This window comes from Aliirhizobium sp. YIM B11859 (genome assembly GCF_057163345.1).
On record NZ_JBXHAY010000004.1, the window covers coordinates 171,632 to 227,508 of the forward strand.

Annotated in this window: 56 protein-coding genes (2 of these 56 running past the window's edge); 19 read left to right on the forward strand and 37 right to left on the reverse strand. The window is 59.6% G+C overall.

The window, feature by feature from the left end; genetic code table 11:
• From hypF to argH, 8 genes are all read right to left on the reverse strand, one after another.
• Positions 1–456, reverse strand: partial view of a carbamoyltransferase HypF gene (gene hypF / locus AC2GXZ_RS17265; protein WP_483760420.1) — the start only. Its footprint begins 1,911 nt before the window's first position; the window shows 456 of its 2,367 coding nt (coding positions 1–456); it begins with the start codon at positions 454–456; the stop codon falls past the left edge of the window.
• 228 nt (positions 457–684) lie between these two features.
• On the reverse strand, positions 685–1,743 hold the full coding sequence (gene speB, locus AC2GXZ_RS17270; protein ID WP_483760421.1) for an agmatinase: 1,059 nt from the start codon (positions 1,741–1,743) through the stop codon (positions 685–687).
• A 29-nt stretch (positions 1,744–1,772) separates the two neighbouring features.
• Positions 1,773–2,648, reverse strand: coding sequence for a polysaccharide deacetylase family protein (locus AC2GXZ_RS17275; RefSeq protein ID WP_483760422.1), 876 nt, complete (start codon positions 2,646–2,648; stop codon positions 1,773–1,775).
• 11 nt (positions 2,649–2,659) lie between these two features.
• On the reverse strand, positions 2,660–4,051 hold the full coding sequence (locus AC2GXZ_RS17280) for an MmgE/PrpD family protein (RefSeq protein ID WP_483760423.1): 1,392 nt from the start codon (positions 4,049–4,051) through the stop codon (positions 2,660–2,662).
• A gap of 102 nt (positions 4,052–4,153) precedes the next feature.
• Positions 4,154–4,981: an ABC transporter substrate-binding protein gene (locus AC2GXZ_RS17285; protein ID WP_483760424.1), complete on the reverse strand. Its 828-nt coding sequence runs from the start codon at positions 4,979–4,981 to the stop codon at positions 4,154–4,156.
• A gap of 81 nt (positions 4,982–5,062) precedes the next feature.
• Positions 5,063–5,833, reverse strand: a complete 771-nt coding sequence (locus AC2GXZ_RS17290) for an amino acid ABC transporter ATP-binding protein (protein ID WP_483760425.1) — start codon at positions 5,831–5,833, stop codon at positions 5,063–5,065.
• 9 nt (positions 5,834–5,842) lie between these two features.
• Positions 5,843–6,718 (reverse strand): amino acid ABC transporter permease, encoded by an 876-nt coding sequence (locus tag AC2GXZ_RS17295; RefSeq protein ID WP_483760426.1) that lies wholly within the window; start codon positions 6,716–6,718, stop codon positions 5,843–5,845.
• Positions 6,715–8,175, reverse strand: a complete 1,461-nt coding sequence (argH, locus tag AC2GXZ_RS17300) for an argininosuccinate lyase (protein ID WP_483760427.1) — start codon at positions 8,173–8,175, stop codon at positions 6,715–6,717. Before argH ends, AC2GXZ_RS17295 begins: the two co-directional genes overlap by 4 nt.
• Before the next feature lie 180 nt (positions 8,176–8,355).
• Here argH and AC2GXZ_RS17305 point away from each other — a divergent pair, with 180 nt between their 5' ends.
• On the forward strand, positions 8,356–9,228 hold the full coding sequence (locus AC2GXZ_RS17305) for a LysR family transcriptional regulator (RefSeq protein ID WP_483760853.1): 873 nt from the start codon (positions 8,356–8,358) through the stop codon (positions 9,226–9,228).
• On the opposite strand, the gene AC2GXZ_RS17310 is transcribed toward AC2GXZ_RS17305, so the two are convergent.
• The 3 genes from AC2GXZ_RS17310 to AC2GXZ_RS17320 form a co-directional block, all read right to left on the reverse strand.
• Positions 9,225–9,695, reverse strand: coding sequence for an N-acetyltransferase family protein (locus tag AC2GXZ_RS17310; RefSeq protein ID WP_483760428.1), 471 nt, complete (start codon positions 9,693–9,695; stop codon positions 9,225–9,227). The genes AC2GXZ_RS17305 and AC2GXZ_RS17310 overlap by 4 nt on opposite strands.
• A 99-nt stretch (positions 9,696–9,794) precedes the next feature.
• A complete protein-coding gene (locus tag AC2GXZ_RS17315; RefSeq protein WP_483760429.1) occupies positions 9,795–10,439 on the reverse strand; it encodes an NrsF family protein in 645 nt (214 codons plus the stop codon).
• A complete protein-coding gene (locus AC2GXZ_RS17320; RefSeq protein WP_483760430.1) occupies positions 10,423–10,980 on the reverse strand; it encodes a sigma-70 family RNA polymerase sigma factor in 558 nt (185 codons plus the stop codon). Before AC2GXZ_RS17320 ends, AC2GXZ_RS17315 begins: the two co-directional genes overlap by 17 nt.
• Positions 10,981–11,171: 191 nt before the next feature.
• On the opposite strand from AC2GXZ_RS17320, the gene AC2GXZ_RS17325 reads away from it, so the two are divergent.
• The 4 genes from AC2GXZ_RS17325 (at position 11,172) to AC2GXZ_RS17340 (ending at position 13,865) form a co-directional block, all read left to right on the forward strand.
• On the forward strand, positions 11,172–11,435 hold the full coding sequence (locus tag AC2GXZ_RS17325; RefSeq protein WP_483760431.1) for a pentapeptide MXKDX repeat protein: 264 nt from the start codon (positions 11,172–11,174) through the stop codon (positions 11,433–11,435).
• An 80-nt stretch (positions 11,436–11,515) separates the two neighbouring features.
• Positions 11,516–12,358, forward strand: a complete 843-nt coding sequence (locus AC2GXZ_RS17330; protein ID WP_483760432.1) for a cytochrome b/b6 domain-containing protein — start codon at positions 11,516–11,518, stop codon at positions 12,356–12,358.
• Positions 12,355–13,131, forward strand: a complete 777-nt coding sequence (locus AC2GXZ_RS17335; protein ID WP_483760433.1) for a molybdopterin-binding protein — start codon at positions 12,355–12,357, stop codon at positions 13,129–13,131. The genes AC2GXZ_RS17330 and AC2GXZ_RS17335 overlap by 4 nt, the downstream gene beginning before the upstream one ends.
• A 116-nt stretch (positions 13,132–13,247) precedes the next feature.
• Positions 13,248–13,865 (forward strand): DNA binding protein, encoded by a 618-nt coding sequence (locus tag AC2GXZ_RS17340; RefSeq protein WP_483760434.1) that lies wholly within the window; start codon positions 13,248–13,250, stop codon positions 13,863–13,865.
• A 56-nt stretch (positions 13,866–13,921) separates the two neighbouring features.
• Here the strand turns inward: AC2GXZ_RS17340 and AC2GXZ_RS17345 are convergent, their stop codons facing one another.
• From AC2GXZ_RS17345 to AC2GXZ_RS17360, 4 genes are read right to left on the reverse strand one after another with little or no spacing between them, the layout of a single operon-like run.
• Positions 13,922–14,449 (reverse strand): lipocalin family protein, encoded by a 528-nt coding sequence (locus AC2GXZ_RS17345; protein WP_483760435.1) that lies wholly within the window; start codon positions 14,447–14,449, stop codon positions 13,922–13,924.
• Positions 14,450–14,485: 36 nt separating this feature from the next.
• A complete protein-coding gene (locus AC2GXZ_RS17350) occupies positions 14,486–15,037 on the reverse strand; it encodes a hypothetical protein (RefSeq protein WP_483760436.1) in 552 nt (183 codons plus the stop codon).
• On the reverse strand, positions 15,034–16,062 hold the full coding sequence (locus tag AC2GXZ_RS17355) for an SAM-dependent methyltransferase (protein WP_483760437.1): 1,029 nt from the start codon (positions 16,060–16,062) through the stop codon (positions 15,034–15,036). Before AC2GXZ_RS17355 ends, AC2GXZ_RS17350 begins: the two co-directional genes overlap by 4 nt.
• Positions 16,059–16,865, reverse strand: coding sequence for a DUF1295 domain-containing protein (locus AC2GXZ_RS17360; RefSeq protein WP_483760438.1), 807 nt, complete (start codon positions 16,863–16,865; stop codon positions 16,059–16,061). The genes AC2GXZ_RS17355 and AC2GXZ_RS17360 overlap by 4 nt, the downstream gene beginning before the upstream one ends.
• Before the next feature lie 197 nt (positions 16,866–17,062).
• On the opposite strand from AC2GXZ_RS17360, the gene AC2GXZ_RS17365 reads away from it, so the two are divergent.
• From AC2GXZ_RS17365 to AC2GXZ_RS17380, 4 genes are all read left to right on the forward strand, one after another.
• A complete protein-coding gene (locus AC2GXZ_RS17365; RefSeq protein ID WP_483760439.1) occupies positions 17,063–18,319 on the forward strand; it encodes a class I SAM-dependent methyltransferase in 1,257 nt (418 codons plus the stop codon).
• Between the two features lies 1 nt (position 18,320).
• Complete coding sequence (locus tag AC2GXZ_RS17370) at positions 18,321–18,695, forward strand: DUF2147 domain-containing protein (protein ID WP_483760440.1); 375 nt, start codon at positions 18,321–18,323, stop codon at positions 18,693–18,695.
• 26 nt (positions 18,696–18,721) lie between these two features.
• Complete coding sequence (locus AC2GXZ_RS17375; RefSeq protein ID WP_483760854.1) at positions 18,722–19,153, forward strand: DUF2177 family protein; 432 nt, start codon at positions 18,722–18,724, stop codon at positions 19,151–19,153.
• Positions 19,154–19,534: 381 nt separating this feature from the next.
• Entirely contained in the window at positions 19,535–21,610 is a 2,076-nt protein-coding gene (locus AC2GXZ_RS17380; RefSeq protein ID WP_483760441.1) for a carboxy terminal-processing peptidase, read from the forward strand.
• Positions 21,611–21,685: 75 nt separating this feature from the next.
• On the opposite strand, the gene AC2GXZ_RS17385 is transcribed toward AC2GXZ_RS17380, so the two are convergent.
• From AC2GXZ_RS17385 to AC2GXZ_RS17445, 13 genes are all read right to left on the reverse strand, one after another.
• A complete protein-coding gene (locus tag AC2GXZ_RS17385) occupies positions 21,686–22,654 on the reverse strand; it encodes a metal ABC transporter solute-binding protein, Zn/Mn family (RefSeq protein WP_483760442.1) in 969 nt (322 codons plus the stop codon).
• The gene (locus AC2GXZ_RS17390; protein ID WP_483760443.1) at positions 22,651–23,556 is read right to left on the reverse strand and encodes a metal ABC transporter permease; all 906 of its coding nucleotides are present in this window, start codon (positions 23,554–23,556) and stop codon (positions 22,651–22,653) included. Before AC2GXZ_RS17390 ends, AC2GXZ_RS17385 begins: the two co-directional genes overlap by 4 nt.
• Positions 23,553–24,317 (reverse strand): metal ABC transporter ATP-binding protein, encoded by a 765-nt coding sequence (locus AC2GXZ_RS17395; RefSeq protein WP_483760444.1) that lies wholly within the window; start codon positions 24,315–24,317, stop codon positions 23,553–23,555. Before AC2GXZ_RS17395 ends, AC2GXZ_RS17390 begins: the two co-directional genes overlap by 4 nt.
• Complete coding sequence (locus tag AC2GXZ_RS17400) at positions 24,314–25,276, reverse strand: metal ABC transporter solute-binding protein, Zn/Mn family (RefSeq protein ID WP_483760445.1); 963 nt, start codon at positions 25,274–25,276, stop codon at positions 24,314–24,316. Before AC2GXZ_RS17400 ends, AC2GXZ_RS17395 begins: the two co-directional genes overlap by 4 nt.
• Positions 25,273–25,881, reverse strand: a complete 609-nt coding sequence (locus AC2GXZ_RS17405) for a DUF6162 family protein (RefSeq protein WP_483760446.1) — start codon at positions 25,879–25,881, stop codon at positions 25,273–25,275. The genes AC2GXZ_RS17400 and AC2GXZ_RS17405 overlap by 4 nt, the downstream gene beginning before the upstream one ends.
• Positions 25,878–26,207 carry a hypothetical protein gene (locus tag AC2GXZ_RS17410; protein WP_483760447.1) on the reverse strand — a complete coding sequence of 110 codons (330 nt, stop codon included), beginning with the start codon at positions 26,205–26,207 and terminating at the stop codon, positions 25,878–25,880. Before AC2GXZ_RS17410 ends, AC2GXZ_RS17405 begins: the two co-directional genes overlap by 4 nt.
• On the reverse strand, positions 26,204–26,764 hold the full coding sequence (locus AC2GXZ_RS17415) for a thiamine pyrophosphate-binding protein (RefSeq protein ID WP_483760448.1): 561 nt from the start codon (positions 26,762–26,764) through the stop codon (positions 26,204–26,206). The genes AC2GXZ_RS17410 and AC2GXZ_RS17415 overlap by 4 nt, the downstream gene beginning before the upstream one ends.
• Entirely contained in the window at positions 26,761–27,966 is a 1,206-nt protein-coding gene (locus AC2GXZ_RS17420) for a PepSY-associated TM helix domain-containing protein (RefSeq protein ID WP_483760449.1), read from the reverse strand. Before AC2GXZ_RS17420 ends, AC2GXZ_RS17415 begins: the two co-directional genes overlap by 4 nt.
• A 118-nt stretch (positions 27,967–28,084) precedes the next feature.
• Entirely contained in the window at positions 28,085–30,502 is a 2,418-nt protein-coding gene (locus tag AC2GXZ_RS17425; RefSeq protein WP_483760450.1) for a TonB-dependent siderophore receptor, read from the reverse strand.
• A gap of 209 nt (positions 30,503–30,711) precedes the next feature.
• A complete protein-coding gene (locus AC2GXZ_RS17430) occupies positions 30,712–31,710 on the reverse strand; it encodes a FecR family protein (protein WP_483760451.1) in 999 nt (332 codons plus the stop codon).
• Positions 31,711–31,813: 103 nt separating this feature from the next.
• Complete coding sequence (locus tag AC2GXZ_RS17435; RefSeq protein WP_483760452.1) at positions 31,814–32,338, reverse strand: RNA polymerase sigma factor; 525 nt, start codon at positions 32,336–32,338, stop codon at positions 31,814–31,816.
• 328 nt (positions 32,339–32,666) lie between these two features.
• A complete protein-coding gene (locus tag AC2GXZ_RS17440) occupies positions 32,667–35,807 on the reverse strand; it encodes an efflux RND transporter permease subunit (RefSeq protein WP_483760453.1) in 3,141 nt (1,046 codons plus the stop codon).
• A complete protein-coding gene (locus AC2GXZ_RS17445) occupies positions 35,807–36,958 on the reverse strand; it encodes an efflux RND transporter periplasmic adaptor subunit (RefSeq protein ID WP_483760454.1) in 1,152 nt (383 codons plus the stop codon). The genes AC2GXZ_RS17440 and AC2GXZ_RS17445 overlap by 1 nt, the downstream gene beginning before the upstream one ends.
• A gap of 931 nt (positions 36,959–37,889) precedes the next feature.
• Between AC2GXZ_RS17445 and AC2GXZ_RS17450 the strand changes: the two genes are divergently transcribed.
• From AC2GXZ_RS17450 to AC2GXZ_RS17470, 5 genes are read left to right on the forward strand one after another with little or no spacing between them, the layout of a single operon-like run.
• Positions 37,890–38,756, forward strand: a complete 867-nt coding sequence (locus AC2GXZ_RS17450; protein WP_483760455.1) for a multidrug effflux MFS transporter — start codon at positions 37,890–37,892, stop codon at positions 38,754–38,756.
• A 9-nt stretch (positions 38,757–38,765) separates the two neighbouring features.
• Entirely contained in the window at positions 38,766–39,152 is a 387-nt protein-coding gene (locus AC2GXZ_RS17455) for a hypothetical protein (RefSeq protein ID WP_483760456.1), read from the forward strand.
• Positions 39,149–39,946 carry an SDR family oxidoreductase gene (locus tag AC2GXZ_RS17460; protein WP_483760457.1) on the forward strand — a complete coding sequence of 266 codons (798 nt, stop codon included), beginning with the start codon at positions 39,149–39,151 and terminating at the stop codon, positions 39,944–39,946. The genes AC2GXZ_RS17455 and AC2GXZ_RS17460 overlap by 4 nt, the downstream gene beginning before the upstream one ends.
• 32 nt (positions 39,947–39,978) lie before the next feature.
• A complete protein-coding gene (locus AC2GXZ_RS17465) occupies positions 39,979–40,821 on the forward strand; it encodes an SDR family oxidoreductase (RefSeq protein ID WP_483760458.1) in 843 nt (280 codons plus the stop codon).
• Between the two features lie 60 nt (positions 40,822–40,881).
• Positions 40,882–41,898 (forward strand): zinc-dependent alcohol dehydrogenase family protein, encoded by a 1,017-nt coding sequence (locus AC2GXZ_RS17470; RefSeq protein ID WP_483760459.1) that lies wholly within the window; start codon positions 40,882–40,884, stop codon positions 41,896–41,898.
• Positions 41,899–41,949: 51 nt separating this feature from the next.
• Here AC2GXZ_RS17470 and AC2GXZ_RS17475 read toward each other — a convergent pair whose 3' ends face one another.
• The 3 genes from AC2GXZ_RS17475 to AC2GXZ_RS17485 are packed head-to-tail and all read right to left on the reverse strand — an operon-like array spanning position 41,950 to position 43,718.
• On the reverse strand, positions 41,950–42,792 hold the full coding sequence (locus AC2GXZ_RS17475) for an FTR1 family iron permease (RefSeq protein WP_483760460.1): 843 nt from the start codon (positions 42,790–42,792) through the stop codon (positions 41,950–41,952).
• 1 nt (position 42,793) lies between these two features.
• A complete protein-coding gene (locus AC2GXZ_RS17480) occupies positions 42,794–43,177 on the reverse strand; it encodes a cupredoxin domain-containing protein (protein WP_483760461.1) in 384 nt (127 codons plus the stop codon).
• The gene (locus AC2GXZ_RS17485; protein WP_483760462.1) at positions 43,167–43,718 is read right to left on the reverse strand and encodes an iron transporter; all 552 of its coding nucleotides are present in this window, start codon (positions 43,716–43,718) and stop codon (positions 43,167–43,169) included. Before AC2GXZ_RS17485 ends, AC2GXZ_RS17480 begins: the two co-directional genes overlap by 11 nt.
• Positions 43,719–43,954: 236 nt before the next feature.
• On the opposite strand from AC2GXZ_RS17485, the gene AC2GXZ_RS17490 reads away from it, so the two are divergent.
• Positions 43,955–45,415 (forward strand): 4Fe-4S binding protein, encoded by a 1,461-nt coding sequence (locus tag AC2GXZ_RS17490; RefSeq protein ID WP_483760463.1) that lies wholly within the window; start codon positions 43,955–43,957, stop codon positions 45,413–45,415.
• Positions 45,416–45,497: 82 nt separating this feature from the next.
• On the opposite strand, the gene AC2GXZ_RS17495 is transcribed toward AC2GXZ_RS17490, so the two are convergent.
• From AC2GXZ_RS17495 to AC2GXZ_RS17515, 5 genes are all read right to left on the reverse strand, one after another.
• Complete coding sequence (locus AC2GXZ_RS17495; RefSeq protein WP_483760464.1) at positions 45,498–46,682, reverse strand: M20 aminoacylase family protein; 1,185 nt, start codon at positions 46,680–46,682, stop codon at positions 45,498–45,500.
• A gap of 71 nt (positions 46,683–46,753) precedes the next feature.
• Positions 46,754–47,533, reverse strand: coding sequence for an amino acid ABC transporter ATP-binding protein (locus AC2GXZ_RS17500; protein ID WP_483760465.1), 780 nt, complete (start codon positions 47,531–47,533; stop codon positions 46,754–46,756).
• The gene (locus AC2GXZ_RS17505) at positions 47,530–48,456 is read right to left on the reverse strand and encodes an amino acid ABC transporter permease (RefSeq protein WP_483760466.1); all 927 of its coding nucleotides are present in this window, start codon (positions 48,454–48,456) and stop codon (positions 47,530–47,532) included. Before AC2GXZ_RS17505 ends, AC2GXZ_RS17500 begins: the two co-directional genes overlap by 4 nt.
• Positions 48,453–49,340 (reverse strand): ABC transporter substrate-binding protein, encoded by an 888-nt coding sequence (locus AC2GXZ_RS17510; RefSeq protein WP_483760467.1) that lies wholly within the window; start codon positions 49,338–49,340, stop codon positions 48,453–48,455. The genes AC2GXZ_RS17505 and AC2GXZ_RS17510 overlap by 4 nt, the downstream gene beginning before the upstream one ends.
• Before the next feature lie 70 nt (positions 49,341–49,410).
• A complete protein-coding gene (locus AC2GXZ_RS17515; protein ID WP_483760468.1) occupies positions 49,411–50,394 on the reverse strand; it encodes a substrate-binding domain-containing protein in 984 nt (327 codons plus the stop codon).
• 103 nt (positions 50,395–50,497) lie between these two features.
• On the opposite strand from AC2GXZ_RS17515, the gene AC2GXZ_RS17520 reads away from it, so the two are divergent.
• Positions 50,498–51,823: an aminotransferase-like domain-containing protein gene (locus tag AC2GXZ_RS17520; RefSeq protein ID WP_483760469.1), complete on the forward strand. Its 1,326-nt coding sequence runs from the start codon at positions 50,498–50,500 to the stop codon at positions 51,821–51,823.
• Positions 51,824–51,897: 74 nt separating this feature from the next.
• On the opposite strand, the gene AC2GXZ_RS17525 is transcribed toward AC2GXZ_RS17520, so the two are convergent.
• Positions 51,898–53,055, reverse strand: coding sequence for an ROK family transcriptional regulator (locus AC2GXZ_RS17525; protein ID WP_483760470.1), 1,158 nt, complete (start codon positions 53,053–53,055; stop codon positions 51,898–51,900).
• 186 nt (positions 53,056–53,241) lie between these two features.
• Between AC2GXZ_RS17525 and AC2GXZ_RS17530 the strand changes: the two genes are divergently transcribed.
• From AC2GXZ_RS17530 to AC2GXZ_RS17540, 3 genes are all read left to right on the forward strand, one after another.
• Positions 53,242–54,549 carry an extracellular solute-binding protein gene (locus AC2GXZ_RS17530; RefSeq protein WP_483760471.1) on the forward strand — a complete coding sequence of 436 codons (1,308 nt, stop codon included), beginning with the start codon at positions 53,242–53,244 and terminating at the stop codon, positions 54,547–54,549.
• A gap of 88 nt (positions 54,550–54,637) precedes the next feature.
• Positions 54,638–55,528 carry a carbohydrate ABC transporter permease gene (locus AC2GXZ_RS17535; RefSeq protein ID WP_483760472.1) on the forward strand — a complete coding sequence of 297 codons (891 nt, stop codon included), beginning with the start codon at positions 54,638–54,640 and terminating at the stop codon, positions 55,526–55,528.
• Between the two features lie 3 nt (positions 55,529–55,531).
• Positions 55,532–55,877, forward strand: partial view of an ABC transporter permease subunit gene (locus AC2GXZ_RS17540; protein ID WP_483760473.1) — the beginning only. 572 nt of this gene lie beyond the right edge of the window; the window shows 346 of its 918 coding nt (coding positions 1–346); its start codon is at positions 55,532–55,534; its stop codon lies off the right edge, out of view.

The window sequence follows — 55,877 nt, forward strand, 5'->3', positions numbered from 1 at the left end:
GATGATCGAGTAACGCGGACCGCAATTGGTGCAGTTGATGAAGGGGTAGGAAAAACGCCGGTCGGACGGATCGTTCATCTCGCGCAGGCAGTCGTCACAGACAAAACTGTCGGCAGCGACCCATGTCGTGGCAGCAGCGTTTGCGTTGCTGGCGATTATCTCGAAGGTTTCAAACGTCTCGGGCTGCGGATGAGGCCGAATGTCCAGAGAAGCGATCCTGGCCAGTGGCGGATGCTCCTGCCGAAGGGCCTGGGAAAAATCCTGCAGTTGCAGCGGAGATGCCTGTGCGACGATCACCACACCCCGGCTATCGTTGAGGACGCTGCCTCGCACGCCGAGGCGATGGGCGATCCGATAGACGAATGGCCTGAAACCGACGCCCTGCACGACGCCAGAAACGGCAATCTCGACCGTGATCGTCTCCCCGGCAATTTTCGCAGGCGCTTGGTTTTCCATGTGCCTCCTCGAAACGTCCGGTGATGAAATGCATCGGCTTGCAGGCGGGCACAGGATAGGCCTGCTCATTCCTCAGGCTCTTGAGCTATCGCAATCTTGAGACATGGATGAGCATGTTTGCACGCAGGTCCCAGACCACAATGACTGTGTGATCCGGGATCTGGTATTGCTGGTGGAGGGCGAATGTCGGCAGCGCAAATCCGCCGACGATGCTATGGCCCGGTCTGATTACCCTTTTGCGGTCAGGGCCGGGCTGAAGCGGATCAGGCTCAGGATCTCGAACAGCATCTGTGCGCCGGCATGTGCGGTATTGGTGGTCGAGTCATATTGAGGCGCCACTTCCACGACGTCGCCGCCCACAAAATTCAGCCCCTTGAGACCATGCAGGATGTCGAGCGCCTGGCGGCTCGTCAGGCCGCCGATCTCCGGCGTGCCGGTTCCGGGCGCAAAGGCGGGATCGAGGCTGTCTATGTCGAAAGAAAGGTAGGTCGGACCGTCGCCGACCACTTCGCGGGCCTTGGCGATGACGGCATCTATGCCCATCTTTCCGATCTCCTCGGCATGGATGACAGTCATGCCGCTCTCATACGAGAACTCCCAGAGATATTCCGCAGCGCCGCGAATGCCGATCTGGATCACGCGGGTAGGATCGAGAACGCCATCAAGAACTGCGTTGCGGAACGGGCCGCCATGATGGAACTTCGTCAGGTCATAGGCGCCGCCGGTATCGCAATGTGCGTCGATATGGATCATGCCGACCGGTCGGTCGCGGCCGACGGCCTTGAGAATCGGATGGGTGATCGAATGGTCTCCGCCGACCGAAAGCGGGATGACATCCGCATCCACGACTTTGCGCAGATAGGCTTCGATATCCTCATGGCTCATTTCCAGGCGATAGCGGCTGCGGAACGGCACATCACCGATATCGGCAACGTTGATCTCGAACAGGGGAGCCGTCTTCAGTACGTGATTATACGGGCCGACGCGTTCGATCGAGCGCACGGCACGTGGTCCGAAGCGCGAACCGGGACGATTGGTGACACCAAGGTCCATCGGTACGCCAATCAGCGCGACATCGAGGTCGCTGAAATCGGGTTCGGCAGCATCGATCGGCCGAAATGTTGCATCGAGAAGTGTGGGGACGCCGCTATAAGGGGCTGCACGCGTGCCGCCGACGGAAAAGATGCGGTCGGCGACGGCGCGGAATTCCGGGTCGTGAATAGTCCCGCCATGGCCTTCGCCATACCGTTCGCGCAGGCGCTTGAGCGTTTCTTCATCGAGAGCCATGGTGAGATCCTTCGCTGTCGTTATCCGGTTTACTGTTTCGAGGCCGCTTCGAGCGTCTCGTAATGATCGGTGATCTGAGATCCCGTCGCAATCCACACATCGCCCTTGTCGAGCACGTGCTTGAGGAAATCGCGCAGAATGTGCCAGCGCATCGGCCGGCCGGAGACTTGCGGATGCAGGACCATGGTCGTCACGCCGCCCCAGGCATGGGTTGCTTCGAATTCGTCGATCCAGAGCGGAAGCACTGCTTCCCTGCCAAAGAGCGGGCGGCCGCTGGTGCGGCTGGACATGCCGAAATTCCAGTCGTCGAAGGCAAAGTTGACGGGAATTTCGACCAGTCCGGTCGATCCTTCGGAGCCTGCATGGCGATAGGGCAGAATGTCGTCGCGGAAGGAGCTCGAATAACGGATTCCGGACTTTTTCAGATAAGCCAGCAATTCGGGGAAGTTTTCGCCGGATGGCGCGCGATAACCGACAGGGCGGACACCAAGAGCCGACTGCAACGCTTCGAAACCGCGGTCGATCTCCTCGAAGGTTTCATCGAGCCTGGTGCGGTCCGGCAGCGAGTGAATATAACCGTGGTGGCCGATTTCGTGGCCGGCGGCAACCATCGCCTCGCACTGGGCAGGATGGGCGAGGGCCGTCCAGCCCGGCGTAAAGAATGTGCCCTTGAGGCCCAGTTCATCCATCAGTTCGAGGATCTTGGCGATGCCGACACGCGCATCATAACCGCCGTGCGAGGTGGTCACCATCCGGTCGACATTCGACGGATTGTTACCGATCCAGGCGGTTTCGGCATCGACATCGAAACCGATGAACAGCGCGCTTTTCGCGCCGTTCGGCCACACCATCTTCGGTGTCTTCGGAGCGGGGTTCAACGGGCGGGGAGAAAGGTCGAAGGTCATGTCTGCGGCTTTCATCTGAACGTGGGAATGCTGTCGGCGTTGCCCGCCATCAGCGCTTCGATCTCGGTGCAGTCGGCGATCTGTTCGAGATTGCCGAGCGTCTGCCAAAGGGCGTCGGTGCGCTCCGGCGTCAGGCTCATGCCGGCCAGTTCACGGAACTTGGCTTCCACGGCTGTCGGCTGCATCGGTCGCTCGGCGGAGCCGGTGGCACGTGGCACCATGCGATCGACTTCTGTTCCGTCCCTGAACCTCAGCGTCACGACCGGTTCGGCCATGGGGTCCATCGTGTTATCGACCGCGACCCTCATTTTGTCCATCAACGCGTGGACGTCGGCATGGTGGCGATGCTCTTCGGTATAGGCTTGAAGTCCGGCAGTTCCGAAAACGCAGCGTGCTGCCAGCGCATAGGGCAGGCTCATCTGCGTCGGCGCCATGGCGCCGCCCACCTTGGCGCCGCACATGTCCTTCAGCATGGCACTCATTCGAAGGTCGATCGTTTCGATGTCGGTCGCCGCCCGACCAGTTTCGGCCAATACGTCCTCGAGCGCATCGACCGCCGAATGCGCGCCACGGCAGGATGCGTAAGGCTTGAGAACGGCGCGGTTGACTTTCCAGACCTCGCCCAGGCCTTCGGCGAGCAGCTCAGGCTGGCAGGCCGATTTATTATAGGACTTGAAAAAGCCGCCCCAGACATCGTCGAAAACGCGCGACGGGCCGGCAAAGCCGTTGGCGGCGAGAAGGGCCGCCAGAAGCCCTCCTTCAGCCGCACGGCCTGCGTGAAGTTTCTTCGCCTGGGAACCGTCATGGATAAACGCCCAGAGGCCGGAGGAAAAGCTGGTGGCAAGCGTGATTGCGTCGCGTGTCGCCGAGGCGTCAAGGCGAAGCAGGCTGGCGCAGGCTGCAGCAGCAGCCATGCTGCCGCATGTGCCTGTCGAATGCCAGCCGAGGCTGTTATGCGCATCATAACCGCCGGTCGCTTCGAGAATACGGCGTCCGACATCGTAACCGGCAACGACAGCGGTGATCATGCGCTTGCCATCCACCGGTTGACCGGTTTCATGCAGGGCGGAAAAGAGGGCGGGCAAAACGACCGCGCCGGAATGGTCGCAGCCGCCGGAATCGTCCAGCTCGAAAGCATGTGCCGCACAGCCGTTGAGAAGGGCGGCATCGCGCGTGGAACCGGCAAGCCCGGTCCCCCAGAGACGCACCGGACCATCCGGGCGAAGCGATTTTACCGAAATCGCGAATTCGTTCGACCGGGCGCCGGCAACCGCGGCACCGAGCGTGTCGGAAATGTGGGTCTTGGCCTTGGCAACGACATTCGCGGGCAAGGCGTCATAGTCGAGAGAGGAAACGAAGCGGGCCAGCTTGTCGACCGGCGTGTCGGCGAGAGAACGGTTCATGTGATGCTCTGGATGTGCTCGACGAAATCTCCGCAGCCAGGACGGGATGCGGGAAGAGTGCCCGGCCGCGAAGTCTCGCGGCCGGGTGTCTTGATCGGGATATTACTTTACGGCTTCGCCGTTGATGTAGATGCCGTCGAGCATCGTGCCTTCTAGGCCATGCTTGGCGTAGATCGCCTTGTATTCGCCGGATGCCATCAGGGCCTTGAGGGCCGCAGCATAGGCGTCACGCAATGCCGGCTCCTTCTTGGAGAAGGCGATGCCCTGGAAAACGGCCGTGAAGGGCTCGCCGACGATGGCATAGGTGTCCTTTTCCAGGTTGGTCAGGTAAGGCAGCGTTTCCGAACCCTGTACGGCGCCGTCGAGACGGCCCTGCTTCAGCTGTGCGCGTGCGTCAGCCGAACCTTCGGTCCCGACGACCTTGATGGCAGCAAGCCCCTTGGCCTCGCAATTGGCAGCGCTCCACTTCGCCGTTTCATCCGGGAAGGACGTGCGGCGGCTCATGCCGATGGTCTTGCCGCAGAAATCGGCCGGGGTCTTGAACTCTTCCTTGCGGGCAGCCGTCGTGTAGAACTGGGCACCGGACTTCATATAGTCGACGAAGTCGAGTGTGTCGCGGCGCTTCGGCAGGTCGCTCATGCCGCTATGGACCAGATCGACGCGGCCGGTTTCCAGCGAGGAAACCATCTGCTCGAAGCCGATATCGGCCCATTCGACAGTCGTGCCGAGCTGCTTGGCAAGCGCGAGGCCAAGGTCGATATCGACGCCCATCAGCGTATTGGTGGCCGGATCCTTGTATTCCATCGGCGGGTAGTTCGGCTGGTTGGCGACAACGACCTTGCCGGCAGTCTTGATCCGGTCCGGCAGGCCTTCGGCATGGACAGCCGTTGATGCCAGAACTGCCGCGAGGGCAATAAATGCAGTCTTCATGTAAGTTCCCCTTGTTGAACTGGGTTTGGTTGATGTTTGTTTTTTGATTTGCAGGCCGGCATTCTTGCCGGCCCGATGGTCTCAGCTGTGTACAGCCTTGATGAATTCCGCTGTGCGCGGGCTTTTCGGCGAGGTCAGGACTTCGGATGCCGGGCCGACCTCGACCATTTTTCCCGCCTCCATGAAGGCGACTGTATTGGCGACGTTGCGGGCAAAGCCCAGTTCATGCGTCACCACGATCATCGTCATGCCGCTTGCGGCAAGATCCTTCATGACGTCGAGAACTTCCGAAACGAGCTCGGGGTCGAGCGCCGAAGTCGGCTCATCGAACAGGATCAGTTCCGGTCGCATGCACATCGCACGGGCGATCGCCACGCGTTGCTGCTGGCCGCCGGAAAGCTGCGAGGGGTAGTGGCTGATCTTGTCGGCCAGGCCGACACGGGTCAGCAGGTCTTCGGCGCGCTTGCGCACCAGAGCCACCGGCTCCTTGAGAACCTGTACCGGGCCTTCCATGACGTTTTCCAGCGCCGTCTTGTGCGGGAAGAGGTTGAAGCGCTGGAATACCATGCCGACGCTGCGACGCTGCCGCGACATTTCGGCGTCGCTGATCTCGTAAAGATTATTGCCCTCACGGCGATATCCGACCAGCTCGTCATTCACCCAGATCGCACCGGAGTTCATCTTTTCGAGCTGGTTGATGCAGCGCAGGAAGGTGCTCTTTCCCGAACCCGACGGGCCGATGATGCAGCATACTTCGCCCTTGGCGATCTCCAGGCTGACCTGGTCGAGGGCCTTGAAGGGACCGTAGAGCTTGGTGACGTCGACAGCCTTTACAACGATATCCTTGGTCATCTCATGCCCTCACATCGACGCCGTTACGGACTTGCTGCCACGGCCATAATATCGCTCGATATAGTACTGGCCGATCGACAGGACAGTGACGACGACGAGGTACCAGAAGCAGGCAACCAGAAGCAGTTCGAGCACGCGGGTATTGGCGAAATAGATGATCTGGGCGTTATGCAGGATTTCCGAATACTGGATGACGCTAGCAAGCGAGGTCAGCTTGACCATGCCGATCACCTCGTTGCCGATCGGCGGAACCATGACGCGCATCGCCTGCGGCAGCACGATACGCCGCAACATCTGCAATTGCGGCATGCCGATCGCCCGCGCCGCCTCGTATTGGCCGCTATCGACGGACAGAAGACCGCTTCGAACGACTTCCGACGTGTATGCGCCCTGGGAGATGCCGAGCCCCAGCATGGCTGCGACGAAGGGCGTCATGATATCGACGGTGCGGAACTCGAACAGGCCCGGAATGCCCATGGTCGGGAAGATCAGCGCCAGATTGAACCAGATCATCAACTGCAGCAAAGCCGGCGCGCCGCGGAAGATCCAGACATAACCGACTGCGATCGAAGACAGGACCGGATTGCCCGAAACGCGCATGATGGCGATGACGACGCCGAGAACGATGCCGAGCGCCATGGCGGCGACGGTCATGATCAACGTGCTCTTCAGCCCGTCGAGAATGGCCGGCGCAAACAGGAATGTGCTGACATAGCTCCACTCGATCTGGCCGACGCTGAAGGCGCGTACGATGGCGGCGAGAACGAGCAGCACGATCGCGGCGGCGATCAGGCGACCGATATGCCGCTTCGGCACCAGTGTCAGATGCGCGATCTCGTATTTCTGATCGCTCGTGGTGGTGTGCGTCGCGTCCGCTGTGCTCATCGCGCGCCTCGCGTCTGTTGCGGCTCGGACGAGACGCCGGCCGGCAGCAGTTCGGCGGCGGCAAAAGTTGCTCGGGCTTCCAGTGCCGCATTGAAACGTTCGATCTGGTCACGCACGCTTGCCGGCGACGTGGACCCATAACCGGTACGGCTTGCGAGCGCACCTTCGAGCGTGATGGCGGCAAGCACGCCGGGCTTCAGCCGGGCATCGATACTGGGAAGGTCGGCTTCGGTCAGACCCGCCAGGTCATGTCCGCGCTCTTCGCAATAACGCACCACTGCGCCGGTGATTTCGTGTGCCTGGGCGAAGGGAACGCCTTCCGACACCAGCCAGTCGGCAACTTCGGTTGCAAGGGTGAAGCCCTTGGGTGCCTCGTCGCGCAGCCGGGCCATGTCGAATTCCAGCGTTTCCACCATTCCGGCAAAGGCCGGCAGGATCAGTTCCATGACGTCGATGCTCTCGAACAGGACGCGCTTGTCTTCCGCCAGATCGCGGTTATAGGCAAGCGGCATGGCCTTCATCGTCGCCAGGAAGCCGGCGACATTGCCGATAAAGGTGCCGCTCATGCCGCGCGTCAGCTCGGCAATATCCGGGTTCTTCTTCTGCGGCATGATGGAAGAGCCGGTCGAGTAGCTGTCGTGCAACTTGACCCAGCTGAACTGCTTGGAGGCCCAGATGCAGATTTCCTCTGCAAGGCGTGAAAGGCTGACGCCGACCAGCGAGCAGATGAACAGGAATTCGGCGACGTGATCGCGGGCCGCGACCGCATCGATCGAGTTCTCGCAGGCAGCGGAGTAACCGAGTTCTATTGCCGCAAGATCGGGGCGATTGACGATGCCCGAGCCCGCCAGAGCCGCTGCACCCAACGGCGAACGGTCGAAGCGGCGGTCGAAATCCTCGAAACGCTCAAGATCGCGGAGAAGACTCTGGGCGTGCGCCATCAGATGATGGCCGAGCACGATCGGCTGCGCCGGCTGAAGGTGGGTGAAGCCCGGCATCACCGTTTCGGTGTGCTTTGCGGCCTGTGACACGAGCGCCTTCTCGACGTCGATGATGCCACGCGACAGTTCGCGGGCCATGCGACGGAGATAGAGACGGGTATTGTTGGCGGTCTGGTCGTTACGCGAACGACCGGCGCGCAGCTTTCCGCCGAGCGCGCCAAGGCGCTGCATCAGCAACCGTTCGATGAAGGTGTGAATATCCTCGTCCGAGGAGATCGGCTGCTCGCGCTTATCGGCGATGTCGATCTCGATCTGGTCGAGCTCGGCCCTGATCGCTGAAAATTCCGTTTCGTCGAGCACGCCGGCGCGCTTCAATTCGGAGGCGTGCGCACGTGAGCCGGCCAAGTCCTCGCGAAAGAGGCGGAAGTAGGACGGATGCGCGCGGGACAGGTTGGCGAGTGCTTCGGAAGGGCCAGACTTGAAACGTCCACCCCAGAGCTGGGTAGGCTCCGACATTAATTTTCCCCTTTTGTCAGAAATTTAGGCAAAATTCACATGTGGTCGTAATTCAGGCAAGCGAAGTTAATTCCTTGAGCTATGAAGAAAACGACTAGCCAGTACACCCTACGGGGCTTACTCTGTATGCGACTGAACTGATGTGAGGCCAAGGTGTCCGGTCGTAAGCAATTTCCATCGATGACGGCGCTGCAGGTCCTGCTTGCCGTTGCCGAAAGAGGGTCGACCAGTGCTGCGGCCGAACCCGTGGCGCTGTCACAGAGCGCTGTCAGCAAACAGCTGATCGGGCTCGAGGATCTGATCGGTGGGCCCGCCTTCGCGCGCACCCCGAACGGCATGGTTCCGACCGAACTCGGCGCGATCTACATCGAGCATGCGCGCACGGCGATCAAGGCAATGGAAGACGCGGCTTTGAAAGTTGCCCGCCTCAAGCCCGGTCCTCGTGTCCTGCGCCTGCAGGTGCCGCCGATTTTCGGCGATCGATGGCTCTTGCCGCGTTTCGTGCAATTCATGGAGGCACATAACGAGATCGAGGTGCAATTCACCACATTCGTGTCGAAGACACAGACCGAAGTGCCTGACGGAATGGTGCGTTTTGTGGTGGCGCCGGTGGATGATGAGGAGGGGGAATATCTCTTCGGTCATGACATTCGCCTTGTCAGCGCGCCCTCCTATTGGGAAAAGCTCGGGGAACCGATCTCGATCGAGGCCGCTTCGAGGGGGATGATGCTGGAACATCCCCAGACCCCGTTCCACTGGCCGAATTTTGCCCAGTTCAACGGAAAGGCGGGGCTTGAGGCACGCCATACGATGCGTTTCGGTTATTATACGATGGTCATCCGCGCGGCGTTGGCAGGGCAAGGCATGGCGCTGATCCCGCATGGTCTGATCGTCGAGGATCTCGCAGCAGGCCGCCTCGTCAATCCGGGAGGGCAGGGGTACCGGAGCGATTACGGTTACTGGTTCACCCGACCTCGCAACATCCCCACAAGCCAGTCGATGCTTCTGTTCAAGCAATGGATCCAGGCCGAAGCCAGGGCAGTGCGGGATTAGGATGTCAGCCGCCTGAGCCCGTCGGCATCAAGCCGGTAGAAAAGCTTATCCGGCTTTTGCTGCCCGCCGAGGCTGTCATAGAATTGCAAAAGGCGCGTGTCTTCGGCGTCCGCGGTCCAATCGATCCGGGACAGTCCGCGCTGCAGCGCCATCTCTGCAAGATGTGTCATCAAAGCGCGACCGGCGCCTTTGCCTCGATGGCTTCGACGCACGTAAAGCTCCTTCAGGAAGATGCCGGGCTGAAGATAGGGACCGGGATAGATGGCGCTGTATGCGGCAAGGCCAATGACGGTCGAACCGTCGATCGCGACAAGGATTTCCGCAGCCTCGGGACGGTTCCTCAGACCCTCAAGAATGTCCTCGGGCGCGGGACAGGGCACCTGATAGTGGTCCTGCATTTCCTGACAAACGTCCACAAGCCCCACGATAAACGCGGGTTCGGTGTTAACGGCCTTGATAACAACCATTCATCGTCCCTCCTCGATTTTGGCGCAACGGAGGGAAAGCTCCAGCTGCCGTCTAAACACATCGATCTCCGAATCCGAGAAAGAAAACCTCTCCGACTTTTACCAGCGGAGCAAGGGCCGCGACAGAAGAACCCCGATCAGCCCGCACAACAGGATCCCGAGCGTGTACCAGAGGGAAACAAAGGTCAGACCGGTTTCAATACAGCCCCAGGAATAGGTCCATGCGCCGATCGCGCCTGCTGCCATGCCGGCAACAAAACCTGCCAGAGGAATATTGGTCGGCGCAGAGCGGCGGAGGAAAAACACGATCGCGGCGAATGCCGGCGTGGCCGCGGTGACGATGATCAAGGGGCAGAACCATGACGACCGACCAAAGATCAGCGCCGGATAGTCATCCGGCTGGGCAAGGCGCAACTGCCAAAGGCCGAATGCCACGAGCATGAGATAGACGAGCAAGGTCGCAATGCCGGCTTTTCTGGGTGTGCCCCCCGGCCGGGCGACGACCATGAGCGCGATTACCCCAATGATGCTGAGAGCGAGGGGGTAAATCGACTTCACCCAGAAGGCCGGTGTATGGATGGCGACGGCCAGATCGGGTCTCGGGCCATGGCCAAGCAGGATCAAAGCTGCCGAAACGACGATGCCGGGCGGCAGCGCAAAGGCGAGCAACCGCGCGAGTGCGCGAGGCCCCACCGGTTTCACCCCACTTGCCAGCCTGTCGATCAAATCATCTGTCTTCGCCACGTTCGCCTCTTATTCTCGCGGCCATTGTCTTTATGCCCCGGAAGACGCTTATCTTCACCATCGCCTCGCTGCGTCCGCTGCTGGCGGCAGTTTCCGCAACAGAGCGACCCTCAAGCCTGACATCGCGGATCATATCGCCCTGCCATGCGGGCAGGGATTTCAGGAGCCGCTCCACATCCATGTTGGCGGACACGGCGTCCTCGTCGTAAGCGTCGGCCATATCCTCGATCGTTTCCAGCCCGAGATGCGAGCGCCCGCCATGGCGCCGGTGATGATCCACCAGCTTGTGCCGGGCAATGGTGAAGAACCACGCCGTAAACGGCCGCTCGCGATCATAGGTGATCCGGCGCTGGTGCAGCGCCAGAAGTGTCTCCTGCACAAGATCGTCCACGTCGGCCTCGGCCGTACGGCCGAGACGCCTCGCATAATAGCCGACCAGCAGATGCCGCAGCATCTCGAGCAGGCGGCGGTATGCGACCTCGTCTCCATCAAGGGACGAGAGCATCAGCGTTTTCAGCTCTGGCTCGGTAAACTGCTTCATGTCTTTTCAGCCTCATACGGCGTGGCCGGAAAACCGTTACACGTCCGCCGAAAGAAAAGCGAGAAAACCCACGGTCGATGTTTTTCATCACATCGCCGTGATCACTGTAACCGCGCAAACAACAAACCGAATGAGCTTCCTGTGCACCATCGGCGCGACATGCGTCGAACACATCAACTGGGAGAAACATCATGACCACACGTCTTTTCATCACCACCTGCTGTGCCGCTCTTTTCGGCCTGTCACTCGCTGCCGGCGCGGCCAACGCGCAGACCAGCAACGATGCAATGAAGAAAACCGACACGATGAAGATGGACAGTGCGAAAACGGGCTCCATGAAATCCGACAGCATGAAAATGGGCGGCACCAAGGCCGACTGCATGCATAAGGCCGGCATGGAAAAGGACAGCATGAAGAAGTCCGACATGATGAAGAGCTGCGACGCGATGAAATAATCGCCAGGCGCCCCTCCAGCCTGAAACTGTTGCAGGGGCGCCGCCGTTTACGATGACGACAGTTTCCCGCGAGGAAAACCATGGACGCGCCCGCCAAATCCACTACCGCTGCCCGCACGCTCATCCGTCGCCACAGCCTGACCGTGCGCCTGTCGCACTGGCTGAACGTGCTGTGCATGACGGTGCTGCTGTTCAGCGGCCTGCAGATATTCAACGCTCATCCAAGCCTTTATTGGGGCCAGTATGGTGCCGATGATGACCCCTCCGTCATGTCCCTGGGGGCAACCGAAGATGGCGATGCAATCAAGGGCGTCACCCGCATCGGCAGCCTGTCCTTCGATACGACCGGGGTCCTGGGCGTTTCGAATGTCGACGGCGAACCGGCGGCGCGCGGTTTTCCCGCATGGGCGACATTGCCGAGCTATCAGGACCTTGCCACCGGGCGCCGCTGGCACTTCTTTTTTGCCTGGCTGTTTGTGATCAACGGCCTGATCTACATGGCTTACAGCTTCATCGGTCGGCATTTTCGCCGGGATCTGCTTCCCACCAGAGACGAGCTGACGCCGTCGCATCTTGGCCAGGAGATTGCCGACCATGCCCGGCTGCGGTTCCCCAAGGGGGAGGGTGCGCGCCACTACAACGCCTTGCAGAAGCTCACCTACCTTCTCGTCATCTTTGTTCTGCTGCCGCTGATGATCGTGACCGGCCTTACCATGTCGCCCGGCTTCGATGCGTTTGCGCCCTGGCTGCTTGATCTTTTCGGCGGACGGCAATCGGCCCGAACCCTGCATTTCATCGCCGCCACGTCACTCACCGCCTTTGTCGTCGTCCATGTCCTGATGGTTCTGGTCTCCGGGGTTTTCAACAATATGCGCTCAATGATCACCGGCCGCTACGCTATCCAGACGGAGGCAAAGCCATGAGCCGCTTCATCACCCGTCGCCGGTTCCTGATCGGCTCGACATTGACTGCGTCGGCGCTCGGCCTCAGTGGCTGCGATGCACTGGTCGAAAGCCCGAAAGTGCAATCAATGCTGAAGATTGCCGAAGGCCTTACGATGAAAACGCAACGGCTGCTGATCGGCGACAACACCCTGGCGCAGGAGTTCAGCGTCGCGGATATCTCGCCGACTTTCCGCGCCAACGGAACCAGCATGCCGGATGGCGCCCAATATCAGGAGCTGTTGAGCAAGCAGTTCTCGCAGTGGCAGCTGGAGATCGGAGGTCTCGTCGAGCGGCCGACCAAACTATCGCTTGCAGCCTTGAAAGCGATGCCGTCGCGTACCCAGATCACTCGCCATGACTGCGTCGAAGGCTGGAGCGCCATCGGCCAGTGGACCGGCGTGCCGCTCGGTGCCCTGCTCGAGAAGGTCGGCCTGAAACCAGAGGCCCGTTATATCGTTTTCCATTGTGCCGACGAATTCGAAAAGACGCTTGATGGCAGCGGCTGGTATTACGAAAGCATCGACCTCGTCGACGCGTTTCACCCACAGACCATTCTTGCCCATTCGATGAACGGACACGATCTCGAAGTGCCGCATGGCGCTCCGTTGCGTCTGCGGGTCGAGCGGCAGCTCGGTTACAAACAGGCGAAATACCTGATGCGTATCGAGGCGGTCGCCGATCTTTCGGGGCTTTACGGCGGCAATGGCGGTTTCTGGGAAGACCGCGGCTACGAATGGTACGCCGGAATTTGAGTTCTCTGACCCAGTTCACATACGGGCGGTCATTTCTGCCTGTCCAGAAACCGGCGAATTTCCAACCCGCATCCGCCGGCAATTTGAAACGATAGGGTGTCAAAAAGGAAGAGAAGATGTCCTCCATCTCCAAAACCGGATTTACGGTACTCGCCGGCGCATTGATCGCCGTGACAGTCGGTTTCTCGGCAAGGGCTGCCGACCAGATCCGCGTCAGAGGCACCGTCCAGAGCCTCGATGGCAATACGCTTTCGGTGAAAACGCGCGAAGGCACCGACGCGAAGATCATGCTGAAGGACGGCTGGAAGGTTTCCAGCGTTGCAAAGGCTTCGGTCAACGACATCAAGGAAGGCGATTTCGTCGGTATCGCATCCCTGCCGACGGCCGACGGCGGAAACGGTGCGCTCGAAGTGCTGATCTTCCCGGCGGCCATGAAGGGCACGGGCGAAGGCAGCTATGCCTGGGATCTGAAGCCCAACAGCTCGATGACCAATGCGACGGTTGCCAATGCCGTCAAGTCAGTCGACGGCCATACGCTGACCGTTACCTATAAGGGCGGAGAAAAGAAGATCGCCATCTCGGATGGCACGCCGGTCGTCACCTTCGCGTCGGCTGTCGAGGCCGATATCAAGAGCGGCGCAACCGTATTCGTTCCCTCGGAAAAGGCGGCAGACGGTTCGATGTCCAGCGGTCGTGTCGTGGTCGGCACGAATGGTGTCGTACCACCTATGTGACGGCGCGATAACGCTCGAATACCCGCCCCGGGCACAGTTCAGACCCGGGGCGATCTTCATTGTTCGGGAAATTCCAGCTTGCGCACGTCATAACCAAGCCGGCCCGCTTTTTCGATCATTGTCTTCAGCCTTGCCTTGGAGGGCACGGTTCTCGAATAGATCCAGAGATTGGTCATTGCCGGATCTGCACTGATGAACCAGCTCTTGTCCGGCGATTTGTAGAGAACCCAGTATCTGAAGGTGATGAACAGCGGATAGCGCACCCGCATTCTGGCGTTACTGCTGCCGAAATCGATCACCCGTCCCGTTCCATGCACTGTTTTCAAGCGACCGTCCGGATTTCCGACGCGGCATCCGTCTTCGACGATGACCTGATCCGGAGACTTTCCGCGTCGGTATGTCGAGTAGCCGGCGACGCAGCCATCGGTCAGCCACATCGGACGCCGGCCGATTTCCAGCCATGTGCCCCGATAGTGATCCATTTCAATCGTGGCGACCTTTGGCTCGGCGGCCGAGGAGGCCTGCGGCGCGAGCAAACCCAAAACTAGAACGCCGCCGGCAAACCATCTGCGAAATCCCTGCATGTCATTCTCCTCTTTCTGGAACTTTATGAATGAGTGCTAGTGATCGGCCGGCTTCTCCGGCTCGGTCCGGCCGGAAATGCCTGCATAACGGATGGCGATAAAGGCCAGCAGGCTGGCGACTGCGAAGATGTTCACGTTCAGGAGGGTCGCGAGATCGCCATCGCTCCAGATATGCAGCGGCGGCGAGACGAAGCTGTGCGAAAACCAGAAGACGATGAATATGAACGCTGCCATACCGCGCTGGAGCCATTTCTCCTCAGGCCTGAAGGACAGGGCGACGAGCATGATGCATGCGGCGTAAAACAGTTCCGTCCCCGAGCCTTGTCCGAATAGTTTTGTTGCAAACAAGGTATCCAGTGCTCCGACGAGAGGGAGCGCTATCCGTGCGATGATCGGCGAGCGCGGCGCCAGAAACGGGATGGCCAGAAACAACGGTGCAGCGGCAAGTGTGCCGAGCGATGCGTTCACGCCATTGCCGACCAGATACCAGACATAAAGCGGATAGAACGGCTTGTTCAGGAAAATGACCCAGGCCAGCGTTATGGTCGCCTGGGTGAGGGGATCGACCGGAGCCTGCCGATCGCTCATGGATTGACGGGCTTCAGCAGATAGTGGCCGACGCCCCAGACATCGCCCCTGTCGTGACCGAACAGGCCGGCTGTCGCCAGGAAGAAAAGCCGCCAACGGCGCAGCCAAAGCGCTTCGTTGTCGTAAACCTCTGCAAAAATCAGCTGGATGCGATCGATCTCGCGGTCGAAATTGGCCAGCCAGTCGAGTGCTGTTCGGCGGTAGTGCACACCCGACCAGCGCCAGTCTTCCTCGACCTTGAACAGATCGCCGAAACGGTGCGGCAAATCATGGGCCGGCATGATGCCACCGGTGAAGAAATGATGGGCAATCCAGTCGGACGGGTCATCATGGTCGAAACGGTAGGACCGATCCTTGTGCGTGAAGACGTGCAGGAAAAGCCGCCCGTCAGGCTTCACCCAGTTGCGGACGCGCTCAAGCAGCGTGCGCCAGTTCGACATATGCTCGAACATTTCGACCGACACGACACGGTCAAAGCGCTGGTCGATGGCGAAATCGTTCATGTCGGCGGTGATGACCGAGAGATTGGTCAATCCCCGCCGACTGGCCGTTCCCAGAATGTAGGCGCGCTGCGAAGCCGAGTTCGAAATTGAAACGATTTTCGAATTGGGGAATTGCCTGGCAAGATAGAGCGACAGAGAGCCCCAGCCGCAACCAAGTTCGAGGATGCTCATTCCGTCTTCGATCGCTGCATGCTTGACGGTCTCCGCCAAAGCATGGGTCTCTGCCTCCTCTAGCGACGTATCATCGCTCGGGTAAAGGCAGCAGGAATATTTCCGCTGCGGCCCGAGCGCCCGCGCAAAGAACTCCGCCGGCACCTCGTAATGCTGGCTGTTGGCCTCTTCGGTATGGATTGCGACCGGGAAATTGTTCATCGTTTCGACAAACAGTCGTTCCGCATCCGCCGTTGTTCCCGCGAGCCGACGCTTGGTGCGGCCACAGAGAAAATCGATCCCGGCAAGTGTCATGCCGTCGGTAAGCGGCGCACGCTCGGCAGTGTTTATGGCGAAGGCCAGCATGTTCATTGGAACTCTCCTTCAAGGTGGAATTCAGGTTTGCGGGGACCGGGGAAAAAGATGTTGACGCGTCGTTGCAGGGCGCGGAACTTTTTGCCGCGCGAGCGAAGCATGTGTTCTTCGAGCGGCGGGATGCCGGAGATGTGCACAAGCAACCAATACATCAGAAGCGGTGCCAACAAAGACAGCCAGCTCCAGATCGATGCCGAGATCGCAAACAGCGGCCAACAGCACCAGAAAAGCCATTCGAAGAAATAATTTGGGTGACGCGAATACCGCCAGAAGCCGGTTTCGCAGACTTCAGTCTTTGCATCCGGTGTCTTGCGGAACCGAGCGAGTTGCCAGTCGGAAAGAGCCTCGCAGACGAGGGCCACCACAGCAACGATCATGGCGACGAGATCGACGGCGCGAGGGTATGTCGCGGGATTTGCGGCCGCCAGGTAAACGGCGATCACCAGAATGAAGGCCGCCAATGCCTGGACCTGCAGAAACAGCAGCAGTCGCCAGCCGGCGTTGTCGCCCCATTCCTCCATCAGCTTTGCATAACGCGGGTCTTCGCCGCCACCTCGGGTGCGAGAGCCGATATGGCTGCCGAGCCTCAGCGCCCAGGCGGCGATGATGATCACGAGGGCAACTCGTCGATCGGCATCCCCGTGGGCGAAAATCGCTGCAACGATGCCGCCGATACCGGTCGCAAACGACCAGATCGTATCGATCCAACCGCTCAGGCCGGTCGCGCGCTGAAGGCCCCAGGCTCCGGCCATTGCGGCAGACAGCCAGATTGCGATCACGATGAGCAGAAAAATATCCATGGCATCTCTCGCGTTCACAGCCGTCGGGTGTCGGCTCCTTCTGCACATCTACGAGCGCGAAACGGATCCAGTTTCATCCGGGTCAGAAAAAATCTCGAAAATCTGCCATTGGCCATGAAACTAAACGCTGCGATTTCTCGTAGCTTGTCTCAAGCACACTGATGCAGTCCGAGAAATCAAAGGCCGAAGGGAGTAGCATGAGCTGGTCTGACGAGTTTTCCGGTCCACCACTTGATCTATCCCAGGCATCCGGCCAGCTCGGATGGGCAGGCAATGTCCTCGACCGGTTGCTGTCGGGTATCCGATATGGCTGCGTGAAACTGGTACTTCCCTCCGGCGAGGTCGTCGAAAAGAAGGGGGCCCAGCCTGGCCCCGAAGCGGTGGTGGTGATCCGCAAGTGGCGCATGCTCCGGCGTGTGGTTGGTGCCGGCGATATCGGATTTGCCGAAGGTTTCATTGAAGGCGACTGGACAAGCCCGGATCTGACCTCGGTCATCCGCTTCGCCGCGAAAAACAGCAAGGCACTTGCACCGGCGATCGAAGGCAGTCTGCTAATCCGCTTCTTCAACCGTTTGAAGCATATTCTTCGGGCAAATACCAAGCGCGGCAGCCGCCGAAACATCGAGGCCCATTACGACCTCGGCAATGAATTTTACAGGCAATGGCTCGATCCATCGATGCTCTATTCCTCCGCCATCTTCGACGAGATGACGCAGACCTTGGAGGATGCGCAGCTTCGGAAGCTCGATCTGATTGCCGACAAGCTGTCGCTTGCCGGCGGGGAAAGCGTCCTTGAGATCGGTTGCGGTTGGGGTGCGCTTGCAAAATATCTGGCGAGCGAACGGCAATCGCGCGTGACGGGTATCACCTTGTCGCCCTCGCAGCTTTCCTGGGCAAGGAACATGCTTGAGGCGTCGGGATCGCCGGAAACTGCCGATCTGCGCCTGCAGGATTATCGCGACACGGATGGCCAGTTCGACCGGATCGTGTCGATCGAAATGTTCGAGGCGGTCGGCGAAGCCTATTGGCCCAGCTATTTCGAGACATTGAAACGCTGCCTCAAACCCGGTGGCCGTGCAGTTCTGCAGATTATATCCATCGAGGAAGAGCGGTTCAGGACCTATCGCGGTGGCACTGATTTCATCCAGAAATACGTTTTTCCGGGCGGTTTCCTGCCGTCGGACAGCGCTCTGGCAGAATCTGTCAGGGATGCGGGCATGATCATCAGTGCCACCGAGCATTTCGGAAAATCCTATGCCCGAACTTTGGCGGAATGGCGAATTCGCTTTGAAGCGAGCTGGCCGCAGATCGCCGCACTCGGCTTCGACGAGCGGTTCCGCCGCTTGTGGCTGTACTACCTCTGCTATTGCGAGGCCGGTTTCGAGGAAGGCACGATCGATGTCGGCCTTTACACGATCGAACATGCTGCGCAGTTGGCACAGAAGGTGACGTGAGATGGACAAGAAATGTATTCTGGCCATTGCCGCTGTCGCCATTTTTGGGGTGTCCAATGCAGGCGCCGCCGATATCGACGGTCAATGGGCACGTGGTGATGGCAATGCCAAGGTGAGTATTGGCCCGTGCGGCAATGACACCTGCGCGATCAACACATGGATCAAACCCGGTACGGCAAAAGAAAAGGAAGGCGACAAGTTGGTCATGACCATCACACCGGGTGCTGATGGCGTCTATTCCGGCTCCGCTTTCGACCCGCAGCGCGACCTGACCTACAAGCTGACAGTGACGGTCAATGGCGACAAGATGACGACGAAGGGCTGTGTCGTTGCTGGCCTTTTGTGCAAGGGCATCGATTGGACCCGTATCAACTGATCCCGGTGCGAGAGAAAAACATGGACATGAAACGCGGCCTTATCGCTTATCTTGTCACTCTGGTTGTGATGGTCGCCGTCGATTTCGTATGGCTGAGCACCATGGCCGATCGGCTTTACCGGCCGGTTATGGATGACATCCTGGCAAACGAATTCAGGCCTTTGCCTGCAATCGCATTCTATCTCATTTATGCTGCGGGGCTCGTGTACCTGGCAGTTCGGCCGGGATTGATGTCGGGTTCGTTGAAACCCACGCTGTGTTCAGGTGCCGTCGTCGGCTTTACGGCCTATGCGACTTACGATCTGACAAACCAGGCGACCTTGGTCAAATGGTCGAGCACCTTGACATTGGCCGATCTCGCCTGGGGTACTTTGCTTTCCGCCGCCGCGAGCGCCGCCGCTTACCTTGTCACCGAGCGGGTGTCCGGAGACAATGGCAGAGGTGCGACTGGTCGCTGACGAGTGAGCCGAGGCTGATCGACTGTTGTTGTTCTAGATGAATGAGCGCTCTTCGGCGCCGAACAGCTTTCGGTTTCACCTCGGGGGGCGGTAAATGCGTTGCGGCGAGATAGACGCATAAATTTTGCCAATGACCTTTGAATTTTTGACAGTCGCGGCCATAAAAATGGCGGCGTTGCCGGCTTTTTCGCGGTCCAAGGCTTCACTGTCCGCTTTGAACCGATATCCTCTAGATGCCAAGCTTCGAAGGCCACCGGCCTTACCTGCATTTTTGACGACGGACACGAAGTTTTGCGAGCTTATCTGGTTGCCAAAACATCACCATTGCTCCAACACCATCAGTTCGTAGAGACTAGACGTTACGATTAGGATTAAAGCTGAATGCGCTTAAGATACGGTTTGATTGGCCTCTTCCTTGCAATTGCGACACCGGCATATTCGCTGGAGTCCGGATCGCCTCCAGTCCTGGCGCCCTTGCAACAGCAGGCGGAAGCCGCTCATCTGAGTGCGCAGTTCCTGACGCGATACGCCTACAAACCGGTTCCGCTGAACGATGCGCTATCCGCCAAAATCATGGACAAGTATATCAAGTCTCTTGATCCGGACCGAAGCTTTTTCCTGCAGGCCGATATCGACAAGTTCGCGGCTGACAGGAACGGGATCGATGATGCCATCACCCGCGAAGACCTGAAAATCCCGTTCACGATCTTCAACATCTATTCGCAGCGTGTTGTCGACCGCATGACCTATGCGCGTGACCTGCTCAAGCAAGGCTTCGATTTCAGCGCACGGGAAACCTTTTCCCTTTCTCCGGACCAAGAGCCTTGGCCGCAGTCGCAAGAGCAAATCAACGACCTGTGGCGCAAGCGGGTCAAGAACGATTGGCTGCGTCTGAAGCTGGCGGGCCAAGCCGATGCTCTCATTCGCGACACCCTCGACAAGCGGTACCAGAACATTCTCGAGCGGGTCTATACCTACAAGAGCGACGATGTTTTCCAGTCTTTCATGGCTGCCTATACCAACTCCGTCGATCCGCACACAGACTATTTTGGCGCTGCAGCGTCTGCCGACTTCGATATTTCGATGAAGCTCTCGCTGGTCGGTATCGGTGCCGTGCTGCAGGAGCGGGATGGCTACACGACGATCCGTGAGCTGGTGGCCGGCGGACCGGCACAACTCTCGGGAAAGCTCGCAGTCGGCGACCGCATTATCGGTGTCGGCCAGGGAGATGACGGTGCGGTCAAGGAGGTCGTGGGCACCCGCCTCGACGAAGTCGTGCAGATGATCCGCGGGGCGAAGGATTCCGTTGTTCGCTTGGACATCCTGCCGGCAGATGCCGGAGAAAGCGCCAACCACCGCGTCATCGCCTTGGTGCGAGACAAGATCAGTCTCGAAAAGCAGGCGGCGAAGAAGACTGTCCTTTCCGTCGAAGACGGCGGCGTTACGCGCAAGATCGGGGTGATTACACTGCCGGCCTTTTATGAGGATTTCGAAGCGCGGCGAAGAGGCGACGACGACTATCGGAGCGCAAGCCGTGACGTTGCCAAGCTTCTTGGCGAACTGAAGCGGGACAAGGTCGATGGCGTTCTGGTCGACCTGCGCGACAATGGCGGTGGCTCCCTGGCCGAGGCGATCGATCTGACGGGTCTGTTCGTCGGAAAAGGCCCGATCGTCCAGCAGCGCAACGCCGAGGGCAAAGTCGAAGTTGAAAGCGATGACCTGTCGACGCCTGCATGGTCTGGTCCGGTTGGTGTCCTGATCAATCGTGGCTCGGCATCGGCGTCCGAGATTTTTGCAGCAGCGATACAGGATTACGGTCGCGGCGTGATTGTCGGAGAACCAAGCTTCGGCAAGGGAACCGTGCAGACGGTGATCGACCTCGATCAGGCGGTCCATAACAGCAAGCCGAAATTTGGCCAGCTGAAGCTGACGATTGCCCAGTTTTTCCGTGTCAATGGCGGAACAACGCAGTTGCGCGGCGTGACGCCGGACATCAGCCTGCCGGGCCTGTCCGACCCGAAGACGCTGGGTGAGCAGAGTTACGACAACGCGCTGCCCTGGACCCAGATCAAGCCGGCGAAATACAAGGCCGCGGCCAATATTTCCGCACTGATCCCGCAACTGCAAAGCCGCCACGAGGCGCGGGTGCAGAAGGATCCGGATTTCCAGCGTTTCGTCGAGGACGCTGCCGAACTGAAGGCGCAGCGCGAAAAGCGTGTCGTCTCGCTGAATGAGACCGAGCGGCGGAACGAGCAGACTGCTCTGGCAAACCGTCTCAAGAAGCGTGGCGAAGCCAATGATGGCTTGATGCGCAGCGAAGACGATGGGCTGCAGGCGAACGAGCGCAGCCTGAGCGCCGATCTCGCGATTGAAAATGCTCGCAAGAACGCCAAGGACGTCCTGCGAACCGAAGCGGCATCGATTGTTGCCGATGAGGGTGAGCTTTCGGCACGCTGACCTTGAAGGTCGGTCGAACGATGGATCGCAAGGTTCATCGTTCGACCCCGTTCAGGGCGGAGGCAGCCCCGCTGCCTAACCTGTGAACACATCGCTCAACGTTTGCAGATTGCTGTTTGCGAGCCCGACGAGGTCTCCATCTTTGCCATCGGTCAGCGAGAGGATCGCGGTCCTGGCTCCGGCCGTTTCCACGGCGCTACGCAAATCATCAGCGATTTCGGTGTCGAGCAGTACAACTGGGACTTCGTTTTCCCGCAGCCAACCCGCAAGCTTACCACGACGTTCCGAAGTCCATTCGCCGGGCGCCACCGTGAGTGAGCCGAGCAGTTCTATCCCGAGATCACCGGCGAGATACTGGGCATGCGGTGACAGGGCGAGGGCTGTCAGGTTCGTCGCCCGGGTCAAGGCGACATCCGCATCGGCTTTCAGTGCCAGGAGGCTTCGCTTCAGCACAGCGGCGTTCTCGGCGATCGCTTTTGCCGAATTCGGATCAAGACGTGCGAGATCTGCTGCGACGATATCGGCCATGCGCCCCAGGGCCGTAGGCGACAGCCACGGCGCCATTGCTTCCCCCGATGGCGGCATCGGCGCAAGATCCAGCGCTTTGTAAACGCCGGTATCGTCGGTCGGTTCGGCAACGGCAATACCCGGCAGAAGCCCGTCGATCGGTCGGGCGGCATCGATTTCGACCAGTCTTATATTGCTGCGCCTCGCATGGGGATAAAGCGGATCATCCGGCCAGAATGACCGGAATGTCACCACGGCATCCGCCTGCATGGCAGCATCCGCCAGCGTTTGTTTGCCGCGGCCCAGGAGGAAGGAGGTCAGGCGGCTGGCTGGAAGCTTCTCCGGCTGTATGGCTTTTACTTCGATGGAGCTTCTCCGGGTCATGGCGACGGCAAGCGCGTAGGCGGCCGGATGAGCCGTCAGCACAAGGATCGATCCACCGGATCGGATCGGCTTCAGGCCTTGGGCAAAGGCTGCGCTGGCCAGGATGGTTGCCGCAGAGCTCATCGCCAGACGGCGCGTCAGTCCATGGGTCATGCGGCTTCTCCTTTCAAAGCCGGGATCAATGCGCGGATGATGGCGCAGACCATGAACAGGGCGCCGGCCGAAAGGATGATTGAAGCGCCGGAGGGGACTGGAAGATCGAGTTCCATCGGCAGGATAATGCCGGCCAGAGTGGCGATCAGGGAGAATGTCACGGATAACGAGACAAATCCTCTCAGCGAATGGGAAACGATGCGCGCGCTTGCGGCCGGAATGACGAGAAGCGCGCCGACGAGGACGGCGCCGATGATCTTGACGCAGGCGACCGTGACCACAGTCACCAGGATGACGAATACATAGTCGAGACGCTTGACCGGGATGCCGCGCACCGAGGCGAGGACCGGATTGAAGCTTGCCAGCATGAAGCGATTGAAGAAGACCGCCGTGACTGTGGCGACCAGGATGCCGACAATCGAAAGGATCACGATGTCGGTGCCGGACACGGTGAGGATTGATCCGAACAGCACGTTTCCAAGAATGTGAACGTTGATCCGTCCTGCAAGCACCAGCAACACGCTTGCACCGAGCGCAAGGGACATGGAGAGAAATACGCCGATCAGCGTATCTGGAGAAAGTCCAGTGCGGTGGCGCAGATAGTTGAGCGCGATACCGAAGATCAGGCAATAGCCGAAAAGCGAGCCGTAGGGACCGGTATAGGGTTCACCGGCCAATATGCCGATCGCGACGCCGGTGAGTGCCGCGTGGCCGACAGCCTCTGAGAAGAAGGCATGTCGTTTGACCACGACCAGCGTGCCGAGAAACCCCAGCATCGGTCCGGCGATCAGGCCAGCCAGCAGCGCATTGACGGCAAAACCATAGGCCAGTGACTGTGGCAGATAGCCGTTTGCGGCAAGCACCTGTACGCCTTGGCGGAAGGCTTCGAACATCTCGCTCATGGCGATATGCCCGAACGATGCGAAAACAGCGTCATGACGTTTTCGGGTGTCAGCACAGCCGTCGGCGTGCCGGTGAGCAACAAGCGTCTGTTCAGGCATGCGGCCTGATCTGCCAGCCTGCGGACGGCATCGAGGTCGTGCTCCACCCAGAAGACAGTGACGCCCTTGCTTTTCAGATCGAGCAATACGCGTTCGAATATTCTGGCGCCCGCCTCGTCTAACGCGGCCATCGGTTCGTCCAGCAGAATGAGATCAGGCTCCGGCATGACCCCCTGTGCCAGCATGACGCGCTGGCGCTCGCCGCCGGAAAGCGCCCCCATCCGCCGATAGGCTTTCTGTTCCATTCCAACCTGTTCTAGAGCGGCCAGGATCCGCTTCCTCACCGGGATTTTCGGGGCCAGAAAGGCGGGCCTGTTGGCGGCGATCGCCGCCATGAAATCCATCACCGTCATCGGCAGTCCGCGATCGAAATCCAGCGCTTGCGGAACATAGCCGATGGTGCCGGGCTCACCGCGCCATTCGATGTGAATTCTGCCACGATGGGGCGCCTGACCGAGCAGGCAGCGAACCAGTGATGACTTGCCGCCGCCATTCGGGCCGATCAGTGCATGGATGCTTCCGCCCTCGATACGGTGTCTGACATCGGACAGAATAGTCGTTCGTCCGAGTGTCAGCGAGACATCATCGAAGACCACGGCCGGCCCGCGTGGTGATGGTTTCCCGATGGTGCTTGCCGTGAATGTCGATGTGAGCGCGCTCATCTGGACGCTCCATTTTCCTGGGGGCTCTGCTCGCGAATGGCCCTGACGACGGTGGCGAAATTTTCCGCCATCTCCACCTCGAACTTTTCGGGCGTATAAGCCCCGTAGATGATGTGGGAGAGCGGATAGAGCCGGATGCCGGTCTCCCGCTCGATGGTCTCGACATAGGGAGAGGGGAAATTCAGCTCGGAAAAAATCACCCTCACGTCGAGCGTCTTGATGGCATCGATCGTTTTGGCAAGCTGTGACGGGCTCGGCTCGATGCCGTGAGCCGGTTCGACGACGGCGGTCACTTCCAGCCCGAATTCCCGCAGCAGATAGTCATAGGCGCCATGGATCGTGGCGACCCTGAAACTTGCACCCGGCATTTCCTTTAGCTCCGACAGGGCGTTTGCCCTGATCTTCCGCAGCCGCTGCTGGTAGAGGCGCGCATTCTTCGTGTATTCGGCGGAATTGCCGGGATCGAGGCGTCCGAGTTCGCGGGCTATGGTCTGGACCTGCTGGATTGCACCGGTAATGGACAGGAATGTGTGTGAGTTGACCACCTGGCCGCCGACAACGCGATTATTGCCCATACGGCTAGACACCCCACCGACGGCGGCCAACAAGGGTACGTCCCGATTGGCCTCTATGGTCGGCAATGACGGTTTGTCCGACGCGGCCATCATTCGCTCGGCAAAATCGTCGTGGCCGATGCCGTTCAGCACGACCACATCGAGCGAGCCGAGCCTGCGGATGTCCTCGGCGCGCGGCTCGTAGGCATGCGGATTGAAGCCCGCCGGGATGAGCGGCACCGCCTTAGCCCGCTCGCCGACGATATTGGCGACGAAGGAATAATAGGGATGAAGGGTCACGCCGATGCGCAGTTTTTCTGCCGCAGCGACGTGGCTGCGGATAGGCAAGGAGATGGCGATGGTGGTCAGACCCCAAAAAAGCGAACGACGCGAGATAGGCTTCATCGGCGAGGGTCCCGCGTAACAGACGCATCGAAACGGCTGGTGACCTGTTTCCACCCCGACGAGATCAGCGCCTTGTTGGAAAGACCGTGAACATTTGCGGATTGATCACGATTAACCCAGACCGACACTTTGTCTTTGCCATCCGCGTGGTCGACGGAACGATCGGTGGCGGCGATCTGCAACAGCATCGACCCGCCAATCTCGGGCGAGGCGGACCGACCGAACCACCCGACGAAACCGTCTTTGCCGTCTACGACGCTCCACACATGGCCGCCCCGCGCATCGGTGGTGGCATCTTTTATGAACGGTGGCAGGGCATTTGCCGCGAGTTTTTCGGGTTGAGGCACGGTTCCACCCTCCAGTGCGAGGAGGATATCGTCGGCAGCGACCCGCAGGTCCGCGTTAATGCCCTGCTCGGCGGCTGTCAGTTCCGAGCGCGCATCGACCTGCCACGTGTCTATCGAGACCGTCTCGGGCGGGGTTGCACGCAGCGCGACCACAACGGTCGAGGCAAGCAGGATGGCGCTGCAAAGAAGGACGACAAAAAGTGTTTCGGGTCCGGCGCCTGAGGGGCGGACGATCTGGCTGTGGCGACCTCCGCTCATCTGTCGATCCCGTCGATATCGTGCCAATCGACTTCCACCACATGACCGGGGCCTGCATCGAAGAGAATGTAGAATTCTCCGTCAGGTCTTTCGAAGCTCGCCTTGGAATCTGCCCCGAACTTTCCCGGGATCAGCACTTGCTCGTCATAAGAAATGACATCGAGTTTCACGCCGTTGGCGCCTGTGCCATCGGAGAAACCACCGGTGCAGGTAATCTTGTCATCGTAGAGCGCACAGCTGCAATAGGGATAGTGTGCAAGGGCGGGCACCGTGCCGCAGAACACGGCAGCGAATGCCAGGAATGCTATTTTCAGCCTGTTCGTCATTTCGCACCTGCCTGCTTCTTCAGCCATGCCACAGTCATCGGCGATGCTTCCGATAAGGCGATGGATGCCTGATGGACTGAACCGTCCCAGCCCTCGAGGGTTAGCCATAACCGTTCGTCGGCGGTTGTCCGGGCGGGTATGGGCAGATCGACAAGCTGGCGATAGGGCGTACCATAGAAGATCGCGCCGGCTGCCCTCAGCGATCTCGGTTTTCCGACCCGCATATAGCTTGCCTTGACGTGATCGGCGCTTGCCGGATCGAGGCCGAGCGCGAAGGTCTTGATGAAGCCGGCAGGCCCTTGATCGAGTGGTTCGCCGAGACGGAATTCGGCAAGGTGAACGTGCCAGGGGCCTACTTCGATCTCGCCCAGCTTTCGCTCGCCAAGGCCATCGGTGCCGGAAAACAGCGCCACTTCGCGGAAGTAATGCGGGACGCAAACTGCGGGGATGAGCAGGAGAAGCAGGCTGAGATGGAAGGGCCAGCGGCGCTTTCCGCCGGGCAAACCGGCATGAGGATTGGCTTTGGGCGGTGAGGGTCTTGTTTGCAAGTCGCTCATCTCGCCTTCTCCGCAGAGGCGTGAAACTGCCGAGCGTCCCTCACGTCGCGAACCAGCGATCTGGTCGCCTGTGCCGTCCGCTTGGTCCACACCATGATACCCGAGAAGACCAGCGAGGTTAGAAGCAGACCAAACACGAAATACAGAAGCTTGAGCCAGATGCCGGCGAAATCTCCTGTGTGGAGGGGGCGCATGCTTTCCGTCACCAGCTCCACCGCCGAGCGATCGGATACGCGCCGTGTCCATTCGACCTTGCCGTTATAGGGATTGACGTTGGCGGTCTCGAAGATCAGCGGATAGTTGCCGCGCCCACCGACAACGATGTGATTGTAGGCATTGACCGGCATCTGCACATAGGCAGGATCGAGATCCGGAAACTCCTGATGCACCAGGGCTGCGGCGCGGTCGAGCGATATCCAGGGCGCTGTCGTGCCGGTGCCGGACGGCACGTTTTCACGGGCTATGGTGGGCGGGATGCCGACGGTCGAGACCGTGATGCTGTTGGCGGTGAGGATATGCTGGATCAGGAACCATCCGGCGGTGACCGACATGATGGCGATGAAAGGCAGCGACCAGATACCAGCGAGCCGATGGACGTCGCCCCAGAAAATCCGGGCCCCGCTTCGGATACGCAGGCGTGGATTGAGATAGGCCCGCCAGAATTTCTTGTAGACGAGCACACCGGTGATCAGCGAGCCCAGCATCGGCACGGACAATGACGATACCAGGAACCACCCCCAGCTTGTCATGCCGTTGAAGGGAAACAGCAGCCATCCGTGCAGGGCACGCATGAAGAAGCGGAAATCATAGGTCTTTCCCGTTCCCTGAATAACGCCGGTATAAGGGTTGACGTAGAGTGTGGTGCTCTGCCCGTCGAGCGCGGTGACAACCACTTCCAGCGCATAGATCGTCTTGACCGGGCGTGAGATGAATTCCACCTTTACCCCCGGATCGGCCTTTTCCACTGCGGACAGGATTGCGTCGTAACCGAGAAGAGGCGCGTTGCCGGAGGGGCGGTTGGCGCGGATTTCGGGTTTGAATACCCATAATATCTCCTGGCTGACGGTGGCGATGGTGCCGGTCAGGCAGACGAAAAAGACAAGCGCCCAGAGCGGCAGCGCCAGCCAGCTGTGAATGATCAGCCACAGCCGCGCCGTCGTCTTTTTCTTCGCTGGCTTTGCGCCGAAAGCGTCCATCCTCATCCCAGTTTCAAGTCACGCTGGCGACGTCCGACCAGCCATGCCACGACGCCGGACACTTGGAGCCGCGAGGTGGCACCAGGTGTCATTTTCGAAAAGGTGAAGCCCGGAAAACCGGGCGTCACCACTTGTAGTTCAGTGTTGCGAGCACGGTGCGCCGCGCCCCATAGGTGCACATCGTGTCGCCGTCGCACTGGCTCACATATTCCTTGTCGAAGAGATTGGTGGCGCTCAGCGCCAAGGTCGCGCCAGCCAGTTCGTTCGACAGATTTTCAAGCTCGAACCTGAGGCGCGCATCGAAGAGCGTCACCCCCGGTATGTCGAGCGTGTTGGACGAATCGGTGGATGGCCCGATATAGCGTGCACCCGCGCCGAGGCTTAGACCTGCCAATGCCCCATCGGCGAAATGGTAATCCCCCCAGAGCGAGGCCTGATGATTGGGGGTCGAGAAGAGCTCCCTGCCGACCTCATCCGGATTGGCGCTTTTGGTGATCTCATGATCGAGATAGGCATAGGTTGCGATAAGGCCGAAATTGTCGGTGATTTCCGACTTGGCTTCGATCTCTATGCCTTTCACCCGTGCCTCGCCGATCTGGCGTTGCAGGAAAGCAGCGTCCGTGGTGATGCGGTTTGTCTGAGTGAGGTCGAAAGCCGCCACCGTGATCAGCGTACTGGTCCCCGGTGGCTGGTATTTCATGCCGATCTCGAACTGCTTGCCCTTGCTCGGTTTGAATGCACCTCCCGTGGTGGCATCGACCCCGGTTTCAGGTTGAAACGATGTCGCGTAGCTCACATAGGGTGCGATGCCGTTGTCGAAGAGATAGGTCAGGCCGGCGCGTCCGGTAAACGCGTGGTCGTCCTGTTCCGTCCTGCTGGCAGAGGCAAAGGTCGTTGCCGCGTTGTCGAGTTCGCTCCAGGCCCGGTCGTAACGTCCCCCGAGGGTCAGGACCCATTGATTGAACCTGATCTGGTCCTGGACATAGATGCCGACCTGATCGAGCTTGCTGTCGTAATCGGTGAGGGAGAAGTCGTCGACCGTGATCGGCCCTGAATTGTAGACGGGATCGAAGACATCGAGAGAGGGAGCCGATCCGCCGGTGAACAGATAGTCGGAGGACTCGTGCCGGTAATCGAGGCCGACCACCGCATCATGCGCGAAAGGCCCCGTATCGAGATCGAGCTTGACCTGGTTGTCGATGGTGAATGTGTTGACATCATTGTCGACGCGTATGCCCATCCGGTCGATGACGCCGGTGCCGCTCAGATAAGAACGTCCGGTAACCGCGCCGCGCGTGTAGGAGTTCGCATTGCTGAAGCGCATGTTCTGCTTGACGGCGACCGTGTCGTTGAAACGGTGTTGCAATTCGTAGCCGATCGAAGCCTGATCGCGATCCAGCTTGTCGAAATCGGGCTCGCCCAGATAGGTGTCGGTGGCGATCTTGCGGCCATTGTAATCGGAAAGCGATCCCTCCGCCGGCATGTAGTTGAAGAACGGCCACACCCCGCGATCGCGTTGATAGAGGCCAAGCAAAGTCAGCGACGTGTCCTCATCCGGCTTCCATGTCAGTGCCGGCGCGATATAGAATCTGTCGTCCTTGGCAAAATCGAGTTGCGTGCCCGAACTGCGCCCCAACCCGGTTATGCGGTAGAGGAACTGCCCTTCGTCGTCGATCGGTCCGCCGAAATCGAAGGCGGTCTGGATGCGCCCGAAGCTGCCGCCCTGGACCTGCACTTCATGGATAGGTTGATCCGTCGGCCGCTTGGTCACCATGTTGATGATGCCGCCCGGCCCGGATTGGCCATAAAGTCCTGATGCCGGTCCCTGGAGAACCTCAAGCCGTTCCAGCGCCCACGGATCGATAACGCCACTTGCCGTGCCGTCGATATTGCCGCCCGGCAGTTTTAATCCGTCCAGATAGAGGTCGGAACGAAAGCCGCGCACTTGGGTATAGGCATCGAAGGGCGAGCTCGCACCATAACCTTCCGATCTGACCCCTGGCGTATAACGCAGGGCCTCGCCGATGGTCTGGGCGCTCTGTGCCTTGATCTGCTCGGCCGTCACCACGTTGATCGTCTGCGGGATTTCGATAAGAGGCGCGTCGGTCTTGGACCCGGTTGCGCTGCGCGTCGCGACAATTCCGTCTACCGGTCCAAAGGCGCTCTCCTGTTGCGCTTGCAGAATGATCGGAGCAAGGGCAGGTGCGCCACCAGCCGTACCGTTAATCGCCGAGGTGGTCGCTGCATCAAGGATCGTCACCGTATTGGCACTGGCAAAACTGTAACGCAGTCCGGAACCGGCGAGCAGCCGGGCAAGCGCCTCTTCCGACGGCATCAAGCCGGAGACTGCAGGCGCTTTTGCTCCGGCGGCAATCGACGTGCGGTAGGCGATCTGTATGCCGGATGCCTCGGAAAATTGGCGCAGGGCGCGATTGAGCGGCTGGCTGGGAAGATTGAATTCATGCATGTGCATGGTCTGTGCAGCGGCGTGCCGGACCGGCATTGCCACCGGGAAAGCGCCCAGGCAAAGCGCTGTGCTCATCGCAAACGTGGTCAAAAACTGCCTGCTCACCCGCCGCAAACCAGGCCGTGCTGCCCCATTCATCATCAAAACCCCAATCCCTCTGAAAGGCCCCCCACGGACCATCGATCGAAGGCGCGCCATTTTCCGCCCCTTCAGCATGTTGACGCGCGAAGGAGGGGGATGCCTAAAGAGGCGATTGTGATTTTTCCGAAAAAAGTGGAGGTCGCCTAGGTAAGGACGATCATCACGCCTGGTATACGGCGCGCCACGAGGCCCTGGGTCTTTGCCAGCGCACGCACAGCGTCAAAGGCGTTGCGGGTTGAGAATATCGCGCTGACCGGAATATCAGGATCGACGCCCGGTCCCATGATGATACGCTCTGGAACGTAGCGGCCGATCTCGGCAATGGCCGACGAAAACGGCCTTCCTTCGAAGATCAGTCGCCCGCTCCTCCATGCCAGAACGAGGTCCGGATCGACTGATAAAGCGGGCAGGGGTTGTTGACCTGCCCTGTAGCTGGTCTGCTCGTTTGCGGCCAGTTCCACTTCCCCAGCAAACGTTTCATAACTCGCCTTGGGCGCGACCTGGCCGGTTACGCGGATATTGCCTTTTTCCACCGTGATCGTCGCCATGCCCGCCATTGCCTTGGCAGAGAAGGTGGCGGTGTCGAGCGCATCGCTGTTGCCACCGAGGGCCGCAACGCGAAAGGGAGCGGAGGTCCCCGGCCATAGGCGGAACCCGGCTTCGCCTTTTATAAGTGTGACAAGACGGAGTTGCTGTGTGAAATCCACCGCAATTGCGCTGTCGGTATTGAGTGTGGCAACCGAACCATCAGGCAGGGCAATCTCCGCCTGTTCACCGACTGCGGTGGCAAAATCGGCCGACCACCATTCCTGCAGGTGCGGAAACGAGACCATGGTTGCCGCAACCGCTGCGGTTGCTGCTCCGCCCGCCAGGAATGTTCGGCGCCTGATACCGGACGCGGGCATTGGCTGCCGCTGGGTGGTGGAAGGTTTTTCATCTGCCTCCTCCAGAACCTGCAACTGCTGCCAGAATGTCCGTTCGCGCTCGAAAGCAAGCTTGTGTTCAGGGGAAAGATCCCGCCATGCCTTGAAGCGCTCCAGCGCCGTGTCGCTGACGTTTCCCGATGTCAGCCGCACGATCCAGTCACGCGCATCGAGAGCGATGCGGCGTTCGCGTTCGGCGGTTTTTTCGGAATCATCCATCAATGGTGCAGCGCGGTTTCAAATGGCAATCCACCCAGTTTCGAGTGGTTCTACATTATAGACGCGTGAACGTGCCGTTTGCCAAAGGAAAGTCGCGGAAAAATCATCCGGTAATATCGCTGCGGATCCTGGCCAGATGCTCCAGGGTTCGTCGGATGTGATAATAGACCGCCTCGTCGCTGACGTCGAGCATCTCCGCGATACGCCGATGAGGTATGCCCTCGATGCGGTTCATCAGGAATATCCGCCGTGTCTTCTCCGGCAGCTCTTTCAGCGCGGCCTCGACCGCCTGAAGGTTTTCGCGGCCGATCAGCATCCTTTCCGGTGAAATATCGTCGGACGTTTCCCAGATCAACTCGGAGATTTCCAGGTCGATTTCTGTCCGACGTCGCTCCTTGCGCAGATGCCCCGCGACAGTTGTATTGGCAACTTTCTGTATGAAACCGGCCGGGTTGTCGATCTGGCCGACCATTTGCGACGTTTCCAGCTTCAGCCATACGTCCTGCATCAGATCCTCTGCCAAGGCACGGGAGCCTGTTCGCGCTCGCGCCGACGATTCAAGGCGCGCCCGGGACTTGATAAAAACACCGATCAGATCTGCAAGCTTCAGCTTGTTCACGACTGTCACGAAATAATGGAGGCCAACAAATCCTCCACTGCCGCGGAGGTTGAGCTGAAGCCTAGAGGACAGGAAAAAACGGTGCAATGGCAATGATTTAGTTAAAGATGCCCGTCAGTGGATAAAACCTGCTCGCAAAAGTCATGTTTACTGCTTGATATCATTGAAGTGTTGAACGCCTGGACGACGCGGAGGCTGTGCCGCGGCCGGGCCGATTTCTGTCATGTCGTTGCGGTTCTGCAACATTCCAACCGCGCGACACGCATCGCGAGCGGTCCTTCCCCCGGAAACACAACGGGCGCGTCTTGAGAGACGCGCCCGTTGTGTTTTCCCAAGCTTACTCGGCCGGCGTCAGGGCGGTCGTCTCATCATCGGCTTCCCGCGGCTTCGGCTGTCGCCAGGCAATCAGGCGGTAGAACATCGGAATGAAGAAGGTCGCGATGAAAGTCGCAGCAATCATCCCGCCGATCACGCCGGTGCCGATCGCATGGCGGCTGGCGGAACCGGCGCCGCTGCTGATCGCCAGCGGTACGACGCCGAGAATGAAGGCAAGCGACGTCATGACGATCGGGCGGAAGCGCAGACGGGCCGCCTCGACCGCCGCTTCACCGGCAGTCATGCCTTCCTGGCGCTTGAGCACTGCGAATTCCACGATCAGGATCGCGTTTTTCGCTGCAAGGCCGATCAGCGTCACCATCCCGATCTGGAAATAGATGTCGTTGGTCAGGCCGCGCAGCAGGGTTGCGAGCAGCGCACCGAACAAGGCGAAGGGAATGGCCGTGATGACGGCCAGCGGCAGCGACCATTTTTCGTACTGTGCCGCCAGGATCAGGAAAACCATGATGATGCCGAAGATCATCGCCTGGTTGCCCGAACTGCCGCTTGCCAGTTCCTGAAAGGCCGAACCGGTCCAGGCCAGCTGATAACCGGTTGGGAGGGTTTCGGCCGCCACCTGCTGCATCGCCTTGATGGCATCCCCCGACGTGTAGCCCGGCGCCGGATTTCCGGTGACCTTGGCGGCGTTAAAGGCATTGAAACGCTCCAGAAGATCCGGACCGATGATGCGCGTCACCTTTACCAGGGCATCGAGCGGGATCATGTTGCCGTCGCTCGAACGGACGAACACCTGCCTCAGATCGTCCGGTGTCTGCCGGAAGGCGGCTTCCGACTGCAAGGTCACCTGATAGCTGCGGCCGTAGAGCGTGAAGTCGTTGACATAGAGGCTGCCGAAAGTGGCCTGCATGGCATCGAAGACGCTGTCGATCGGGATGTTGAGAGCCTTGGCCTTCTCGCGATCGAGATCGACGTGATATTGCGGAACGCTGGCATCAAACGTGGTGCGGACGCCGGCAAGCTCAGGCCGCTTTGAAGCGGCCTCGACAAGGCGCGCAGTCTGCTCGGCAAGATTGGCGACGTTGCCGCCGGTTCGGTCCTGAATATAGGATTCGAAACCACCCGTGGTACTCAGGCCCTGGATCGGTGGTGGGTTGAAGGCCAGGACCATGCCGTCGCGGACATCCTTGTTGGCGCCGATGATCGGCCCCGCCATGTTGCGGGCATCCTGCGAGGCGAGTGGTCTCTCGTCCCAATCCTTGAGAATGACGAAGGAGAGGCCGGCGCTGCTCTTGATGCTGCTCGCCAGAATATCGTAGCCGGAGACGGAGAAGACATCGCGGACGGCATCGAGTTTCCTCGTGTTCTCCACCACCTTGTCCATGACGGCCTCGGTTCGCGGCAGTGCCGCGGCCGGCGGCAGGACGGCGATCTGCAGCAGCCAGCCCTGGTCTTCGCTGGGAACCAGAGAGCCTGGAATGGTGCGGAACATGTAGGCCGTGCTGCCCAGAATGGCCGCGACGATGATGAGGCCGATGGCAAAGCGCTTGATGAAAAACTGCACACCGGCCGTATAGCCTGAAGTCAGCCGTTCGAAACCGCGATTGAAGATGCGGAACGGCAGGGCCGGTTCGTGATGCCCTGGTTTCAGGATCAACGCGCAGAGCGCCGGCGTCAGTGTCAGTGCCACGATGCCGGACAGGATGACCGAGATCGCGATGGTCACGGCGAACTGCTTGTACATCTGGCCGGCAAGGCCGCCCATGAAGGAGACTGGCACGAACACCGAACAGAGAACCAGAACGATGGCGATGACCGGGCCTTTGACCTCGGACATCGCCTTGATCGCGGCATTTCGTGGCGATAATCGTTCCGTCGTCATCAGACGCTCGACGTTTTCGAGCACGACGATTGCATCGTCCACGACGATGCCGATCGCCAGCACGAGGCCGAAGAGCGTCAACAGGTTGATCGAGAAGCCCAGCATATACATGCCGGCAAAGGTGCCGATGATCGACACGGGTACGGCAATGACCGGAATGAGCGTTGCGCGCCAGTTCTGCAGGAACAGGAACACCACGATGACGACCAGAGCAACCGCCTCGAAGAAGGTGTGGACGACTTCATCGATCGAAACCTGGATGAATTTCGTCGTGTCGTAAGGAATGCGGTATTCTATGCCTTGCGGGAACGAAGCCTTCAGCTCCGCCAGCCGCGAGGACACTGACTGCATCGTATCGAGCGCGTTTGCCCCCGGCTGCAGATAGACGACGATCGGTACTGCCGGCGTGCCGTTGAGGCCGCTGTTGACCGAATAGTTCTTGGAGCCGAGCTCGATGCGCGCGACATCCTTCAGTCGGAGCGCCGCAGCATTGCTATCGGAACGCAGGATGATGTTGCCGAATGCTTCCGGATCCGGAAGGCGGCCCTGTGTCGTGACGCTGTAAGTGAACGGCTGCCCGCTCGGAGATGGCTGATCGGCAAACTGACCCGCAGCGAACTGTGAATTCTGCTCCTGGATCGCCGCCGAAATATCGCTCGGCGTCAGATTGTATTGCGCCAGCCTGTCCGGTCGAAGCCAGATGCGCATGGAATAGTCGATGCTGCCAAGAACGCTTGCATCGCCAACACCTGGAATACGCTTCAGATCGTCGATCACGTTCAGCAGTGCGTAATTGCCGACATAGGCCCGGTCATATTGCGGGTTGTCGGAATACATGGCGATGAAGGCCAGCGGCGATGTCGAACGTTTGGCGACGACGATGCCCTGGCGGGTCACTTCGTTCGGCAGCGTGGAGGTAGCGCGCTGGACGCGGTTGTTGACGTTGATCGTCGCCTGATCGGGATCGGTCCCGAGCGCGAAGGTCACTGTGATCTGCATCGCGCCGCTGTTGGAGTTCGCCGATTGCATGTAAAGCATGTTCTCGACGCCGTTGATCTGCTGCTCCAGCGGAGCTGCAACGGTCTGGGCGATGGTCTGGGCGTTGGCGCCGGGATAGTTGGCCGTGACCACGACCTGTGGCGGAACCAGTTCGGGATATTGTGCGATCGGCAGGGCTCGCATGGCAAGCAGGCCTGCCAGGATGATCACAATGGATATGACGGCCGCGAAAACCGGCCGATCAATGAAAAATCTGTTGCCCATCAGTTCGTTGCAACCTTGTCTGGGTTCCCGTCGGACTTTGCGGAGATATCCACCTGAGCACCGGGACGAACCTTGATAATACCTTCGGTGATGACCTGATCACCTTCCTTCAGGCCGCTTTCGACGATCCAGTCATGGCCGACTTCCTGGCCGAGCGTGATCGGCTGGATCTTTGCCTTGCCATCTTCGCCGACGGTATAGACGAACTGGCCCTGGGCGCTCTGCATGACGGCGATTTCCGGTACCGCGATAGCATGGTCGACCGTCACGCCCGTCACTGTAGCGCGGACGAACTGGCCCGGGATAAGGTCGTTATCGGGGTTTTCGACGACGGCGCGGGCCTGGATCGTGCCGGTGCTGGCATCGACAACGGCCGAGGTGAAGTCGATGCGCGCTTCCTTGCCGTAAACCGTGCCATCACCAAAGGTCAGTTTGACGCTGAGCGGATGGACATCACCCTTCTGCTTCATCAGCGCCAGAAGGTGGCGCACCTCGCGTGCCTCTGCATCGGAGAAGGAGAAGTTGACATAGACCGGGTCTGTCTGGGTGATATCGGCCAGAAGGGTGGTGCTGGCGGTAATCAGGCTGCCTTCCGGCACCTGTTCGAGGCTGGTCGTGCCGCCGATCGGCGCATCGACGCGGGTATAGCTGAGATTGAGGTCGGCGGTCCGAACCTGCGCCTTCGCCGCGGCAACGGCAGCTTCGGCCAGTTCGCGCGCCGAAATCGCGTCGTCGCGGCTCTTTTCGCTGCCGACACGTTGGTCGAACAGGCGGATATTGCGCTGTTCCTCGCGGACTGCCTGGGAGAGCTGCGCCTGCACCTGGCCAAGCTGTGCTTCTGCCTCGGCAAGGGCTGCCTGGAAGGGTGCTGGATCGATGAGGAACAGGACATCACCGGACCTGACGCGGGCGCCTTCAACGAAATTGCGCTTCAGCAGGATGCCGCTTACCCGCGGACGGACTTCTGTCTGGCGGAAGGCCGACAGGCGTGCGGCATAGCTGTAGCTCAGCGGTAGCGAGCGAGGCTGCATGATCGTTGTGGTGACCGATGGCGGTGGGGCCGCTGCCTGCTGCGCGCTTGCGATCGAGACGCTCGACGCCAAGGCTGCTGCCAACGCGACGGAAAGCAGTTTGGAAGAATGCCGTATCATTTTGGGCCTCAATTGAAGAGTTGTGCCGACGGAGCACAAGGAAATTCTGAGGAGCTGTCACAACGGCGGGGAAGAGGCCTTGGACGCATCCTGATCAATGGCCTCTAATTGATCTTTATCAAATTCGCTACGCGCCAAATGCCGCATGGGCTTATGTCTCAAACGAATAAATGACGTGAGGATCGGTGCAAGATTTGAAGTAATCGATCCGCGTGCAGAATGTTGATTCCGTCCGATAAGCATCTGTAATCATATATCTATATTGAATTTTTATCTGCTTTTAAGCCGGCCTTCCCTACTGAAAATGAAAAGCGAGGCACGGCGCTGGCGTCATGGCAGCGAGCGTTCCTCAACCTAGGGGGAAGCTGCCAATGCCGGATTGTTGAAGGCAGACCTCGGTAGGCTTCAGGATCCCGCCGACTTCTGCTTGCCCACCCGGATCTCTTGTCTCCTGACAGAGGGTTCAATGCCGGTCTTCGTGATTTCCATGCCGTGTTCCCTTTGCCCCTCTCTATTGGGAAGCAGGCCGGAATCACCGAGTTCCGGCACTCGATTAATGAATCCCGGACATAGGTTCATTCGCGATTGACCATCTTATGCTTTCGCTTCGCTACCGCTAGGTTCCTTCCCAATCAGGTTGGCGATGAGACCAGATGCTTGATCCACCTCCTGCAATGGTAGCGGAGCATTTGATGCGAGAGGGCATTTGAAGGTGACGCCGAAGAGGCTTCGTCCTCGGCCGGCCGCGGATACAGGAGCGCCTTTTCGCACCGTCGTCCTGAGCGGCTCCGTGAACTCGCGCCGCAATGCTGCTCCTGAGGCCCAGAAACACGTCCTGCCAGGACCATCCGGTGCTGCGCTGCCCTTAGTAACTCATCAAGGAAGTCGGCCATTCAGCCTGTCGTCTTTCGAATGGACGGATTGATTATATATGTCTGAACCACAAATTTCCGCGGCCGCCCCAGCGACCGGCGACACTGGGCACGTTGCCCAGGCAAGTCCTTGGAGCGTGCTCGCCGTTCTCAGCGCATTGATGGGCTTTGCCTCCATCTCCACGGACTTCTATCTCCCCGCCATGCCGGCCATGGCCGACGATCTCGGCGCCAGTCCGGGAAACATCGAATATACGATATCCGGATTTCTGATCGGTTTCAGCCTTGGGCAGCTGCTCTGGGGTGCGGTCAGCGACAAGTATGGCCGCAGGATCCCGGTTGCCCTCGGCCTCGTTCTGTTCGTGATCGGCTCGGCAGGTTGCGCCATGGCGCAGAATGTCGAGGCGATCATCATCTGGCGTGTGCTGCAGGCATTCGGCGCCTGCGCAGGCGTTGTCCTTTCCCGCGCCATGGTCCGGGATCTCTATCAGGGGCCGCGTGCTGCGCAGATGTTGTCGACCCTGATCGCGGTGATGGCAATCGCGCCTCTGCTCGGACCGATCCTCGGTGGCCAGATTGCCGCGGTGGCCGGCTGGCGCGCGATCTTCTGGGTGCTGGTCCTTGTCGGAATACTGGCTCTGATCGGTCTTTTTACCCTTCCGGAAACGCTGCCAGTCGAGCGCCGTCGCACCGATCCGCTGTCGGGTGCTTTCCGTCGCTACGGCGTTCTGCTCGGACACAGGAAGATTATCGGTTATGCCGGTGCGGGCGCTTTCTTTTATGCCGGCATGTATGCCTATATCGCTGGCACGCCTTTCGCCTTCATCACCTACCACCATGTTCCGGCGGAATATTACGGCCTGCTTTTCGGCGCCGGCATTATCGGCATCGTCGTCACCAATCTCGTCAACTCGCGGCTCGTCTAGCGCTACGGCATGGATCGTATCCTGTCTGTCGGCACCTGCGTCGCCATGCTTGCCGGTCTTTTTCTCGCCGTGGATGCCTATTCGGACTTCGGCGGTCTTTGGGGCCTTTTCCTGCCATTGCTGACCTTCGTTTCCGTCACCGGCTTCATCGTTGCCAACTCAATCGCCGGTGCAATGCATGATTATCCCGAACAGGCCGGTGCCGTCTCGGCGCTGGTCGGCGCCATCCAATATGGCAGTGGCATTGCCGGTTCCGGTCTCGTCGGCGCCTTTGCCGACGGAACGCCCTGGCCGATGGGCTGGGTCATCGCCGTGATGGCAATCGGCAGCATGTTGTGCGCCACGTTGCTCGCCGACAGATCGCGCCCGACGGCGTCGGAAGGAAAAACAGAATGAACGATAAAGTGCAAAAAATTCTCGTCGTCGGTGCCACCGGCAGTATCGGCCGGCCGGTCGTTTCGGAGGCTTTGCGCCAAGGATACACAGTCCGGGCGCTTGTCCGCGATACCCGAAAGGGTCGCATGCTGGGCGAAAATGTAGAACTGGTTGTCGGCGATCTTACCGAAGCAGCTTCTCTTTGGCCGGCAGTGCGCGATGTCGATGCTGTCATCTTCACCCACGGTTCGACCGGTGGCGGCAAACTTGGCTCGGAACGCGTCGACTACGGTGGCGTCCGCAACGTGCTGAACGCACTCGACGGCCGACGGGTGCGCATCGCGCTGATGACATCGATCGGCGTAACCGGCCGAAACGGCAGTTACAATCGCTCCACCGAGGCGCATGACTGGAAGCGGCGGGGCGAACGGTTGGTGCGCGCCAGCGGCCTCGATTACACGATCGTCCGCCCCGGCTGGTTCGACTATAACGGCAGCGATCAGCACAAACTGGTGTTTTTGCAGGGCGATACCCGTCAGTCGGGCACGCCCACTGATGGTGTGATCGCTCGCAGGCAGATCGCGGAAGTCCTGGTCGCAAGTCTGACCTCGGCGGCGGCGCTTGGAAAGACCCTTGAGCTTGTTGCGGAAGACGGCCCTGCGCAAAACGATCTCGATCCGTTGTTTGCGGCACTTGCAGCAGATGCCCCGGGCGGCCCTGATGCCGTTGGCGACACGGATAACATGCCCCTTCGTGATGAACCGGCACGCGTACGCGACGAGCTGGAGGCGCTCCGCGCGACTGACGTCCTTTAGTTCATCGATTTGGCCATTAAAGGAGAACAGAATTGGCACAACAGACATGGCTCATCACCGGTGTCAGCAGTGGCTTCGGCCGCGAACTGACCCGGCAACTTCTTGAGCGTGGCGACAAAGTCGTGGGCACGGTCCGCGACCTGTCCAGTATCAGGGAGCTGAGCGAACTCTATCCGAAGACGTTCATCGGCAGAGTTCTCGATGTCACCGAGGTTGCTGCGATCAGGTCCGTCGTCGATTCGGTGTTTGCGGAAGTCGGCCGTGTCGACGTCGTCGTCAGCAATGCCGGCTACGGTCTGTTCGGTGCTGCCGAGGAATTGTCGGACCCCGAAATAGATAAGATCATCGCCACCAATCTCACCGGCTCGATCCAGCTATTCCGGGCTGTGATCCCGCATCTGCGTGGGCAGGGAGGCGGCCGTATCATTCAGTTGTCCTCTTACGGCGGTCAAGTGGCATTCCCCGGCAACTCGCTGTATCACGCGACGAAGTGGGGAATAGAAGGTTTCGCGGAATCTGTGGCACAGGAAGTCGCAGCTTTTGGAATCGGCGTGACCATCGTCGAACCTGGCGGCGCTCGCACGGAATTCCGTTATGGCAGCGCCAAGGTCGCCAACCTCATGCCGATCTACGACGGCACTCCCACCCACGCCTTCCTCAAAATGCTCGATCCGAAGAATGGCCTTGCTGCCGGTGACCCGGTCCGGATGGCTGCGCGCATCATGGAGAGTGTCGAGATCGAGCCCGCACCGCTGCGTATGGTTCTTGGCTCACAGGCTCTGCAGAACACGGTCGCTACTCTGAAAAGGCGCATCGCCGACTTCGAAGCACAGACCGAACTGGCGGCCTCGACGGATTTCCCGCCGGGCGAATGATCTCCATGCATCTCTATTCGAACGGGCTATCGAGCCCAAGCCTCTGAAAGGAAACGCCCCATGTTGGGAACAATGCTATACGGCGCCGGCGACGTCCGCTGCGAGGAAGTGGCCGAGCCGAAAATCCTCAAGCCGACCGATGCGATCATCAAGCTTTCGGCATCCTGCGTTTGCGGATCGGATCTCTGGTCCTACCGCGGCGTGCGCGATGTCAGCAGTGCCATGGCGATGGGACACGAATATTGTGGTGTGGTTGTCGAAGTCGGCAGCGAGGTGAAGACGGTCAAGCCCGGCCAGTTTGTCGTCGGTTCCTTCTGCCTGTCCGACAATACCTGCCCGCATTGCCGGTTCGGCTTCCAGTCTTCTTGCGAACAGCGGGAGTTCATGACCGGCGCCCAGGCACCCTATGCCCGCGTCCCGCTTGCGGACGGCACGCTGGTCGCAACGGCTGACATGCCGGCCGATGACCTGATCCCGTCCCTGCTTGCCGTTTCCGATGTTCTCGGTACCGGCTGGTATGCCGCGGATGCCGCTGGCGTTCAGGAAGGGTCGACGGCCGTTGTCGTCGGTGACGGTGCTGTTGGCCTTATGGGCGTTCTTGCGGCCAAACAGATGGGCGCCAGCCGCATCATCGCCATGAGCCGCCACAAGACGCGTCAGGATCTGGCGCTTGAATTCGGCGCAACGGATATCGTCTCCGAACGTGGCGACGCCGGTGTTGCCCGCATCAAGGAGATGACCAATGGTGTCGGCGCGGATTCTGTTCTCGAATGCGTCGGGCTTGAGGAATCGATGATGCAGGCGATCAATTGCGCCCGTCCCGGCGGCAAGATCGGGTTTGTCGGCGTTCCGCATGGCGTAACCCTCGATGGCCAGCAGCTGTTCTTCCAGCAGAAGAGCCTGCTCGGCGGTCCGGCGCCCGTGCGTCGTTACCTGCCGCATCTGATGGATCTTGTCCTGACCCGCCAGATCAACCCCGGCAAGGTATTCGATCTCGAGGTCGAACTGGCGGATGTGGCCGAAGGCTACAAGGCGATGGACGAACGCCGCGCCATCAAGACCCTGTTGCGGGTCTAAGTCGGTTCAGGCCGGTGGAGCCGCACTGTGCTCCTGCCGGGCTTCCTTTATCTAGCGCGGCGCTGTGATCGAGACGGCGCGTTTTCTCGGCCGATAGATGACGACAAGCACGGCCGCCCAGTAGCCGCAGAAGCACAGGAGTTGCATCAGGTTCGGCCGGGCCCGGTAACCGGTCATTGACGCGAAGAAACCGCCCGCCGAGGTGCCATCGGATAGCAGGAAATTGCTGTTCCAAAGTGTGCGCGACAGACGCGGAAGCATGCCGAGGTCGATAAGGCCGTCGATCCCCGTGATCAGCAGGCCGCAGGCCAGGAACAGCAGCACGATCTCGGAGATGCGAAAGAACAGCCGCCAGGAGATAACCCGGCTGCCGGCCATCAGCAGGGCATAGGTCATTACAGCAAGCGCGAAGCCCGTAAACCCGGCGAGAATGCCGGAAAATACCGATCCCAAGACGCCTGCGGACAGGATGCCGTAGACAAACACCACCGTTTCGCTGCCTTCGCGGGCGACGGCGATCAACGCGAGAGCAAACACGCTCCACCAATTGCCCGTCGTAAATGCCCTTTGCATCGAACCTTCAAGTTCGTTGCGCATCGAGCGGGCATGGCCGCGCATCCAGAATACCATCTGCAGGATGAGCGCGGCGGCCAGCAGCCCGATCACCGTCTGGTAGATCGTTTGAGCATCTTCGGATATTGCCTCACCAAGCCAGAGCAGCAGTGCGGCGAGCACGCCGGCAATACCTAAGCCGGCGATCACGCCGCCCCAGAGAAAGCCGCGCGGGCGGCGCGTATCGATGGCCTGGCCGGTCAGCCAGGCATTGAGAATGCCGATGACCAGCAAAGCTTCGACGCTTTCGCGCCAGACGACGAAGGCAATGGATGCGAACATGTCAGTCTTCCGTCGCAATTGCGATGAGAACGGCAGGCGCTGCATCCGGGTGAAAGTCGTCGAAAAACGAATATTCCCCCGGATCGAGATATTTGATGACGATGAAGGTGGTTACGCCCGGCCCGATTACCTTCTCCTTGCTCAATGGCACGCTTTCGAATTCCGCCGGCGTCCGGCCGTTGTTGATCAGCCGGATCTCGAAACGCTTTTCGGCCGGAACTTCAAGCCGCTGCGGCGAGACCTCGCCATCGTTGAAAGTGATCGTGAAGACCGGGTCGTCGTCGGCAATCGCCGTTGCCGGCAGAAAAATTGGGCCGGCGACAAGCAGTGCCGCGGAGAGACGGAAGCGCCAACCGGTCCGCATTTCGGCATGATCAGTAGGCACCTTTTTTGCCCACGCCGGTGAAGGTGAAATCATAGCTGGTCTCGAAAGGTTCGAACCACGGAGAGACGCCGGTTTCCTTGTCGACATGGCGACCGAACATCATGCCGTCCGGCGGTGCGATCTTGAATACAAGGTGATATTCGCCGGGGCCGTCCAGCTTGACGTTGTCGCCGTAATGCGGGCCGTCGGAGGCGACCATCGACATCAATGGCCCTTTCGAGACATCCGCGCCATCCTGCGTCAGGACGTAGCTGATCGTCAGGTTGGGCATCCAGTCGCCATTGGCGAAGCCGTTCGCATTGTCCCTGATGGCATGGATGTCGGCTTCCAGATGGACGTCGCTGTCTGCGGCGGCACGCATCATTCCGGCAGGTTCCATCTCGATGGGCTGCAGATAGACCGCAGCCACTTCCATGCCGCCAGCCTCCTGCGGCTCACCGACCGGATATTCCAGCGCGGCTGCGGAGCCGACGGACATGAAAGCAGCAGCAGCAAACGCGGCCGACGAAAAAGCGGTCTTGGATATGTATTTCTTGCGCATGACAGGTCCCCATCTCGACAATCTTCAAGGGCGCAACATCTGCCCCGCGCAATGTGGAGTCAAGTTTGAAAGTTTTTATAAGATGCTGATAGAATTGACTAAATTCAAATACATTAGTGCATTTTCGCGGTAAAGATGAGGAAAAACATCCTGATTGAGACAGTTCGTCTCAGCCCGTTTTCAACGGCGGTTACGCCGAACGTGACAGAGGCATCCAGCAGGCCGAAAGATCTGAAATGACAGAAATTTACCGGCACCGCGATTTCGGCATGGACACGACCTTTGAACCGGCCCCGCAGTCAACCATGCTTGAACTTGCGAACCGTTCGACCTGGGTTGGTCGCATCGAGGTCTGGTTCGTGACGGCGCGCCCGCATTTCTGGATCATCCAGGTCTTGATGTTCCTCGTCTTCCTGCTGGTGCTCGGCTTGCCGCTGCTGCTGCCCGATCCGTTGCCCGAGACGACGCCGCTCACGAGCGGATCGCTGGCGCTGCGATACCTGTTGTGGGGTATCTGGTTTCCGCTGGTTTTTTTGTCCGTCATCGTCTTCGGGCGGATCTGGTGCGGCCTTCTGTGTCCCATGGGGGCAGCTTCGGAACTTGCCAACCGCTATGGTCTGCAACGCAAGATTCCAGCCTGGATAAGCTGGGAAGGCACGCCGGCGCTCAGCTTCATCATCATGACGCTTTACGGCCAGACCATAGGGGTCCGCGATCATCCGGAGGCCGCAGCCGGGCTTTTCGGGGGCACGATGCTGCTGGCGATTGCAATCGGCGGTCTTTACGGCCGCAAGAAGCGCGTCTGGTGCCGGCATCTCTGCCCGATCGGCCGTGTGCTCGGCCTCTATTCCCGGCTCGGGGCCGTCCAGTTCACGCCGAAGATCCGGTTACCCGGCGACGATGCCTACAGCCAGAAAGGGGCCTGTCCGACGATGATCGATCTGCCGCGCAAAAGTGAAAGCCGGCATTGTATCGAGTGTTTCAGATGTGTTCATCCGCAGGCTGCAGGCAGCGTTCGGCTGGATATACGCCGTCCGGGTCGCGAGATCGAGGACATCCGTGATCACCGGGCCAATCGCGCAGAGACCTGGTTTCTGTTCATGGATACCGGTGTGGCGCTTGGCGGTTTTCTCTGGCTGGTGCTGCCGCACTATCAGCAATGGCGGCAGGCCTTCGGCGTGTTTGCCATCGAGCACCACTGGACATGGGTGACCGCGGTTGGCCCGTCCTGGCTGATGAGCGTACATCCGGCGCGCGCCGAAGTGTTCCGCTGGCTCGACTTCGTGATGATCATCTTCTTCATGGTCGGGACCATGGCGATCATGACGGCAGCGCTTGCGCTTTTCACCGCCGCAAGCGCCGCTCTGGCGCGCCGCGCCGGTGCGCAAGGAAGATTTGGCCAGTTATTCACCGAACTCGGCTATCAATATGCCCCGATTGCGCTGACCAGTCTGATCATCGGCCTCGGTGCCCAGCTTCTGGAACCGCTGCGTTACACGTCCTTCGGAGAAGGGGGGGCGGGAGCCATTCGCGGGGGGCTGTTCATGGCCGGCTTACTGTGGAGCATATGGCTTGGGATGAAGATCCTTGAACGCCAGAACGTCGCGGCCCGTCTGCGTGTTCTCCCGCTTTTACCGGGGATCGTCGGAAGCCTGTTCGTCGGTCTTGGCTGGTGGCCGGCGATCTTCGGACTGTAGAGCCTGCGCTGCCTGTCCGACTGGGGCAGCCTGAACAAAAACGGGCTGCCAAGGCAGCCCGTCGTCTTTTGGTACAGATGCCTCAGGCGTCGAGATAACGTTCGGCCAGACGTGCCCACATGGCGGCACCAGTCGTCAGGCTGCCGTCGTTGAAATCGTATTTCGACGAATGGAGGATGGCGGAATCCTTACCATTGCCCAGGCGCAAAAAGCTGCCGGGGCGGTGTTCGAGGAAATAGGCGAAATCCTCGCTGCCGGGCAGGAGCGGGCAGGTCGAGACATTGTCGGTACCGATCAGTTCTTCGGCTACTTCACGGGCGAAAGCTGTTTCCTTTTCCGAATTCACCACGACCGGATAACCGTATTCGTAATCGATCTCGGCCGTTGCCCCGTGGCCTTCGGCAACGCTTGCGGTCAGCTTGCGGATGCGTTCTTCGAGGAAGGTACGGATTGCCGGATCGAAAGAGCGGACGCTCATGCCGATCTTCGCCGTGTTGGAAATGACGTTAGTGGCTTCGCCCGCATGGATGGTGCTGACGGTGACGACCGCCGTCTGCGTCGGATCGACATTACGCGAGACAACCGACTGCAGGGTCATGACGAGGTTGCAGGCAACGAGGACCGGGTCGATGGTCAGATGCGGACGCGAGGCATGGCCGCCCTTGCCGGAGATGGTAATCTTCACCGTGTCGCCGGCCGCCATGATCGGGCCGGAACGGGTCAGGAGAGCTCCGGCCGGCATGCCGGGATGGTTGTGCAGGCCGAAGATCGCGTCGATCGGGAAGCGATCGAACAGACCGTCTTCAATCATCCGCTTGGCGCCGCTGTTCTTGCCGGCTTCTTCAGCCGGTTGGAAGATCAGCGTCACGGTGCCGTTGAAGCGTTTGGTACGGGCGAGATATTCGGCAGCACCGAGCAGCACGGTGGTGTGACCGTCATGGCCGCAGGCATGCATCTTGCCGGGAATGGTACTGGCATAGGCGACACCGGTTTCTTCCTCGATCGGCAGCGCATCCATGTCGGCGCGGATGCCGATGCTCTTCGTACCGGTGCCGTTCTTCAACACCGCCACCACGCCGTGACCGCCGACATTGCGGGTGACGTCGTAACCCCAGGCCTCCAGCTTGTCGGCGACATAACGGGCGGTCTCGGCTTCCTCGAAGGAAAGTTCCGGATTGGCATGCAGGTGATGGCGGGTCGCCTTCAGGTCGGCTTCCATGGCGTCGAAGTCGGAGACGCGGGCATATAGATTGTCTTGGCTAGGCATTGGATTTCCAGACTGTGCAATTTCTAACAAAAGACCCCGGCCTTTTGGGCCGGGGCTAGTTGGGGAGGGGACTAGAGGAAGCGGGACAGGAAGGCCTGCGTGCGCGGATGCTGCGGATTGCCGATCACGTCTTCGGGCTTGCCCTGTTCAACGATCACGCCACCATCCATGAAGACCACGCGGTCGGCGGCTTCCCTGGCAAAGCCGATCTCGTGGGTGACGACGATCATGGTGAGGCCCTGTTTCGCCAGATCCCGCATCGTCGACAGAACCTCGCCGACGAGTTCCGGGTCGAGCGCCGAAGTCGGCTCGTCGAACAGCATCAGTTTCGGCTTGATCGCCAGCGCGCGGGCGATGGCAACGCGCTGCTGCTGGCCGCCGGAAAGCTGGCGCGGATAGACATTTTCCTTTTCCGAGAGGCCGACGCGCTGCAGCAGGCTCTTGGCGTTTTCGATTGCATCCTTGCGGCTCTGTCCGTGGATACCGACCGGGGCCTCGATGATGTTCTGCAGCACCGTCATATGCGGGTAGAGATTGAACTGCTGAAACACCATACCGATCTTGCGGCGCTGCCTGGCAATGCCGTTGGCAGTCAGTTTCTCCAGCTTCTCATTTTTCACCCGGTAGCCGATCTGCTCGCCATCCACCTCGATAAAGCCCTTCTGAATGGCTTCGAGGTGGTTGATACAGCGCAGGAAGGTCGACTTGCCGGAGCCGGATGGCCCGAGAATGACGACGACTTCTCCCGGCATGACGTCGAGATCGATCCCCTTCAGCACCTCCAGCTGGTCGAAGGCCTTGTGGACATTGCGGGCCTGGACGAGGGGTTTTGCATTGGCAATCGGGGTCAATGGCTTGCCTCCTCGGTAATGGCCACCGCCTTGGCGACGCCAGTATTGCGGCGCTCGCTGCGGCCGTAATAGGCCTCAAGATAACTCTGGCCGATATTCAGCACCGATGTGATCAGCAGGTACCAGAGAACGGCCACCAGGAGCATCGGGATGATCTCGAAAGTGCGGTTGTAGATCGACTGCACAGAATAGAGCAGGTCGGCCATGGCGATGACGCTGACGAGTGAGGTCGCCTTGATCATGCTGATCAACTGGTTGCCGGTCGGCGGTACGATCGAGCGCATCGCCTGGGGAATGATGATCCGCCACAGCGCGCGCAACTTGGTCATGCCGAAGGCTTCTGCCGTTTCCGCCTGCCCGCGATCGACGGACAAGAGGCCGCCGCGGATGATTTCCGCCATATAGGCCGCTTCGTTGAGCGCCAAGCCGACGATCGCCGCAGTCATCGGGGTGATCACCGAATTGGTGTCCCAGCTGATCAGTGTCGGGCCGAAGGGAATGGAAATCGCGATGTTCGGGAACAGCGTCGACATGTTGTACCAAAAGATCAGCTGGACGAGCAGCGGCGTGCCGCGGAAGAACCAGATGAACAGCGAGGCGAAGCCGCTCGCCAGACGGTCACTCGACATGCGCATGATGGCGATGACGAGGCCGACGATAACGCCGAGGATCATGCCGACGACGGTGAGGCCGAGGCTGACATAGAGACCCTTGATCACGGTCGGATCGAAGAAATACTGGGCGACGACCGGCCAACCGAAATTCTCGTTATGAGCGATGATCCAGCCGAAATCGATGACCACCAGTGCAATCACGATCCACAGGACGAGGCGGCCTGTGCGGAATGGCGCGTGAGCCGTTGCCACATCGCGGAAGTCCGCAGCGCCCGAGGGCGCTGCATTGTTTTGGGAGTTGGTGCTCATTTGGGAAGCTGTCCACCGAGGTTGAGGCCGGGCTGCTTGATCATGTTGTTCTCAAGGCCCCATTTCTTCATGATCGCGGCATAGGCGCCATTGTCCATGAGAACCTTGATGGCGTCGATCATGATCGGGCCAAGCGGCGAGTCCTTCGGCACGACGGCGCCCTGGAAGATGTCGCTGAAGCCGTTCTTCTGGCCGACGCCGGTCAGCTCAAGCTGGCCGTTTGCCTGCTGGACGAAATAGGTGAGCGGTGCCTGCGAAGAGAAGAAGGCATCGGCGCGCTTGGAGCGGACGGCAAGGATCGATGCCGGCTGGTCTGTATAGGATTGCACCTCGACGGCGCCCTTGCCATCGGCGACGCACTTGTCCGACTGCGCCTTGATCACCCGTTCGGCAGAGCCGCCGGCCATGACCGAGATCCGCTGGCCGCAGGATGTCTCGAGTGAGGTGATGCCCTTCGGATTGCCCTTCACGGTCGCGAAGACGACATATTCCTGAACCCAGTCGACAAAATCGTTGGCTGCTTCGCGGTCCTTGTAGTCGCCGACCGGGCCGAAAGCGAACTGGTAACGGCCGGAATTGACGCCCGCGAGAAGAGCCGGAAGGCCGCCGACGGTGGCATGTTCGATCTTGACGCCGAGGACCGCGCCGAGTGCTTCGGTCAGATCGGCGCTGGCGCCGGTCATCTCTGTGCCGGTGACGATTTCGTAAGGGGGGAATGAACCATTGTTGACAGAGGTCATCTTGCCGGCCGTCTTGATGTCTTCCGGCAACCGGTCGTGTAGTGCCTTGTTGACTTCAAGCTTCGGTGCGGCGTCCTGCGCGTTGGCGATACCGGCAAAGGCAGCGCCGGCGAGTGCAAGAGCGATGAGTTTCTTATGCGACATGTTCATTCCCCTTTGTCTTATCAAATGACGTTCTATCTGATGACGTGACGTCTGTTTCGATGGTTGAGTTTCAGTCCTTGGGCGATGCGATGCGGCTGCCGTCGGTGTCGTAGGCGAAGAGTTCTTCCGGCGTCATATGACGCTTCATGATGCCCTGGGCATGCAGCTCCTTGGCGAAATCATCAATCATCCTGCGGTTGGCGGCAAATCCGCTTGCATCCCAGCCCTTGGGGAGATCACGCGATGTCTTCAGCACTTCGTCGAACATCCAGGGCGTGGTTTCCGCATACTTGCGGCGCTTGCTGGTCCACATGCGTTGCGATTCATCGATCAACCTGCTTACCTCGGCGATCACCCACGGGTTTTCGGCAACAATCTCGGCCTTGATGCCGATCAGATGCATGCCCGGAACGTAACCGACATCATCGAAATAGCGCTGTTCTTCCGAACGGAAATCGGCAAGGACCTGACGGTAAGGCGAGCCGGGTTCGAAATAGCCGTCCGGCATGAACGGGGTGAAGATCGCATCCAGTCCGCCTTCACGCAGAAGATCGACCATCGGCCGTTCGCCGGGGCAGGCCTCGATCAGGCCCGGCTGGCCGAAACCGTCGAGACGATTGGTGATCGGGTGTGCTTCCGTCAGGCGGCCAGCATACCACATGGCGTCGTTGACCTCGACACCTTCGCGGCGGATCGCGGCGCGGGTCCAGGTGTTGCCACTGTCGCGCCAGCCGGTGACGCCAATGCGCTTACCGGCGAGCTGGGCGAATGTGGTGATCTCGCTGTTCTGGGTGGTCATGACGCAGCGATGGCGGAAGCCGCGCATGATGAAATTGGGAATGCCGACGACGCTGTCGTCACCGTCATGGCGCAGCTGGGTGTAGCGGCTGAACGACATTTCGGCGGCGTCGTGATCGGGATCCTTGCCGACATGCGATACCAGCGTACCGATGCGGTCTACCTGAAGATCGAGCTTGTCGGAGGTGATGTCGCCAAGGACCAGCGGCGTCATGTAGTCCCAGTCACGCAGTGCAATTCGAAGGTGCAGTGTCATTTGAGATACTCATGTCAGTAAATGCTGATAGACCGAGATTAAAATGTTCACTTCGTAATGATCAAATGTTATTACGTTATTGAACATTAAAAATGGTGAGAAAATGAGCGATGCCTACGATTCGAACTGGTTTGCTGAAAAATTAAGCGACCGCACAATTCGCGGAATCGCATTGGAAACCAGTGCCTTGATCAGGGCGGGCGCACTTCCTGTGGGCGCAAAATTGCCTCCAATTCGTGACCTCGCCTTTTCACTCGGTGTCAGCCCGGCGACCCTGTCAGAAGCCTGGAGTGAGCTGCGGCGACAAAAGATCATTACCGGCAGGGGGCGAAACGGTACCTGGGTAAGCGGCGACCGCTTCATCGCCAAGCCGGAGCGATTGGCGAGTTCGGGAAATTACGGGGCCGGCGCACTGGATTTGACGATGGCCGTGCCCGACCCGAGTCTGCTGCCGTCGCTGGAAAATGCATTGGCCTATGGAGCCTCGGCGGAGGGCCTTAACAGCTATGAGCGCAGCCGTATCCTGCCGGAGCTGGAGCGCGAGGTTCGCAAGACCTGGCCTTATGATGCTGAGGCGTTTCTGGCGATGAATGGCGGATATAATGCCGTCTATACGGCAATCCATGCTCTGGTGACGCCTGGCGCGCCGGTCGCGATCGAGGAGCCGACGGCGATGCGACTTCTCGATATTCTTGAACATCAGGGGGCGCGGGTTCTCACCGTGAAATGCGACGAGCACGGTCCGTTGCCGTCATCACTGAAGGATGCGATGCGCTACAAGCCCGTCGTTTTTCTGTTCCAGCCACGGCTGCATTCGGTTACCGGCCGAACGGTGACGCCGGAACGTCTTGGCGAGCTTGCCGATGTGTTGCGCGATAGCGACGCCTTGATCATCGAGGATGACGGCATCGCCGATATTTCGTCTGCACCGCGCCATTCGCTCGGAACACAGTTTCCCGACAGGGTTATCCACGTTCTCTCGCTGTCGAAAACGCACGGGCCGGACCTTCGTCTGGCGGTGCTGTCGAGCACCAAGCCGATCGTCGAGCAGATCCAGTCCTATCGCAGCTTCAGCGCCGCCTGGACCAGCCGCATTCTACAGGCGGCAGGCGCATGGTTGTTGCGCCAGCCTGAAACCTTGCGATGCGTGGTGTCTGCCCGGGGCATCTATAAGAACCGGCGGGATCTGCTCGCCAGTGCTTTACGTCAACGAGGCCTTACGATCCAGGATGGAGACGGGCTGTCGCTGTGGGTTCCGGTCACTTCAGAACCCTTTGCCATGGTGACGCTTGCCGCCCGAAACATTGCCGTCAATTCGGGAAGCAAATTCTGTGTCGGTCAAGGCAACCACATTCGCGTTGCGACCTCGATGCTGGATGAGCGCTGCGAGGATGTCGCCGACGCAATCGCGCTTGCCCACGTCATGTAGCTCGAAATTCCGCCTTCCGATCGCCCGACCGCAAGGCCGGACTGGTGTTTGAAGCTGGGCCATTCGATGCGGGTCTAATAAAACGTTCGGCGAAACGGCATGACGGCCGCCCCCATGGCAGGTGCGTCACTGGATATTTCCGAGACAATCAGCTTCGGCCCGGCGCGATGAACGCCATAGCGAGGCCGATCAAAAATCTGCGTCCGCTCGATCATCATCATCGCAAGATCTGACGGGATCTGGCCGCCGAAAACAATTGCCTGCGGGTCAACCACGGCCCTGATCGCGTTGACGAGCCGGATGTAGGACGGCGTCACGTCGTCGATCCAGTCGGAGACGCCCGGCCAGTTCCGGTCGAAATTTCGGCGCATGTAGTGGATCGACGGGACGTTGACGCCGTTGCTGTTCAGCCGGTCAATCAGATATTGCAGGGCAGGCCGTCGCTCTGTTTCGATGTCGTCGAACATGCCCGAAAATTCGCCGGCATTGCCGTTGCCGCCCTGCATCAGTTCGCCATCGCTGATCACGCCGCCGCCAAATCCGTAGTTGAAGCTCAGATAGGCAAAATGCCGGACAAAACGGCCGGCTCCAAACATCGATTCCGCAATCGCACCGGATTTGCCGCCGTTGATGACCCAGGCCGGCTTGTCGAAAAGGCCGGCAATAATTGGTCCTAGCTCGATCAGCGACCATTCGTGGAGGGGGAGTGGCGCATTATGCCGGGTTCCGTCGATATGATAACCCGCGATCGCAAAACCGACGCCAAAGAGATTTTCTCCGGCAAGATCGTGCTGCGTCTGCAGTTCGGTCACCTGCTGTCTCACGACGTGCAAGGCCTCCGTCATCGATAGTTCGCGAAGTGCGACCTCCCGCTCACCAATGATTTTGCCAGCCAGATCCATCAGGCAGATGCCGATTATATCTGTGTTGACGGAAATGCCGCAGGCGTAGGCATGGCGGCCATTCAGCCGCAGCATCGGGCTCGGCTGGCCGCGCCCTGATCCCGGCTTTGCTGCACCCAGCAAAATGATTCCGCGTTCAGACAGCTGGTCGAGAATGCGATGGACCGATTGTTGCGTCAGATCGGTATGGGCGGTGATTTCGGAACGCGAAATACCCGGATTTCGCCAGATCAGCTGCAGAAGCTTCCGTTCGTTGGTTGAAACAACCGCCGTTTCGCCCGGTCTCAGAAAGTGCCGGGAAATGAGAGCTTCGGCAGAATAAGCGCCCATGGCGATCGAGACCTTACCTCTAAAGCGTATTAATCGCATGCTATTAAGTGTGTTGTCGACTGGTATCCGTTGAAATGCAGGATTTCAAGCGCATATCGCCGTCACCGTTTTGTTACACGCAAAGTGTAGTAAACCGACGTCAGAGGTCGACCGATGCGGGATCGACCGAAAAACAGGCGAGGCAATATGAACAAGTTCACTCTGGCGGCCGTGGCCGCCCTGATGGCCGGGGCGGGTTCCGCGCAGGCCACCGATATCGAATTCTGGTATGGCAATACCGGTCCGGTCGAGACTGCCATCAAGGCGCAATGTGATGCCTTAAATGCTGCCCAGAGCGAGCACCACATCAACTGTGTCGGTCAGGGCAGCTACGAAGTGTCGATGCAGAAGGCGATCGCCGCCTATCGCGCCAAGAAGCACCCGGTTCTCATCCAGTTCTTTGATGCCGGCACGCTCGACCTGATGCTCTCGGATGCCGTCGAGCCGGTCCAGGATCTGATGCCGGACGTCAAATGGGACCAGTATATTGCCGGTGCCCGTGCCTATTATGAAACGTCGACCGGCAAGCTTTTCGCGCAACCCTACAATTCCTCGACGCTTCTGTTCTACACCAACAAGACCCAGCTCGAAAAAGCTGGTGTGATGCAGACGCCGACCACCTGGGAAGAGGTCATCGACGCTGCTCGCAAGCTGAAGGCCGCGGGCAATGCCTGCCCGTTCGTCACCGATGGCGACACCTGGCGCGTGCTCGAGCAGTTTTCCGCCCGCCATGGACTGCCGATCGCCACCAAGCATAATGGTTATGACGGCCTCGATGCGGAATACGTGATCAACACCACGTTCGCTGCCAAACATCTCGCCAATCTGGTCGAATGGCGTAACGAAGGCCTCGTCCGCCTTGCTGCCGATACCAAGGCCGGCAATTATACGGCTGCTTTCAATGCTGGCGAATGCGCGATGATGGAACAGTCATCCGGTTCCTACGCTGCCGCTGCCAAGGCATTCGACGGCAAGTACCAGCTCACGGTCACCATGGCGCCGATGTACAAGGGTTACGAGCGCCACAACACCTTTGTCGGTGGGGCTTCCATCTACGTCATGAAGGGGCACGACAAGGCCGAGATCGAGGCCGCAAAGGCCTTCCTCGACTTCCTGCGCAAGCCGGAACAACAGATGTTCTTCACCGCCAATACGGGCTATGTGCCGGTCACGACCGACGTTCTGGACGCGATCGCCAAGAGCGGCGATGCCGATTCGCCGAAATACGCGACTGCCAAGGTCGGCGTCGAATCGATGAACCAGCCGGCAACGCCCGATACCCGCGGCATCCGCCTTGGCTTCTACGTGCAGTTCCGGGACGTCTTCATGGAAGAAACCCAGAAGGCATTTGCCGGTCAGCAGACCATGCAGGTGGCTCTCGACAACGCCAAGAAGCGCGGCGACCAGCTGCTGCGCCGCTTCGAGCAGACCTACAAGGGCAAAAAGCTCCCCTGACCTGATTGCGAGACGTCCAAGGCATGGGGCGGATCACCACCCCATGCCTTCACTCTGTTCTGTACCCTTATTCTGCCCGGATCACTCCATGTCGTCGGAATCCTCCCTGTTCGGTCATCGCTGGCTACCGCTTCTCCTTGTGGCGCCGCTGATGCTGCTGGTCGTGCTGTTCTTCTATGTGCCTGTCTTCCAGGCTTTCTACTGGTCGTTTTTCCTGGAACAGCCTTTTGGCGGCGGTTCTGAATTTGTCGGCCTGCAGAATTTTCAGCGCGTTCTGAGCGATCCGGAATTCTGGGCCGCTGGCGGACGCACCATCGTCTTCATGCTGACGGCATCGTCGCTCGCCGTGATCGTGCCGCTGATGCTGGCGATTGCTGCCGATCGCAAGATCGGCCTGTCTTATGCGGCCCGTAATATCCTTGTCTGGCCGAAGGGCATTGCCGGCGCATCGATCGGGGTCGTTTTCGCGTTCATCTTCAACCCGTTCGTCGGCCTGATGGCGCCGCTCAATGCGCTGTATCCCGGCCTATGGAACCCTGGCATCGATGGTGTCGACGCCTTCATCACGCTGGTTGCCGCGCATGTGTGGAGCGGCATTCCGTTCAACTTCGTCATCCTGCTCGCAGGCCTGCGCTCGATCCCGCCGACGATGTATCAGGCGGCTGCGATGGATGGGGCGGGCCCCTGGCGACGTATCTTCGACGTACAGTTGCCGCTGATCATGCCGCAGCTTTTCCTGACCTTCGTGCTGGAATTTACCGAAAGCATCACCTCGGTCTTCGCATTGATCGACACCATTAGCGGCGGCGGTCCGGGCGGCTCGACGACGCTGCTCGTCTACAAGATCTACGTCGACGGCTTTCGCGGCTTCGACCTTTCGGGCGCATCCACCCAGACGGCCATTCTGATGGTCTTCGTCCTTCTTCTCGCAGCCTGCCAGTTCATCTTCCTCGGCCGGCGCATCAATTACGAGCGCTGAGCCATGGTCGAGAATGCCCGTTCCATCAATATCGCCGCCACCATCCTTCTGGCTCTCGGCATAATCTACATCGTCGGGCCTCTCTACCTGACACTGTCGACCGCATCGCAGTCCTATGAATACATGCTGCGCAACGGGCTTGCCTGGGTGCCGGGCACAGAACTGTTCGCCAATATGGGCAAGGTCATCACCGACACGCATATTCCGGTGCAGATGCTCAACAGCATGATCGTGGCCTTCTCGAATGCTCTTGCCACCTGTGCTTTGTCCTTTCTGTCGGCTTATGCGATCGTTTATTTCCGCATCCGCTGGGCCGGTGTGGTGTTCGCGCTCATTCTGGCGACGATCA

Bases quoted from the DNA above. Each gene is read 5' to 3' on its own strand.
- speB (WP_483760421.1), bottom strand. From the start codon at position 1,743: ATGGCTCTCGATGAAGAAACGCTCAAGCGCCTGCGCGAACGGTATGGC.
- AC2GXZ_RS17275 (WP_483760422.1), bottom strand. From the start codon at position 2,648: ATGACCTTCGACCTTTCTCCCCGCCCGTTGAACCCCGCTCCGAAGACA.
- AC2GXZ_RS17280 (WP_483760423.1), bottom strand. From the start codon at position 4,051: ATGAACCGTTCTCTCGCCGACACGCCGGTCGACAAGCTGGCCCGCTTC.
- AC2GXZ_RS17285 (WP_483760424.1), bottom strand. From the start codon at position 4,981: ATGAAGACTGCATTTATTGCCCTCGCGGCAGTTCTGGCATCAACGGCT.
- AC2GXZ_RS17290 (WP_483760425.1), bottom strand. From the start codon at position 5,833: ATGACCAAGGATATCGTTGTAAAGGCTGTCGACGTCACCAAGCTCTAC.
- AC2GXZ_RS17295 (WP_483760426.1), bottom strand. From the start codon at position 6,718: ATGAGCACAGCGGACGCGACGCACACCACCACGAGCGATCAGAAATAC.
- argH (WP_483760427.1), bottom strand. From the start codon at position 8,175: ATGTCGGAGCCTACCCAGCTCTGGGGTGGACGTTTCAAGTCTGGCCCT.
- AC2GXZ_RS17305 (WP_483760853.1), top strand. From the start codon at position 8,356: ATGACGGCGCTGCAGGTCCTGCTTGCCGTTGCCGAAAGAGGGTCGACC.
- AC2GXZ_RS17310 (WP_483760428.1), bottom strand. From the start codon at position 9,695: ATGGTTGTTATCAAGGCCGTTAACACCGAACCCGCGTTTATCGTGGGG.
- AC2GXZ_RS17320 (WP_483760430.1), bottom strand. From the start codon at position 10,980: ATGAAGCAGTTTACCGAGCCAGAGCTGAAAACGCTGATGCTCTCGTCC.
- AC2GXZ_RS17325 (WP_483760431.1), top strand. From the start codon at position 11,172: ATGACCACACGTCTTTTCATCACCACCTGCTGTGCCGCTCTTTTCGGC.
- AC2GXZ_RS17330 (WP_483760432.1), top strand. From the start codon at position 11,516: ATGGACGCGCCCGCCAAATCCACTACCGCTGCCCGCACGCTCATCCGT.
- AC2GXZ_RS17335 (WP_483760433.1), top strand. From the start codon at position 12,355: ATGAGCCGCTTCATCACCCGTCGCCGGTTCCTGATCGGCTCGACATTG.
- AC2GXZ_RS17340 (WP_483760434.1), top strand. From the start codon at position 13,248: ATGTCCTCCATCTCCAAAACCGGATTTACGGTACTCGCCGGCGCATTG.
- AC2GXZ_RS17345 (WP_483760435.1), bottom strand. From the start codon at position 14,449: ATGCAGGGATTTCGCAGATGGTTTGCCGGCGGCGTTCTAGTTTTGGGT.
- AC2GXZ_RS17350 (WP_483760436.1), bottom strand. From the start codon at position 15,037: ATGAGCGATCGGCAGGCTCCGGTCGATCCCCTCACCCAGGCGACCATA.
- AC2GXZ_RS17355 (WP_483760437.1), bottom strand. From the start codon at position 16,062: ATGAACATGCTGGCCTTCGCCATAAACACTGCCGAGCGTGCGCCGCTT.
- AC2GXZ_RS17360 (WP_483760438.1), bottom strand. From the start codon at position 16,865: ATGGATATTTTTCTGCTCATCGTGATCGCAATCTGGCTGTCTGCCGCA.
- AC2GXZ_RS17365 (WP_483760439.1), top strand. From the start codon at position 17,063: ATGAGCTGGTCTGACGAGTTTTCCGGTCCACCACTTGATCTATCCCAG.
- AC2GXZ_RS17370 (WP_483760440.1), top strand. From the start codon at position 18,321: ATGGACAAGAAATGTATTCTGGCCATTGCCGCTGTCGCCATTTTTGGG.
- AC2GXZ_RS17375 (WP_483760854.1), top strand. From the start codon at position 18,722: ATGAAACGCGGCCTTATCGCTTATCTTGTCACTCTGGTTGTGATGGTC.
- AC2GXZ_RS17380 (WP_483760441.1), top strand. From the start codon at position 19,535: ATGCGCTTAAGATACGGTTTGATTGGCCTCTTCCTTGCAATTGCGACA.
- AC2GXZ_RS17385 (WP_483760442.1), bottom strand. From the start codon at position 22,654: ATGACCCATGGACTGACGCGCCGTCTGGCGATGAGCTCTGCGGCAACC.
- AC2GXZ_RS17390 (WP_483760443.1), bottom strand. From the start codon at position 23,556: ATGAGCGAGATGTTCGAAGCCTTCCGCCAAGGCGTACAGGTGCTTGCC.
- AC2GXZ_RS17395 (WP_483760444.1), bottom strand. From the start codon at position 24,317: ATGAGCGCGCTCACATCGACATTCACGGCAAGCACCATCGGGAAACCA.
- AC2GXZ_RS17400 (WP_483760445.1), bottom strand. From the start codon at position 25,276: ATGAAGCCTATCTCGCGTCGTTCGCTTTTTTGGGGTCTGACCACCATC.
- AC2GXZ_RS17405 (WP_483760446.1), bottom strand. From the start codon at position 25,881: ATGAGCGGAGGTCGCCACAGCCAGATCGTCCGCCCCTCAGGCGCCGGA.
- AC2GXZ_RS17410 (WP_483760447.1), bottom strand. From the start codon at position 26,207: ATGACGAACAGGCTGAAAATAGCATTCCTGGCATTCGCTGCCGTGTTC.
- AC2GXZ_RS17415 (WP_483760448.1), bottom strand. From the start codon at position 26,764: ATGAGCGACTTGCAAACAAGACCCTCACCGCCCAAAGCCAATCCTCAT.
- AC2GXZ_RS17420 (WP_483760449.1), bottom strand. From the start codon at position 27,966: ATGAGGATGGACGCTTTCGGCGCAAAGCCAGCGAAGAAAAAGACGACG.
- AC2GXZ_RS17425 (WP_483760450.1), bottom strand. From the start codon at position 30,502: ATGAGCACAGCGCTTTGCCTGGGCGCTTTCCCGGTGGCAATGCCGGTC.
- AC2GXZ_RS17430 (WP_483760451.1), bottom strand. From the start codon at position 31,710: ATGGATGATTCCGAAAAAACCGCCGAACGCGAACGCCGCATCGCTCTC.
- AC2GXZ_RS17440 (WP_483760453.1), bottom strand. From the start codon at position 35,807: ATGGGCAACAGATTTTTCATTGATCGGCCGGTTTTCGCGGCCGTCATA.
- AC2GXZ_RS17445 (WP_483760454.1), bottom strand. From the start codon at position 36,958: ATGATACGGCATTCTTCCAAACTGCTTTCCGTCGCGTTGGCAGCAGCC.
- AC2GXZ_RS17450 (WP_483760455.1), top strand. From the start codon at position 37,890: ATGTCTGAACCACAAATTTCCGCGGCCGCCCCAGCGACCGGCGACACT.
- AC2GXZ_RS17455 (WP_483760456.1), top strand. From the start codon at position 38,766: ATGGATCGTATCCTGTCTGTCGGCACCTGCGTCGCCATGCTTGCCGGT.
- AC2GXZ_RS17460 (WP_483760457.1), top strand. From the start codon at position 39,149: ATGAACGATAAAGTGCAAAAAATTCTCGTCGTCGGTGCCACCGGCAGT.
- AC2GXZ_RS17470 (WP_483760459.1), top strand. From the start codon at position 40,882: ATGTTGGGAACAATGCTATACGGCGCCGGCGACGTCCGCTGCGAGGAA.
- AC2GXZ_RS17475 (WP_483760460.1), bottom strand. From the start codon at position 42,792: ATGTTCGCATCCATTGCCTTCGTCGTCTGGCGCGAAAGCGTCGAAGCT.
- AC2GXZ_RS17485 (WP_483760462.1), bottom strand. From the start codon at position 43,718: ATGCGCAAGAAATACATATCCAAGACCGCTTTTTCGTCGGCCGCGTTT.
- AC2GXZ_RS17490 (WP_483760463.1), top strand. From the start codon at position 43,955: ATGACAGAAATTTACCGGCACCGCGATTTCGGCATGGACACGACCTTT.
- AC2GXZ_RS17495 (WP_483760464.1), bottom strand. From the start codon at position 46,682: ATGCCTAGCCAAGACAATCTATATGCCCGCGTCTCCGACTTCGACGCC.
- AC2GXZ_RS17505 (WP_483760466.1), bottom strand. From the start codon at position 48,456: ATGAGCACCAACTCCCAAAACAATGCAGCGCCCTCGGGCGCTGCGGAC.
- AC2GXZ_RS17510 (WP_483760467.1), bottom strand. From the start codon at position 49,340: ATGTCGCATAAGAAACTCATCGCTCTTGCACTCGCCGGCGCTGCCTTT.
- AC2GXZ_RS17515 (WP_483760468.1), bottom strand. From the start codon at position 50,394: ATGACACTGCACCTTCGAATTGCACTGCGTGACTGGGACTACATGACG.
- AC2GXZ_RS17520 (WP_483760469.1), top strand. From the start codon at position 50,498: ATGAGCGATGCCTACGATTCGAACTGGTTTGCTGAAAAATTAAGCGAC.
- AC2GXZ_RS17525 (WP_483760470.1), bottom strand. From the start codon at position 53,055: ATGGGCGCTTATTCTGCCGAAGCTCTCATTTCCCGGCACTTTCTGAGA.
- AC2GXZ_RS17530 (WP_483760471.1), top strand. From the start codon at position 53,242: ATGAACAAGTTCACTCTGGCGGCCGTGGCCGCCCTGATGGCCGGGGCG.
- AC2GXZ_RS17535 (WP_483760472.1), top strand. From the start codon at position 54,638: ATGTCGTCGGAATCCTCCCTGTTCGGTCATCGCTGGCTACCGCTTCTC.